The organism is Pseudooceanicola profundus (genome assembly GCF_054919315.1).
Genome location: NZ_CM142898.1, coordinates 3,244,880 through 3,302,550 on the forward strand (window position 1 = coordinate 3,244,880; position 57,671 = coordinate 3,302,550).

Consider the following 57,671-nt stretch of genomic DNA (forward strand, 5'->3'; position numbering starts at 1 on the left):
GCGCGTGAGCCCGCCCGCCTCGGCCAGTCGGCGCGGATGTCCTTCGCCACCTCGGACCTTGCCGCCTACCAGCCGGCCCGGGGCGATGCGCCGGCGCGGGTCACCGTCAACCTGCTGGGGCTGATCGGGCCCGAGGGGCCGATGCCCCTGCACATGACGCGCTGGATCCTGCAACGCCTGTCGAACCGCTGGTTCTCGGGCGAGAGCGAAGGCGTCACCTCCGACACCTCCTTCCTCGAATTCGCCAACCTGCTGCAACATCGGCTGATGACGCTCTACTGGCGGGCCTGGGCTGACACCCGGCCCGAGATCCACATCGCCCACGGCGACGGGGCGCGGGTGACTGCGCTCTTGGGCGCGCTTGCGGGGATCGGGCTGCCGGGGCAGATGACCGGGGACCAGCGGCTCGACGGCTCCAAGCTGCACCATGCCACCTCGCTTGCGCAGGAGGTGCGCAGCCCCGAACGGCTGGCGCGGTTCCTTGAAACCGTGCTGGAAGTGCCGGTGACGATCGAGGAGTTCGCGGGTCACTGGATCGAGATCCCCGTGCCGCTCCAGTCCCGTCTGGGGCAGAGCTACAGCGGCCTCGGGACCGGGGCCGTGGTGGGCGCGCGCAGCTATGACCGCCAGTCCCGGGCCGAGATCGGGCTGGGGCCGCTGACGCTGGCGCAGGTGACGGCCTTTCTCGACGATGCCGAGGCATGGGACCGCCTGCGCCACGCAGTGATCTTCGCGATGGGGCGCGACATCGCCTTCGGGCTGCGGCTGGTCCTACGGGCCGACGAGGTGCCCGAGGCGCGGCTGGGGCAGGGGCGGCTGGGGCAGACCCTGTGGCTCGATCCGCGCCCGGGCCATGATCCCGACGACCTGTGCTTCGCCAGCCTCACCGAAACGCCCCGCGCGGCGGCAGGAGGCCTGCAATGACCCTGCGTCTTGTCATCGAGAGCGCCCCGCGCCCGCAGCCCGTCAGCGAAATGCTCTACGAGGGCGGGCGGCTGAGCATCGGGCGCAGCGAGGATGCCGACTGGCAACTGGACGATCCAGAGATGTTCGTGTCGCGCCGCCACTGCATCCTCTCCGATGACGGCGGGCAGGTGGTGGTCACCGATGCCTCATCGGGCGGGCTCTTCATCGACAATGCGGCCAACCCGGTCGGGGCCGGGAACGCGGTGCCGGTGGAACCGGGCATGGTGCTGCGTCTGGGGGATTTCACCCTCCGGGTTGAGGCGGCGGAGGTCGGGCAGGCCGGGACAGAGGTGCCGACGCCCCGGTGCGGGGGCGGGTTCGACTTCGGCCCGCCCGAGGAGGTGGCCCCGGCACCCGAACGGCCCGCGTCCTTGCCGGATCCCTTCGGCGTGCGGCGGGGCGAAGGGCCGGCGTTGGACTGGACCAAGCCGGACAAGGGCCCGGCCGAGCCGCGCCCCCTCGATCACAAGGACCCCTTTGAACTGGACCTGCGCGGCGCGCCCGTCGCCCCCGGGGCGGGCCAAGCGGCGGAAACCCCGCGGCAGCGCGAACGCCCGGGGCAGGGGTATTTCTCCGATCCGTCCCCCGATGACAGTCAGGATCGCCCCGACCCCCGGGCAGAGCCCCGACCGGAGCCCGCCGATGTCACGCCGCCCCGTCCCGATCTCTTCGGTGATCTCGGCGCGCCGATCCCGCCGCAGCCCGACCGCACGGTGGCGGAGCCATCGCCCCCGGAGGAGGACGCGCCCCCGATCCTTCATGCGGATTTCTCCTTCGCCCCGCCGCCCGCCACCGATCCCGTGCCGGAGGCGATCCCGGAACCGGAGCCGCCCGCTGATCCGGCTCCCGCGCCGGTCGCCGCCGCGCCGTCCGCCCCGGCCAAGGGGGCGTCAGGGCCTGCGGCGGAGGGAGAGGCAGCTGTCGCGGCGCTCCTGCGTGGTCTTGGCATGGAGGACGGCGCCGGGGCTGGGTGGAGCGAGGCGGAACTCGAACGGGTCGGGGCCTCGATGCGGGCGCTTGTCGAGGGGGTCATGCTGTTGCTGCGGACCCGCGCCAAGGAACGCCAGAAGGTGCGCGTCGCCCAGACCATCATCGCCAGCCAGAACGTCAATCCGCTCAAGTTCCTTGCCACCTCCGACGAGGCGCTGGAGGCGCTGATCCGCCCGCGCGGGCGCGGCTACCTCGCCCCCGAGGAGGCGCTGGACGAGGCGTTTCGCGATCTCACCGATCATCAGGTGCGGACATGGACCGCCCTGCAGACCGCCCTGCGCCGCATGGTGGACAAGTTCGATCCCGCCGAGATCGCGCGCGAGATGGAGGACGTGGGGCGGCTGGAGAGCCTGCTCTCCGGCGGTCGGAGCGCGAAGCTCTGGCAGCTTTACGAGGAACGATACCGCGAGATCGCCCGCGCCGCCGAGGAGCAGTTCCTCGGCGAGGTCGGGGCGGATTTCCGGGAGGCCTACGAAAACCAGAGGAGAGACTGACATGCACCTACATCGTCGCAATTTCCTGATCATCGGTGGCTGCGGGCTGGCACTGGCCGGCTGCGCGGGCGGCGCGGCCCCGGTCATGACGGTCAGCGCCACCGGCGCGCCGGGCATGAACCCCGGGCCTGACGGGGCCGACCGGCCGGTCACGGTCAGCGTGCTGCAGATGACCGGGTCGAGCGCCTTCGACACCGCCGACGCCATTGCGCTGCAAAGCCCGGCCACCGCGCTTGGCAGCGACCTGCTGAAGGCCGACCAGATCGTGCTGGCCCCCGGCGGCAGCGCGACCCGGGCGATCCCGCTTCAGACCGGCGCGACCGTGATCGGCATCACCGCCGGGTTCCGCGACCCCACCGGCAAGATCGTGCGCCGCAAGATCGCCGCACCGACCCGCAGCGGCGGGCTGATGATCACCGTGGGCAGCAGCGGCCTGAGCGTCACGAGCGCCTGAACGGCACGTACCTGAACGGAAGGACCCGCATGGGAAGCAAGAACAAGGTCGTCTGGTCCGAGGGATTGTTCCTCAGGCCGCAGCACCTGCAACAGCAGGACCGACACACCGCCTGGCAGGTCTGGCAGACGCTTCAGGCGATGCCGTTGCAGAGCTGTGGCTTCACGCGGCTGGCGCTTGATCCGGTGGCGCTGGAGACCGGCCAGATCGCGCTCTCGGAGGCGCAGGGCGTGATGCCCGACGGCACGTTCTTCGCGGTCCCGGACGACACGGCAGAGATCGAACCGGTCAGCGTGCAGGCGCAATCCGGGGCCGGGCTGGTGCGTCTGGCGGTGCCCGCCATGGCGGCGGAGGCCGCGCAGATCGACCCGGCCCATGCCGCGCCCTCGGGCATGCGCTTCCGGGGCAGGATGATCGCCGTGCGCGACGATATCCGGGACGGGGCCGACCCGGTGGAGCTGGAGGTGGCGCAGCTGGCGCCCAAGCTCCTGCTGCCGCAGGACGAGGCGCGCGGCTATGTCACCCTGCCCATTGCCCGGCTCGACGGGCTGAATGCCGATGGTTCCGTCCTGCTGGACACGGGCTTCCTGCCGCCCGCGCTGAACATCGGTGCGGTGCCATGGTACGCCCGCCTGCTGAAGGAACTGGTGACCGGCATCGACCGCGTGGCAGAGGCCCACGGCGGCATGGTGCTGGGCGGCACCGGTGCGTCGATGGAAAACCTGCTGATCCTCGAAGCGGCCAACAGCGCGCGGCAGCGGCTGGGGCACATGCTGGCGCAGGACAATGTCCACCCTTCGCAGCTCTACATGGAGCTGGCGGCCATCGCCGGGCGGCTGGCCACCTATGGTGCCTCGGCGCGCCGGCTGGGGGAGATGCCGGCCTATGATCATATCGACCCGCAGGCCGCCTTCGGCGAATTGGCGGACACGCTGCGTTCGCTGGTGCTGTCCCTGCGCCACGTGGAGCCGAAGAGCCGCGCGCTGCGTGTGGTGCGCCACTCCGAGAACATCTGGACCGTCAGGATCGACAACCCCGAGATCATCCGCAGCAGCCGGATCGTGCTGCGGGTCGGGGGGGACCTCTCCGAGGCGTTGCTGCGCAAGATGTTCGTGGATCAGGCCACGGTCGGGGCGGCGGATGATTTCGACGCGCTCTGGAAATCGCGCCTGACGGGGATCCCGCTCAAGCCGCTTGGCTCCCAGCCGCGCGAAATTCCCTACGACGGCGAGCGGCTCTGCCTCGAACTGGACCGGTCGTCTTCGCACTGGGCGGCACTGGCAGAGGCGCCGGGCTTCGTGGTGGGCGTTGCCGGGACGCTCGAACGTGAGCCGGAGATCGATTGCTACGCGGTGAGCCGATGAGAGACGCGACTGAAATGAGCACCTGAGATGAGCGACAAAGACCCCTTCGGACTGGAGAATGACGCCGGGCGGACCCGCATCCGGCCCCGGCCCGCGGCCCGGCAGACGCCTGCGGCCGAGGCCGCAGGGGCGGGCGTCCTGCCCGATGGGGGCGCCTCCGTCCGGCTGCGCGGGGGCCGGGCCAACGACAATCCGCTGGTGAACGCCTACGCGGCCCTGCTGGGCTTTGCCCCGGAACTGGAACGCGCCGTCCCGCCCGAGAACCCGGACCTGCTGCGGGTGCGGCTTTACGAGAACCTGACCTATGCCCGCGATGCGGCGGTCACCGCGGGCGTGACCCTGACGCGGGCGGATCAGGGGGCGTGGTTCGTGGCGGCGCTGCTTGACGATATCGCCATGAACACGCCCTGGGGCGGGGGCAGCGGCTGGCCGCGGCACCCGCTGGTGGTGCAGCTTTATGGTGACATCGATGCGGGCGAGCGCTTCTTCGACCTGTCCGAGGGGCTGATCCGATACCCCGAACGCGATCCGGAGCTGCTGGAACTGGCCTTCCTCTGCCTGTCGCTGGGCTTTCGCGGCAAGTACCGGCTGGACGGCGCGGCGGGGGAGGCGGCGCTGAACCAGCTGCGGGGTCAGATGGCCCGCATCCTGCGCGACCGTGACAGCGAGGATGCCCCGCTCTCGCCGCACTGGCAGGGCGTGAAGGCCGAGGACGAGGACCGCGGGTTCATCGTGCCGCTCTGGTCCATCGGGCTGATGGCGGTGGCGCTGGTGACGGCGATCTACGTGACATTGGGCGTCGGTCTGTCGCGGCGGGGCGAACAGCTCTTCTCGGTCGCGGCGCTGCTACCACCGACCGAGCGGGCCGAGATTTTCCGCCCGCTGATCGAGACGGTGGAGACGCCCCGGTTCACCGCCGAGCCGGTGGTGCTGGAACTGCTGCCCCTCTTCGCCGAAGCCGCGCCCGCCGAGACCGCGGCGGCGCTGAGCGGGCGCGAGGATGTCTCGCTCGCCGTGGTGGTGATCCAGGCCAAGGACCCGGAGGTCTTCCGCTCGGCCAAGGCCGACATCAACGCGGCCTACACACCGCTGGTGGCCTCAATCGCGGCGGTGATCCGCGAGAATATCGAGTTCGTGGGCGCGGTGCGGGTGGTCGGACATACGGACAGCATCCCGGTGCAGACCTCGAACCCCTTCAAGTCGAACCAGGGCCTCAGCGAGGCGCGGGCGAAAACCATCGCGGACATGCTGCGCTCCCTCGGGGTGCCCGCGGAATTGGTGACCTCGGAAGGGCGCGCGGCAGAGGACCCGATTGCGGACAACGGCACGAGGGACGGGCGCGCGCGCAACCGCCGCGTCGAAGTTGTCGTGCAGAAGAAGGTGTAGGGCGATGTCTGTGCTCAAGGCGATCTTCCGGGTGCTCTTCTCGCGGATGCTGTGGACGGCGATCGGCATTGCGCTGCTCTGCACGCTGATCTGGTTCTACGGGGCATTGGTCAGCTTCGGCACCATGCAGCCGCTCGCGGACGAGCTGACCCGGGTGATCGTCATCGGGGTCATCGTGATCCTGTGGCTGCTGTCGATCCTGATCCGCCAGCTGCGCGCGGCCAAGGCGAACCGTGCCTTCGTCTCCGACCTTGCCGGTGCGCCAGAGGCCCCGGCCGCCCCGGGCGAGGAAAACCTCGCAGAGGTCCGCGCCAAGTTCCAGGGCGTGCTGGAACAGATGAAACGCTCCAAGCTGGGCGGGCGCAAGTTCCTGCGCGACATGCCTTGGTACGTGTTCATCGGCCCGCCGGGCACCGGCAAGACCACCGCCCTGCGCCAGTCCGGCCTGCATTTCCCGATCGACCTCTCGGACGATCTGAAGGGCATCGGCGGCACCCGGAACTGCGACTGGTTCTTCACCGAGGACGCGGTGCTGATCGATACCGCCGGGCGCTATGTCCAGCAGCAAAGCGACCCGGAGGTCGATGCCGCGGAGTGGAAGGGCTTTGTCGAGCTTCTGGTGAAGCACCGCGGCCGGCGCGCCCTGAATGGCGTGATCCTGACCCTGTCGACGGCGGAACTGGCCGGCGACGATGCGGCGATCCGTGATCTGGGCCGCGAGAGCCGCAAGCGACTGGCGGAACTGACCACGCTGACCGGGCTGCGCCTGCCGGTCTACCTGATGATCACCAAGGCCGATCTGGTGCCGGGGTTCGAGCCCTTCTTCGGCGATCTCAACACGCGGGAGCGGGAACAGGTCTGGGGCGCGACGCTGGGCACGGCGGACCGGGTCGACGGGATCACCGTCGAGCGCGAGATGAAGGTGCTGCAACAGGCGCTGGAAATGAGGCTCGACAGTCGCCTTGCCGAAGATCTTCCGCTGGAACAGCGGGCCGAGGTCTTCCGGTTCCCCGCGCAGGTTGAAGCTTTGAGCCGTCCGCTCAAGGTGCTGGTGGAGGCCGTCTTCGGCGAAAGCCGCTACGAGGAGAGCCCGTGGCTGCGGGGCATCTACTTCTCCTCGGCCACGCAGGAGGGATCGCCCATCGACCGGCTGGTGGCGGGCACAGCCTCGGCGCTGGGCATGGCGGCCCCGCGGCCCGAGCGGCGCGCGCACGGCGAGACCCGCAGCTTCTTCCTGCGCAGCCTGCTGAGCGATCTGATCTTTCCCGAAGCAGGGCTGGGCCGCTTCGACCCACGGGCCGAGGACCGGCGGCGCTGGCTCTGGCGCGGGACGCTCGCGGCGGCGCTGCTGGTGACGGCGCTTCTGGGCACCGGGTTCCTGTTCTCCTACCTGCGCTACAACGGGGCGCTTGCGGATCAGGAACGCCAGTTGGCGACACTCTCCGCCCGGCTGGCCAATGTCGCCTCGCGGCAGGCGCCGACCGATCCGCTCGACCTCGACCTCGCGCTGGAGGCCGCGAACGAGACGGTGAACGCCGCCACGGTGCTGCCCCCCTCGACGCTGACCGCACTTGGCCCCACGGCCGAGGCGGAGCTGGCAAGGGTGCATGAGATCGCCTATGATCACACGCTGCGCAACGTGCTGGAACCGCGGATGGTGGCCCTGCTGGAGGCGACCATGTGGCGCCACGCCCGCGATCCGGAGTTCCTGCTCGGCGCGCTCAAGGCCTACCAGATGCTGACCGGGCAGGCGCCCTACGACGCGGCTTTCCTGACCCTCTGGTGGCAGACGGCGCTGCCCGACTTCGCGCCCATCGAGGTCTTCCCCACGGAGGAAAGTATCGACCACCAGCTGGCCGCGCTGGTGCGCATGGGCGGCGAGGAGGACAAGATCGCCCCCGACCCGGCGCTGGTCTCCACCGCGCTGGAGAGCATCTGCACCATTCCGCTTGCGGTGCGGGCCTACAATGCCCTGCGCAGTGATCCCACGGTGGCGGGCCTGCCGGACTGGGTGCCCGCCGAGGTCGCGGGGCCGAACGGGGTGCGGGTGCTGACCCGGCTGTCGGAGAAAACCCTGCGCGTCGGGCTGCCGGGGGCCTTCACCTACGACGGGTTCCACAAGACGGTGCTGCCGCTGGTCCCCGCCGTCGCCGCGGAGGCACAGCTGGACCGGGCCGTCTTTGCGGGCGGCTGCAACGAGAGCGCGGGCGCCTCCGTCGATACGCTGGAGGCCGATGTCCTCAAGCTCTACTTCGACGATTTCATCGCCCAGTGGGATGGCTTCCTGCGCGACATCCGCCTGACGCCGATCTCGGACCTCGAACAGGCGCGCCAGAACCTCAAGGACCTCGCCTCGACCGACAGCGCGCTCAAGCGCCTGCTGAACGCCGTGGTGGCCGAGACCGACCTCGCTCGGGACACCGACGCGGGTGGCGGGCTGGCCGAGAATTCCGCCGCGCAGAAGGAGGGCAAGAAGGCGCTCTCCAAGCTGGGAAAGTTCGGCAAGCTGGTGAAGACCGGTACCCGCATCGCCAAGGCCGGTGGCGGGGCCGAGGCGCCGGAGGCCGATCCGCCGGGCACGCCGGTGTCGGATCACTTCGCCCCGATCCGCGCGACTGTGCAGGAGGTCGATGGACAGCCGCCCCTGCTGGGCGATGCCGTCGCGGCGCTGACCGCGCTGTCGAACGAGTTGCAGACCGTCGCAGCCAGCCCCGATCCCCAGTCGGCGCTGCTGGCGCGGGGTGGCCTGCCCAAGCTGACGGGCGCCATCGCCAACGAGGCCGCGGCGCTGCCCGATCCGATCGACGACTGGATCGCCGGGATCGCGGGCGACACGATCAGCGTGACGCGCGACGCGGTGCTGGCCCAGCTGAACGCCCGCTGGCGGGCCGATGTGCAGCCCTTCTGCGTCTCGGCCACGGCGGGGCGCTATCCGTTCGATCCCTCCTCGGCCATCGACGTGAACACCCTCGACTTCGCGCGGCTGTTCGGACGGGGCGGGCTGATCGACAGTTTCACCGACGATCACCTGCAGGCCTATATCGACACCACCGTGCGGCCATGGCAGTGGCGCGCCGATTTCGGGCTGGACGCGGACAAGCTGGCGCCCTTCGAGAACGCCCGCAAGATGCGCGATGCGCTCTTCCCGGGCGGAGCGGGGCCGGTGATGGCCTTCAGCCTCGAACCGAAGGACCTGTCGCCCAATGCCAGCCGCGTCACGCTGAACGTCGACGGGCAGGTGCTGTCCTATTTCAACGCGGCGGCGCGCCCGGTGCCGATGACATGGCCGGGGCCGGATCAGACCAACATGATCACCCTCAGCTTCGCGCCGGTCGACGGCTCGGGCGAGGTGATCACCTCGGAAACCGGAAGCTGGGCGATCCTGCGCCTGCTGCGCAAGGGCGCGCTGTCGGCCACGGCGCTGCCGGAGGTCTTCGGCCTGCGGCTCGGGGCGCGGGGCTTTGCGGCCACGTTCAACCTGCGCGCCAATTCGGTCGAGAACCCCTTCGATCTGAAGATGTTCTCCGGCTTCAGCTGTCCGCGCGGGTTCTGAGACGTGGGCCTGCGGCCGTGACGGGGGTCTTCGGCAAGCTGCCCGTGGCGGGCGATTTCGTGGCTCGCGGCCTTGCGCCCGGGCAGCGCGCCCGCGTGGATGCATGGCTGACCCGGCATCTGGCCGAGGCCGCCCGCTGGCCCGAGAGATGGCCGGCGGAGGGGCTCTATGCACTGATCGAGGGGGAGGCGCCGTTGCTCCTCCTCGTGGTGCCCAGCTGTGATGCGGCGGGGCGGGCCTTTCCGCTGGCGGCGGTCGTGCCGGGGGACGGGATCACGCAGGCCGGGGCCGAACGGTGGGGTGCGGCGGTGTTGCCGCATCTGGACCGCGCGACCGAGGGGCTCTGCGATGCCGGAGAGCTGGCAGGGGCGCTGACCGTTGCCCTTGAGGACGAACCGGGGGAGGGCGGCCCGCCGCTGGTGCCGCCGCTGGTCTGGGCGCGGGGACGCGCGCCGGTAGGGCCGGAAACCCTCGCCGCTTTGATGCCGTCAGGCTGAGCCCGTCTAGTGCGCCTTGGGGCGGTCTGACCCCGGGGGAGCCCGTGGGGCGTGCTGCCCCCATGTCGCCCCTCCGGATGGTCCGGCTGATCTCCGGTTGCCCCCGGGTCCGGGGGGCGCACCTCAGTTCTGGTTGATCTTCGATCCCTTGAGGGTCATCTCGCTGCTGGCCTTGGCGCTGATCTTGCCCTTGCCGGTGATGTTGATGTCCTTGCCGGAGATCGTGATCGTGCCGTCCTTCTTCATCAGGATGCTGGCCTTGCCGCAGGTCAGGTTGAGGCTGTCGCCGGCGTTCAGGGTGAAGGTCTTGCCCACGTCGATGGCCCCGTTCTCGCCGATCTGGGTCAGGGAGTCCTTGCCGACGGTGACAATGCTTGTCTCGCCGATCGACTGGGTGTGGTTCTTGCCGATGCTGGTGCTCTGGTCCATGCCGATGGTGATGCTCTGGCTGGCGCCGACGCTCCAGCTGTCGCTGGCGCCGATGTTGTGGGACTGGTCGACCCCCACGGTGACCTGACGCGCGGCCCCGATGGTGTTCACCTGTGTCGCACCGACGGTGCGGACCTCGCCGATATTGACCAGATCGGTGCGGTTCATCCCCACCTTGATGGTCTCGTTGGCGCCGACGGTGTGGCTGTGGTTGGCCCCGGTGATCTCGTCCGTGTTCACGCCCACCGTCAGCTTGCGGTTACGGCCCACCGTTTCGGTGTCGTCCTTGCCGATGTCGACCGTCCTGTCGACCTTCACCTGGGTGGTCTTGCAGTTGTCCACCGTCTCGTCGCGGTTGTTGCCGACCCATTGCCGCGCATCATGCACGACCTCTTCGGTCCAGTCGTTCCCGATGTGGCGGGTCTCGTCGTTCTTGACCAGTTCGTCATGGTCCTTCTCGGCCTGGAAATAGACCAGCTCCTCGCCCTTGCGGTCCTCGAACATCAGTTCGTTCCAGCCGCCGCCCCCGAGGGAGGAATTGGACTTCCAGCCTGATTTGGTCGCCTCGCCGGGCAGGGCATAGGGGGGCATCTGCTCGGCGTTGTAGACCCGCCCGGTGATGATCGGCTGGTCCGGGTCGCCTTCGAGGAAGTCGACGATGACCTCCTGGCCGATCCGGGGGATCTGGATGAAGCCCCAGCCCGCACCGGCCCAGGCCGAGCTGACGCGCACCCAGCAGGAGGCGTTCTCGTCCCGCGCGCCGACCCGGTCCCAGTGGAACTGCACCTTCACGCGGCTGTAGGCATCGGTATAGATCTCCTCGCCCGCGGGCCCGACGACGATGGCCGTCTGGGGGCCGCGCATGACGGGGCGGGGCGTCACGTGGGGCGGCCGCCAGCGGGATGTCTTCGGCAGCAGGCGATAGCGTGCGGAGAACCCCTCCGCCGCGTCCCCGGGGCCGTGCTGGCCCGCGAAATACTGATCGTCCCAGAGCTCGTACTCCGCGCGCAGGATGAAGTAGGCGTCATTCTCCGCGTCCCGGGGGAAGTCGACGAAGTCGAAGGTGTTGCCGGCCCAGGGCAGGCTCGCGGTGCTCTCGGCCTCGATCACGGCATGGCCGCCCTGACCCTCTTCCCATCGCAGGTCGGTGAGCCGCTGACCCTCCGACAGTTCGAGATACCTGCCGGGGTAGTCGTAGCGCTCCATCTCGCTGTTGGCGTGGGACTTCGGTTCCTGCACCTGCGTGCTCAGATCGGCCGAGGGCTTCTCGAAGTCGTAGTCACTCTGGGTATGGGTCCCGGTGACCACCGTGGCCACGCGCTGCCAGTCGGTGATCACGCCCCCCCCGCGCAGGGCATCGGTGCTGTCGGGTTCGAAGCGGAGGGTCGCCGCCTGCGGCTGGGGCAGCAGGTCATCAATGGCATCGGTGATGACCAGACGGTGTTCCGAGGCGGCGAACTCGTGGAAGTAGAAGATGCCCTCGTGCTCCATCAGCCTCTGGAGGAAGTCGAGCGTCGTCTCGCCGTACTGGACGCAGTAGACGCGCGGGGCATAGCTGCCGCGCAGGCGCAACTCGTAGTTGCTGAAGCCCGCCTCGTCGAGGAGCAGCGAGATGATCTCGGGCACCGAGAGCTCCTGGAAAATTCGGTTGTCGCGCGCCTTGGAGAACATCCAGAGATTGGGCCGCAGCACGAGGCGATAGCCGAACACCTGCCGGTGGAAGTCGCCTTCCTCGCCGATGAAGCTGAACTGATCGACGATGCCGCTGAAATGGCGCAGCTGGTCGGGCTCCGTCACGTCGGTCTGGGCGCTGACGCTGCAGACCTCGCCCAGAAGGGCCTCGGCGGGGATGTTCGCGTCTTCGCTCCAGGCGATCACCTCGAAGCGGAAGCAGGCGCTGATGGCATCGTGGCCGGACATCCGGGCGAAGGTCAGCCCGGCATCCCCGATAGTGCCAAGCGGCGTGGTCAATTCGGCAATTCTGTCACTCATGTCACAGGTCCCTTAACCGGGAGAAATCGGAAGCTAAAAAATCTTCGAAATGGAATTGGGGAAGATCATACAGGGATTCCCCCCGATGGTGGTGGCAAACTTCAAAGTGTCGCGGGACAGCGGAAGCCCTGCAGCAGCGGACGGGCCGAGACCGGGTTGAGGGCGGCGGGAAATCCCAGCTCCAGAAAGACGCGCCCGGAGGCGTTGCGCAGGTCGAGCAGGGCGCGCGCGCCGTCATCCCGCAGCCGCAGGCGCGTGCCGTCGATCAGCCGGTAGAGCCCCCATGGCCCGGGCTCGATCAGCCGCGCGGCCTCGGCGCTTTCCTGAAACGCCACCTCGACCCCGGCGTCGGGCGCGGGGCCGGGCCAGTCGAGCGTGGCGGGCGCGCCGCTCGCGCGGACCGGGGCCGGGCGGCCGCCGATCGAGACGACGGTGCGGCCCCGTTCGGCGAGGGCCGACAGCGTCACCTGGTGGCTGAGCCGACCATCGGCGCCGAAAAGCGCCTGCGAGATGCGGGCCGCCCGTTCGAGGGCCTCCGCGCTTTCGGGCGAGAGGCCGGCAAAGCGGGCCTCGGGCTTCCAGCGCCACGGGCTTTCGCCGGTTTCAAGCAGCGGCTGCGCGACCTGGGTCAGGAAGCTGGTCAGCGTGCCCTGCGGCCCCAGCAGGGCGGTCACCGCGCCGGGGCTGGCATCCGGCCCCGTCTCGAAGGGAAAGCGGCCGCTGACCGTATCGCGGCAGGGGCCGAAGACGTCTTGCTGCCAGCGCCGCGCAAGGGGCGATTGCCCGGATGCGCCGTCGTCGGCCCGCGCGGACTGGGCCAGCACGTCCTCGGCGATCTGCACCACGATGCGGGGGGCGTTGTTCAGCGCCGCGATGGACCGCGACCGGTCCTGGAAGGTCATCAGCCGGCGGCTGGCCCGGCGCGCGTCGATGTCCAGCGCCCCGAGCGCCACGTTGAGGCTGGCGAAGAGGCGCGTGATCTCGGCCATGCGGCCCTCTTCGACGTACTGGATCATCGGCCCGAATTCGCGGGCGAGCAAAAGCTGCTGATCATGGGTCCGGCTACGGTCGGTGCCGCCGCTCTGGTCCCAGACCGCACGCAGCAGCCGCGTCAGCGGGTTTTCCGGCTGCGACAGGTGGCCCGAGACCTCGATCGCGGTCGTGCGGTCGCCGAACGGCCGCACCCGCAGGTCGGCCAGCCAGCCCTTCCAAGCGGCAACGGTTTCGCGGTGGAGCCGGTCGAGCAGCAGGTCGGGCGTGTCATTCTCGCGCGGGAGCGGCCGGCCCGTGATCTCGGGCCCCACGGTGCGGGCGGTCTGCACGGCGAGGCCGACACCGGTCTGGCGCGCCTCCTGCCAGCCGCGGGTCGTGAAGAGCCCGGGCAGCCCCTCGGACAGCGGACGCCCTGAGCGGCGCAGCAGCACCGCCTCCACCCCGGGAACGGCCTGCGTCGCGCGCCACGGGGGCAGGGCGCGCATCGCATCGGCGCGCAGCAGTTCAAGCCAGGCCCGATCCGGTTCCGGCACCTCGGCGGCAAAGACCCGGGCCTGATCCATGATCTGGCTGTCCTGCGGCACGAAGGCCACCGGTCCCGTCAGGGGGGCCACATGCCGGGCCAGCCCGTCGCGCCCCACGGCCGCGCCGTGATCCTCGAGCCAGCCCGCGAGGTAGCCCGGCTGCCACGGCTGCGCGCCGGTCAGCACCTCCCATGCGCGTAGCGTATCGTAAAGCGCCAGCCCGTCCCCTTCGGTGGCGAGGCGCTGCTCGATCGCGCGGGCCAGTTCCGGCGGCAGCTGGCGGCGCGCGGCCTCGGCATAGGTCGCCTCGGCGCGGGTCTCGCTGTCGATCCCGGGCAGACGGACCATGCGCCGCAGCGGGGCCATGTGGACGACCTGCGCCACCCGGTCGGCGGAGGCGCGCAGCGCGTCCAGCCGCTGCACCAGCTCGGCCCCCTCCTGCGGACGGTCGAGGCCGATGTTCAGGGCCTCGGCCTCGAAATCCCGCGTGATCTGGCGTTGGAAACGCACTTCCAGCGCCCCGGCATAGGCGATGAGGCCGCCAATCAGCAGGAGTGCGAAGGCCGCCGCCTTCCAGCCCCATCCCCCGCCGCCGCGGCGCTGTGGTCCGGCGCGCAGCGCCTCCGCCCGGCGGAGGATGTCACCCAGAAAGCCCTCCAGATCGGTCAGCCCATGGGCCTGCGCCGTTTCGCGGAACGTCCGGACCCGGGGCAGGTCGATGTCGCGCCCCTCGAAGAGGCTGCGCCGCGCCAGCACCGCCCATGTGTCCAGCGTCAGCCCCTTGAGCTGCCGGGCCGTCTGGTCGAGCAGCATGGCCAGCCCGTAGCGGGCGGGTTTGATTGCCACCTCCGGCACGCCCGCACGCGCGGCGTCGGCCTCGAACTGGGCCAGAAGCGGGGTCGCCTCGTCGATGATCCGGCGCTCCCCGGTGCCCGCCCTGATCTCGTCGATGTAGCGCAGCACCGGGGTGGCGCAGTGCATCAGGGGGGAGGGCGGCGGTGCCATGGCTTAGAGCAGGCCCGCGGCCTGCCATGCGCGCAGGGTCTCGACGCCGACCTCGAAGTGCATCGAATCCTCGCGGCGATAGCCTGCGCCCCAGTACCAGCCCTCCTCGTTGAAGAGCTCGGCCAGCAGGAGCAGCCCGAACTGGGTGCCGCCATCTGCGAAACCGTCAAGCTGGCCCTGCAGCTTCACGTCGATCGCCGTGCCCCACGAATGGTTCGACACAGCGGACCGGGAGCCCCGGATCAGGCGGGCGCAGATCGCCCCGGCGGTGCCGAGGGCGGCGTAGATGTCGGGCTCCTGCGCCTGAAGCTTGTCGAGGATACGTTGCAGGCTGTCGAGGGCGGGCCGGATCATCGTGACCCGGATCGGTCCCATCTGCCGGGTTTCGAGAAGCGCTTTCAGGCCGGGTTGCGTCACTGGCTGGCAGTCGGTGGAATAGCTGCTGCGGGGATGGCCGAGGATCTCCAGCATGACGCGATTTCCGGGCTGGGTGATGCCCCGGTTGAACCGCGCCTTGGCGGTACGCATCTCCTCGGTCAGCTCTTCGGTCGGGGGCAGGTCTTCGGCTTCACCCACGACCTGCGGCGCGTCGGGACCCGTGTTTGCCTCGGTGGCGAGGCCTGTCACCGCGGGCAGGGATGCACCCGGCGCGCGGCTTGCGCCGAGGGCGACGTCCTCCTGCAGGCGCTCGATTTCTGCCTCGGCATCGCGCAGCTCTGCGCGCAGCCGGTCGAGCCCGCTGCGCAGCTGCGCGATCTCGGCCTCGCTGCGTTCAAGGCGTAGTTCGGTGCGCCCGTCGGCGGTCTGGAGCAGGGCGCCCACCACCGCGAAGCAGAGCGCGGCCAGCACGAGGCCGATCGCGATGATCACGGGCCCGATGAGCGCGCCGTCCCGCATGGCTCAGCCCCCGCTGACGAAAACGCAGATCACCGAGACATTGTCCGGCGCGCCGGCCTCCAGCGTGGCGCGCACCAGATCGGCGCATACCTGCTTCGGCTCTGTGCCCGCCTCGACGATCCCGGCGATCGTCTGGTCGGCGAGACAGGCGGTCAGCCCGTCGCTGCACAGCAGCAGCCGGTCGTCGGGCACCAGCGGGGCCGAGATGACGTCCACCTCCAGCGACGGCGCGGCACCGACCGCGCGGGTCACCACGTGGCGTTGCGGATGGCGGTTGCGCTCGGCCTCGTCGAGGAGGCCCTCGTCGACCATCTCCTGCACCACGGTATGATCCCGGGTCAGCAGCCTGAGGTGGCCACGCCGCATCAGGTAGGCGCGGCAGTCCCCGGCCCAGGCCACGTGGGCAATGGAGTTCTGGATCAGCATCAGCACCGCGGTCGCGCCCATCTGGCCGTAATTGGCCTTCTGCGCGCGCAGCAGGATGTTGCGGTTCGCCTCCTGCAGCCGGGCCCGCAGGGTGGGGGCCGGCGGGGCGTGATCGCTGACCAGCGTCGCCTGATCGATCACCATGTCCGAGGCCATGGCGCCATGCCCGTGACCGCCCATGCCATCGGCAATCGCCCATAGCAGACCGGCGGGATCGGTGAGGATGGAATCTTCGTTCTCGTCCCGCTGCCGCCCGGTGTGGGTGAGGCCCGCGCCGGAAAAGAGCGGGGCTGCCATCGGTTTGAGAACAGGGCTGCGGGTCTGGGGCGTGGTCATGGAAACGCCTTGCACAAAAGCCATCGGGCTCGGCGTCACTGCGGAGCGCTGGACCCGCCTTTCCCCCGAAAAATGCTGAATTAAAACACGGCTCATGCTACACTTTTCACAGCATTTCAAAAAGCCTTTTTCAAACGAGGTTACCATGCTCTTGAGATATCTATTCTTTTCATTGATTGCGCTGAACACGCTCGCCCTGCCTGCCGGCGCGCAGGACGACCTTTCGGTCGACGAGCTCAAATCCATCTTCGAACGCCAGAAACAGGCCTTCTCCGAGGCCGAAACGAACGGTCTGGGCCTGACCCGGGGGCTCAAGCTGGTGACGGTCGACAATGTCACCGCCGAAAGCGCCGCCGGAGACGAGACCGCCGCCGGGGCCGAGCCGCAGGTCACCAGCACCGCGCCCGCGTTGTCGGCCCCTGCGGGCACGTCAGGACAGACGGCGGGGCAGGGCGTTTCGATCACCGCACAGGGCGACAGCCGCCCGGTCCGGCCCTCCGACCCGAACAAGCCCCTGCTGGCGGCCGCGACCGATCAGCCGATGGTCTTTGGCCAGCTGGCGCCGGAGTTGCAGGTGAACCTGCACATCGAATTCGGGTTCGACAGCGCGGCGATCAGCGACGACCAGAAGCCCAAGCTGAAGACGGTCTGCATGGCGCTTCAGGCCGCCGACATCGGCAAGGTCCGGATCGTCGGTCACACGGACAGCTCCGGCTCCGAGGCCTACAACGAGCGGCTGTCGGTGCTGCGGGCCAAGGAAGTGGCGCGCAACCTGATCGAAGGCTGCGGCCTGCCTGCCTCGCGGCTTGAAACCGTGGGGATGGGGGAGCGCTTCCCCTACAATGCCGACGACCCGCGCGCAGAGGAAAACCGGCGCGTCGAGTTCCAGGCGCTGAGCTGATCCGGCCGGGGCGGCGCGATCCGCCCCAGCCCGTGGCAGTGGCCATCAACCGGTCGGGAGGTCCGAACAGATGCAGGTTTCGGAACGCGTAGAAGGCGTGATCATCGGGCTCGTGCTCGGCTTCGAGGAGGGTGTGCCGCTCGTGGTCTTTGCCGGCAACCCGGTGGACCATGCCGTCCCGGCGCGCAGCCTTGCGCGGCTCGGGCCCGACGACATTGGGGCGGAGGTGGCGCTGCTCTACGAGGAGGGCGACAGTGCCCGCCCGCTGATCGTCGGCAAGATCGTGGAGCCGCGCCCGCGCGAGGACGCGCCCGTCGTGGTGCGCGACGGCGAGCGGGTGAAGATCGCGGCCAACGAACGCATTGAACTGCGCTGCGGCAAGGCCTCGATCGTCATGGAGAAGGACGGGCATATCACCATTCGGGGCACCTATCTGGTCAGCCATGCCTCGGCCTCGAACCGGATACGCGGTGGATCGGTGAACCTGAACTGATGGCCGCGCCCGTTCTGCCTGAAATGCTGCGCCAGCACGCCGAGCAGGCGGCGTTCCTCTGGACGGTCTACGACCATGCGCTGCTGAACCCGGACGACAATCCCGACATGGACGAGGAGCGGATCGCCCGGCTGGTGGAGCGGCTGGAGGCCCATCTCGACGGGCTGCGCGTGGCCGGTGCCGCGGGCCTTGGCATGGCCGAGGCGCGTTACCTCGAATATCCCGAAGCGGGGGAGCTTTTCGTGGTGCGGATGTTGCAGCCAAGCGCCGCGGGGCTGACCGTGGCGGGGCTCGACCTCGACAAGGTGCGCGCCTTCCTGCTGGGCTCGCTGCCGGCCTGAATAGGGGGGCTAAGCATGGGGCGCGTGCTCAGGTCTCGGGCAGCACCACCTCCAGCCGCACCCAGGCGCCGGCCTCGAAGAGCTGCACGTGGCTGGGGAACACCGCGAGGATGCGATCCCCGGCAGGTGAGACCGACAGGCAGAACTCCTCGCCCGCGGGCAGCGGCGGGTCGAACGGTTCGAGATCGGTGTCGCGATACACCGACAAGGTGTTTCCCGACAGCAGGAGCGGGCGCCCCTGCCAGAGCTTGATGTCGTCGAACCCCTCCGGCTGCTCCGGGCGATAGACCACCTCGATCACGTCGAAATCCGAGCTGAGGTAGATGATCCCGGTGTCCGAGAAGAGCAGGGTGCCCTCGGTCACGCGCAGGAGCGCGACGATTGCGCCGGGCTCTCCGGCGACGTCGGCGCTGCGCCAGCCAGCGTCGTAGAGGCGCAGGCTCATCATGTCCTCGCCCGTGTTTTCGGTGAAGAGGCCCATCAGGGCCTCGACGTCGCCGGCATCGTTCGCCGCCTCCATGTCGGGGGTGATCGCCATGTCGAAGAGCTCGCTGCCGCCGAAGACGAGCGCCCCGCGCGGGCCGGGGGCAAGGTCGTAGAAGACCGGTTTGTGGGCATCGGAGGCCGCGACCGGGATCGAGATGTCCGTCCAGCCGCGGGCGCCGTGGGGGTGGCGATAGACCTGCCCGGAATATCCCGTGGCAACCAGGTCCTCTCCGACCTGCACGAGCGCGGTCAGGCGCCCGATGCCCTTGGCATCGTCGCGGCTGTAGCCGGCCCCGGGGATCGTCTGGAGGGTGGCCGCGTGCGGGCGCAGGAAGAAGACCTCGCCCTCGGGGGTCATGGCGCAGGCCTCGGCGATGGCGTCCCAGGGCGCGTTCAGCGAGATGATGCCCTGGATCTCTTCCAGATCGGTCAGCGGCGTGAGCCGGAGCACCGCGCCGTCACGCTGGCCGGAACAGATGACGACCTCGTCGTCCTCGGCTTCGTCGGGCACCGCGAGAAGGTAGGTGCCCCCCTGCGGGCAGAGGATGCCGCCCCCGAGAAGGAGATCGCCGCTCATTGGCGGGCCAGAACGCCGCGGGCGCGCGGGCTGAGGTTCCGGAGGCTCTTCTCGGCGCGCACCTGCTTGTCCTTGTGGGGTTCGGTCTGTTTCATCACCTCTTCCATGGCGAGTTTGAAACACTCCATGCTGATGGTCTTCGGCACCAGCTTATGAAGCGCTATGAGACACTGCAAGCGCACATCCTTGAGCGGGGCGCAGCCCGCCGGGCTTGCGGCGGTCCGGGTCTTCTGCCCCAGTGCGGTGAGCTTGTCGTCCAGCTCCTGGTGCACGGCGGTGCCCGGGGCGCTCTTCTTCGATCCGACATGGTTGTCCGGCGGCAGGCAAATGCAGATGCCCTTGCCGTGAGACGGGGCGAACGACTGCCGCACGTCCCGGCGGCGGATGTTGCCCTTGGGCGTGAGACCGGGCGCCTTGTACCGGCCGCAGCGGTATGTCCGGTCCGGGACCACGTGGTGGAACTGGTAGGCCTTGCCCTTCGAGTCCTTGGTCTTGCTGCACTCCTCGCGCTTGAGGCTGTATTCACCGACGATGCAGTCGCTGCCGTCGGGATTGGCATTCGGGTTGGGCTTGCCCACGATGACCCAGGGCGCGTCGTTGCCCGGGTTGCTCATGTGGTTGGTGGTCGCGAGATCGGAGAACCGCACGACGCCCTTGCCCTCGGCCTTGACGTCCATCGACCATTTCTGGGCATAGGCCTTGCCCGTGTTCTTGGTGGTGATGATGCCCTTCTTGGGCGCACAGCCCGCCTCGTCCCCGGAGACCTTCGAGAATTTCGAACTGTTCTCCTGACTGACCTCCTTCCCGCCGATCTTCACCGTGCCGGTGCCCGAGGTCAGGTCGCTGTCCATGCCGAAGTTGGGGTAGGGGATCGGCACGCCGGGCGGGGTCGCCGGGGTCTGGGGCGGGGTGAAGCAGGTGTCGGGGAAGGCCGCGATGATCTTGCAGCCCTGCGCCTTGGCCGAGATTTCGAGGCAGTTGGCAAAGACCGTCATGCCGCAGCCCCCGCCACCAGTGCGCCGCAGGCGCCGTCATCCCCCGAGGCCTCGATCAGCACCGGCCCCTGCGGGCCATAGCGTTTCTCCGCCGCCGCAAGCGCCCATCCCAGCATCAGCGGCACCACCGCGGCGCCGACATTGCCGAGGCTCGCGCCCACCGCCCAGATCGGCTGCACCTCGCTGCGGGCCCGCTGGGTGCGCATCATGGCAAGGGCGGTCTGGCGGAACCAGAAACTCTCGCCCGAGTGGTCCCCGATCTTGAGCACGATGTCGGAATGCGACAGGGCCGCCTCGGCGAAGGCGGCGCTGTAGGCGCGGGTCATGCCATCGCCCCGCAGGGGCAGGTCGAAACCCTCCGCGTCGCGTCCGTTGTAGATCGGCGCCGGCTCCCGGGCGAGGCCGAGGCCGCTGATCGCGAGGCCGCCCCTGTGGCGCGCGGCACAGAGCACGGCGGCCGCCGCTTCGCCGGGGATGAAGCCGTCGGGTGTCGTCGGGGTCAGCAGGCGGGCCTGTCCGTGGTATTGCCCGATCGCGGGGGCCGTCAGGTAGCTGTCGACTCCGAGGATCATCACGTAGTCCGCCCCCTCGGCGAGCAGCCTGCGCGCCGTCTGCAGGGCGACGAACCCGGAGGGCCGCCCGTGGGCGACGACATGGACCCGGGGCATCTCCGGCAGGGCGACGATCTCACCGATCATCCGCAGGAAGCGGTCGCTATCGGTGATCAGGCGACCCTCGCGGCCGTCCTCGGCAAGGCAGAGGATCAGGCGCGTGCGGCCCTCCGCCTCCGGCACCTGATCGAAGACCTCGCAGATCGCGGCGGCGCACATGTGGGCCAGCCGCCTGGTGCCCATCCAGTTGCGCGGCATCGGCACCGGGGCCCCGATGATCCATGTGCCGTCCCGGCCCGGGAAGCGCGTTTCCTGAAAGCCGTCCAACCGGGCCCGCAGCGCCGCGCAGGAGGAGGGCGCGTCGAGCCCGACCGCCGTCACCATGCCGGAGCCGAGGACATAGAGGGGGGACTGCGGCGCCGGGGTCATGAGGTCTCTGCCTCGGTCTCGCCGGTGGCGACCGCCCGGATGTAGCGGCGTCCCTCGCGCCGCGCGCGCAGCATCGCCTCGGTGGGCGGGCCGACCCAGGCCTCGGTGAAGTCGAGGATGCTGCGCCGGATCGGCAGATCCACCCGCCAGACCAGCGCGAGTGTCCGCGCGTCGGTGTCGATCAGTACGGTATCGGGCAGAACCTCCCGGTCGAGCGCGACCTCGGCGCCGCGAAAGATCGCGACGGCCAGCTCGCACTCTGCAAGGCGAAAGGCCTCGCGCCCGCGGTCGGTCAGGTTCAGCAGCACCAGTTCGGTCCCCGAACGGGGCGGATCGCACTGCTGATCGGGCGGGGCGCTCTGGTAATAGCGTTCGTCGAAGTCCTTGGGCAGGAAGGGAAACACGTTGTCCTGCCAGGCCTGATCATAGGTGCCGGCATGGCGGCTGCGCTGCGGCCAGCCGCGCCCGTAGGGGCCGAGGGCCATGGGACGGTAGGTCCCGAAGGGCGAGGTCACCTCTTCGCCGATCGCCTGCGTGTGGGGCAGTGCCAGCCCCGGTATCCGCGCCCGGTTCTTGCGCGCGGCCCAGCCGGTGCCGACGGGGTTTTCCGCATAGGCCCCCGGTTCCGCATCCTCGGGGTCCAGCCGGTCGGTGCCGCCAAAGGCGCAGTCATAGCTGATCGGCTGGCGTCGGAACGGGACCGGGGCCGTGGCGACGAGGGACGGACCGATGGCCCGCCATTCCCGCGCGCCGAACACATCGAAGCCCTTCGACCAGCTGCCGAGGCGCAGGCCCACGCGCACCTGCGGTGCCGCGGTCCCCCCGGGGGCATGGGCCGCGCCGTTCAGGATCACGTCACAGAGCTGCTTGCGGAAGGCGAAATCCGTCTCCCACCGGCAGGCCGAAAGGCCCGGGGCCCCGCCGTACTGATCGGCCTCCACCAGTTCGGCCTGCACGGAACTGGGCGCGGGCGCCTGATTGGGGGTGTCGGGGAAGTCGAAGGTTCGTTTCACGACGAGGGACAGGAAATCCCGGCCCGCCGGGTCCTGTCCAATGGTGAATGCGGCAGTGCAGGGACGTTGACGGTAAATCTCCACGGGGGCCGTCCTGTTCCGGTGTCTGGCGTTGAAAAAGTCTTTCGGTTCAATAGGAAGATCCGCGTGGCCCGGTAGGGCCGCGCGGGGCAGGCGTCAGTTCAGGGCGCTGAACTCGATCCGGCGGTTGCGGGCCTTGTTCGCGGCGGTGGTGTTGTCCAGCAGGGGCTTGGCTTCGCCATAGCCGACGACCAGCATGCGCGAGGCGGGGATGCCCTTGTCCTCGAGATAGGTCTTCACCGATCCGGCGCGCAGCTCGCTGAGGCGCAGGTTGGCCGTCTCGCCGCCATCGGAATCCGTGTGACCCGCGATCTCGATGCGCAGGCCGGGGCAGCGGCTGACCACGTCGAAGAGGTTTTCCAGCAGGGGATAGCTGTCCGCGCTCAGCTTCGCGCTTCCGGCAGAGAAGTAGATGTTCCCCGCACGCGACAGGATCTCGAACCGCCCGATGCAGGCCTCGCGGTCGAACTCGCCCTTGGTCTCCAGCGCCGCCGCGGCGCCCGTGCGGGTGGCCGCCACCGGCGTCAGAAGCGACGGCGTGCCCGGGGCGGAGCGGTTGAAGACGAAATCGAAGCTGACCATGCCCACCGGGACGATGATCACGTTCGCGGCTTCCTGAAGCTTCTGCCAGCCCTCGGTCAGGTTGAAATCCGACAGCTTCAGCGCGATCGGCTTGGTGGTGGAGACGTTCACCCGGTCATTGCTGATCAGGGTCACCGCCACGTCGGCACTGCGGGTCACGGTGACGCCATGCAGGGACAGGGTGAACTCCAGCGGGATCATCTTGCGGCGCACCTGCGCAAGGTCGTCCAGGGCCGCGGGGGGGATCTCGGCGGTGATCAGCGCCTCGGGGTACTTGAAGGACTCGAAGAAGAGAAACCGCATGCGGACGTTGCGCAGGTCGACGAGGGTATCGACGGAATCCACAAGCACGCGGACCTGCGCCTTGCCGTCCTCGGTGATCAGCCCGGAGAGGGTCGCAAAGCTGCTGTCCTCCGCGAGATCGCCCTTCTTGATCGACATGAAGTGGAGTTCCGAGGCCTCCTCGTCGAGGGTCCAGCCATGTTCGAACGGAGAGACGCCCTGCGCGGAAGCCGGGGCGGAAAGCAGGGTCAGACAGGTGAGGCCGGCGAAAAAACGAGAGAGAATTGAACGACTTTGGGTGCGAAACATAGTTAGGACCTTCCCTGAGTCATGTTATGAATGTTAGAATAGGGTCGGTAGAAGTATGATATTATTATTCTCGAAATCGGTCGCTCAGGCAACATCGGTTATCGGAAGAGCCCCTTATTCCTAGGGCTCGGAGCCCAGGCAGAGGCCCTTTTGACGGGATGCCCGGGCGGGATGTCGAGCGACGCCCAGACATAGAAAACGCGCATGTTCTTTCGACTTTTCTTCCTGTGCCTCGTCACGCTGTTCCTTGCCCCGGCGCTGCCGGCACGGGCCGAGCAACGGATCGCGCTGGTGGTCGGGAATTCCGATTACGAAGCGGTCTCGCCCCTCGCGAACCCGTCGAACGATGCCGCCCTGATCGCCGCGACGCTCGAAGGTCTGGGCTTCGAGGTACACCGGCTGATCGACGTGGACCGCGCCGAGCTGACCCGCGGCATCGCCCAGTTCGGTCGCGCGCTGCGCGGGGCCGGGCCTGAGGCGACGGGGCTGTTCTACTACGCGGGGCACGGGGTGCAGTCCTTCGGGGTGAACTACCTGCTGCCGGTGAGTGCGGAGTTGAGCGATGCGGCGGACCTGAGCCTTGTGGCCGTCGAGGTCCAATCCGTGCTGCGGCAGATGTTCTCGGCCGGGAACCGCACCAACATCATGATCCTCGATGCCTGCCGCAACAATCCCTTCAGCAATATCCCCGAGTTCAACGACAACGGTCTGGCCGAGATGAAGGCCCCCACCGGCACCTTCCTCGCCTATGCGACGGCGCCGGGGGCGGTGGCGATGGATGGCGGCGGCGAGAACAGCCCGTTCACCCGCGCGATGGCCTCGCTGATGCCGACCCCGGGGCTGCCGATCGAGCAGATGTTCAAACAGGTCCGCGTCGAGGTCCTGCGGGAGACGGGCGGAATGCAGACCCCGTGGGACAGCTCCTCGCTCGTGGGGGATTTCTCCTTCGCAGAAGGCGAGAAGCTGACGGCACGCGACCTTGAGGCGCAGCAGTTCTGGGAGTCGATCAAGGACAGCCGCGATCCGGTTCAGATCATGCTCTTCCTGCGCGGATACGGCGATACGGCATTCGCCGGCGAGGCCCGTGGCCTGCTGACCTCCGTCATGGAGCAGGAGCTGGCGGGCGTCGGCGTGCCCGCCGCGCCGACCGCCCCCGAGGCCCCGCCCGAGGATGAGCAGATGCTCTTCGAGGCGGCGCAGGCCAGCAATTCGGTCGAAGGCTACGAGCGCTACCTCTCCGCCTATCCCGAGGGGACCTTCGCCGAGTTCGCGCAGGGCGAACTGGTGGCGCTGCGTGAAAAGGCGGGGGCTGATGCCACGGCCGGAGGCGTCTCCCTGCCTGAGGTGGCGCCGGCGCCGCCCGCCGCCGCGGTGGAGCCGAAGGAGGAGGTGATCACCTTCCTCAGCCCGCTGACCTCCTCCGAACCCGCGGTGAATGGCCTCTCCATTTCCGAGATCATCGAGTCCACGCCGCTGTTCCCCCCGGTCGAGGGGCTGCCCGAGTCCTTCTGGAAAGGGCAGAAGTGCAGCAGCTGCCATCACTGGACTCAGGAGCGGATCTGCACGCAGGCGCAGACCTACCTCGAAGAGGCGACCCGGGGCGCCGTCGGCAAGGAGCATCCCTTCGGAGGTGCCTTCAAGCAGAAGTTGCAGACCTGGGCCGCCAGCGGCTGCAACTAGCGGCGCGTGCGGCCCCATCTAGGCGGCGCGTCTGTCCTCCCGATCTGATCCCCGTTCTGACCTGACCGGACGACGGCCCGTGCGGCGGTCCCAATGGGGCGGTCTGGCCCTCGCTTTCCGGCACCGATGAGTCGTCCACAGCCTGTGGGTAACCCAGGGTCACGCCATGGCTGGCGATTTTCGCATCCCCGTGGCTACATCTAGTGGCCGGATCGTGCCGTGTTTTCGGGCATCTCCGGCGTGGATTTGCCAGCCGGGGCGTGGTCATCCGGCGACAGGTGCGCGCCCCGCGGCGCGGCGATCTGGTGGGAAATTCCGTGAAAAGCGCATGTTTCCAATGGTTTTCCCTACGTGCCGTCACAGGGCAGAATCGCCGTCTGGGTAGGACAGCCGGTCAAGAGCAAAGAGATTCAATTTTCAGTTGACCCTCTAGGCATTCTCACATCAAATTGTAGGGACCGGTCAGAAGAGCACCAGATTTAGTGTCGGCCGGGCGCGTTGGGACAGTCATCTCAGTTCAGTGTTTCCAGTTTCAGGAAATGGCCCCGGGGAGCGATCCGCGGCGGCATCCGTCCCCCCGTGTCCGCAGATCGGGCATCCGGCCGTCAGAAAGCGGTTGAGGCAGATAACGGGAAGCTAGGGGCATTTTCGAAATGCAGATTGAACGCAAGTTTACCAAGGCCGGTCAGGACGCTTACGCGGAACTGGAGTTCATCACGACAGCGTCGGAAATCCGCAACCCGGACGGGACCATCGTCTTCCGTCTCGACGACGTCGAAATTCCCGCGGGCTGGAGTCAGGTCGCAAGCGACGTGATCGCCCAGAAGTACTTCCGCAAGGCGGGCGTGCCCGCAGAGGTCAAGAAGGTCCGCGAGAAGGGCGTGCCGGAGTTCCTGTGGCGCTCTGTCCCCGCGAAGGCCGACACAGCGATCGGCGGCGAAACCTCTGCCAAGCAGGTCTTCGACCGCCTCGCCGGCGCATGGACCTACTGGGGCTGGAAGGGCGGCTATTTCTCCACCGAGGAGGACGCCCGCGCCTATTACGACGAAATGCGCTTCATGCTGGCGACGCAGCGCGCCGCGCCCAACAGCCCGCAGTGGTTCAACACTGGCCTGCACTGGGCCTATGGCATCGACGGCCCCAGCCAGGGCCACTACTACGTCGACCACGTGTCGGGGAAACTCACCAAGTCGGCCTCGGCCTACGAACATCCCCAGCCCCACGCCTGTTTCATCCAGTCCGTTGCGGATGACCTCGTGGGCGAGGGCGGCATCATGGATCTCTGGGTGCGCGAGGCGCGCCTGTTCAAATACGGCTCGGGAACGGGCACAAACTTCTCATCGCTCCGTGCGGAGGGTGAGAAACTGTCGGGTGGTGGCAGATCCTCCGGTCTGATGGGCTTCCTGAAGATCGGGGACCGTGCGGCGGGCGCAATCAAGTCGGGGGGGACAACCCGACGCGCCGCCAAAATGGTCATCGTGGACGCCGATCACCCGGACATTCAGGAATACATCAACTGGAAGGTGAAGGAGGAGCAGAAGGTTGCCTCCATCGTCGCCGGCTCCAAGATGCACGAGAAGCAGCTGAACCTGATCTTCGCGGCGATCCGTGACTGGGACGGCAGCGCCGAGGCCGCCTATGACCCGGCTGAGAACGCAGGGCTCAAGAAGGCGATCCGCGCGGCCAAGAGCTGCTCCATCCCAGAGACCTACATCAAGCGCGTGCTGGATTACGCCAAGCAGGGCTATGACAGCATCGAGTTTCCGACCTACGACACCGACTGGGACAGCGAGGCCTATGCCTCGGTCGCGGGGCAGAATTCCAACAACTCCGTCCGCGTCACCGATGCCTTCCTGAAGGCCGTCGAGGACGATGCCGACTGGGCGCTGATCAACCGCACCGACGGCAAGGTCGCCAAGACCATCAAGGCGCGCGACCTGTGGGAAGACATCGGCCACGCGGCATGGGCCTGTGCCGATCCGGGCATCCAGTACCATGACACCGTCAACGCCTGGCACACCTGCCCGGAAGACGGCGAGATCCGCGGCTCCAACCCGTGCTCCGAGTACATGTTCCTCGACGACACGGCCTGTAACCTCGCCTCGATGAACCTGCTGACCTTCCTCAAGGACGGCGTCTTCCAGGTCGAGGATTATGAACACGCCACCCGTCTGTGGACCGTGACGCTGGAAATCTCGGTGCTGATGGCGCAGTTCCCCTCGAAGGAAATCGCCCAGCGGTCCTATGACTTCCGCACCCTCGGCCTTGGCTATGCCAACATCGGCGGCCTGCTGATGAACATGGGGCTAGGCTATGACAGCGACGAGGGCCGGGCGCTCTGCGGGGCGCTGACCGCGATCATGACCGGCGTGGCCTATGCCACCTCGGCCGAGATGGCGGGCGAACTGGGTACCTTCCCGGGCTACGAGCGTAACGCCTTCCACATGCTGCGGGTGATCCGCAACCACCGCACCGCGGCCCACGGCAAGACCGAGGGCTACGAGAAGCTGGCCATCAAGCCGGTGGCGCTGGATCACGCCAACTGCCCTGACGCCCGCCTGATCGACCGCGCCACGGCGGCCTGGGACAGCGCCCTGACGCTGGGCGAGAAACACGGCTTCCGCAATGCGCAGGTCTCGGTCATCGCGCCCACCGGCACGATCGGCCTTGTGATGGACTGCGACACCACCGGGATCGAGCCGGACTTCGCCCTGGTGAAGTTCAAGAAGCTGGCCGGTGGCGGCTACTTCAAGATCATCAACCGCTCGGTCCCTGCCGCGCTGGAGAAGCTGGGCTACGGCTCGGCGCAGATCGAGGAGATCATCGGCTACGCGGTGGGCCATGGCACCCTGGGCAATGCGCCCCGGATCAACCACACCTCGCTGATCGGCCACGGCTTCGGCCCGGCGGAGCTGGAGAAGATCGAGGCCGCGCTCGGCACCGCCTTCGACATCCGCTTCGTCTTCAACCAGTGGACGCTGGGGGCGGAATTCTGCACCGGCCCGCTGGGTATCCCGGCGGAGAAGCTGACCGATCCGACCTTCGATCTGCTGCGTCACCTCGGCTTCTCGAAGAAGGACATCGAGGCCGCGAACGACCACGTCTGCGGGACCATGACGCTGGAGGGCGCGCCGCACCTGCGCGAAGAGCATTACCACATCTTCGATTGCGCCAACGCCTGCGGCAAGACCGGCAAGCGCTTCCTCTCGGTCGACAGCCACATCACCATGATGGCCGCGGCTCAGAGCTTCATCTCGGGCGCGATCTCCAAGACGATCAACATGCCCAACAACGCCACCATCGAGGACTGCCAGAAGGCCTACGAACTGTCGTGGTCGCTGGGGGTGAAGGCCAACGCGCTCTACCGTGACGGCTCCAAACTGTCGCAGCCGCTGGCCGCCGCCCTGGTGGAGGATGACGACGAGGCCGCCGAGATCCTCGAGACCGGCACGCCGCAGGAAAAGGCCGCCGTTCTGGCCGAGAAGATCGTCGAGAAGGTCGTCATCAAGGAGGTCGCCCGCGGCCGCGAGAAGATGCCCGATCGCCGCAAGGGCTATACCCAGAAGGCGATGGTGGGCGGCCACAAGGTCTACCTGCGCACCGGCGAATATTCCGACGGCTCCCTCGGCGAGATCTTCATCGACATGCACAAGGAAGGCGCGGGCTTCCGGGCGATGATGAACAACTTCGCCATCGCGGTGTCGGTGGGCCTGCAATACGGCGTGCCGCTGGAGGAATTCGTCGACGCCTTCACCTTCACCAAGTTCGAACCGGCGGGGATGGTGCAGGGCAACGACAGCATCAAGAACGCCACCTCGATCCTCGACTACATCTTCCGCGAACTGGCGGTCTCCTACCTCGACCGCACGGACCTCGCCCATGTGAAGCCGCAGGGCACGACCTTCGACGACCTGGGGCAGGGCCACGCGAAAGAGGGCGTCTCCAACGTCAGCGAACTGCGCGAGGAAACCGCCTCTGCCTCGCTGGAGATGCTGAAGCAGGTCAGCTCCACCGGCTACCTCCGCAAGCGTCTGCCGCAGGAACTGGTGGTGCTTCAGGGCGGCTATGCCGGGGCTACCGCCTTCTCGGGCGATGCGACGGCGGCGCTGCAGGCGCTCGTGCCCGAAACCAAGGTCTCCGGCGGTGGCAGCACGGCGCTGGCCTCGGGCGCGGTGTCCATGGATGCGCGGGCCAAGGCCAAGATGCAGGGCTACGAGGGCGAGGCCTGCGGAGATTGCGGAAACTACACGCTGGTGCGCAACGGCACCTGCATGAAGTGCAACACCTGCGGCGCCACCTCGGGCTGCAGTTGAGCGCGCGCCCCGGGGAGCCCAAGACCCCGGGACGTGCGAGGATCAGGGGGCCGGTGCGCCGGTCCCCGCGCCGGCCAGGCTTACAGGCGAGCAACCGGGCGGTATCAACTCTCTGGTCGGCAGGACTGACCCCCACCCGGACGGGTGGGGGTTTTTTCATGCGGGCGGACCGGTGGTCAGACTTTGTGTAAGGGACGACGGGGCCGGTGGGCAGCGGCAGGGCCCCCGGAATGCGACGCAGCCATCGGCGCGTGTCTCAGTCGGCAGCGCCTTCTTCGAAGGCGGGAGGGGGCCCAGTCTAACCGTTGTTTGCAGTGCCCCCCTTGGCGCTGCGGGGCGGCCTGGTGAGTCCTTGCCTCCAGTCACCTAGGAAAGTGCAAATTTCGGCGGTGGAAGGGGGCGCTGCCCCCGTCGCGTGCCGCGACTCCCCCGGAGTATTTCGGGAAAGATGAAAGTCAGACCGCGGCGAGGTGGGTGCGGGCGAGGGCGATGGTGCCCTGCGTATAGGTCGCAAGGCCGGTGGCGCGGGCGGTTTCGGTTTCGGCGTGGCTGGCGATCCAGGCGGTCAGCAGCAGGCGGCGGTAGAGGATCATCAGGGGCAGCATCTCCTCCGCCTCGGGCGGCAGGGGGGCCACGCGGGCGTAGCCGCGCAGCCAGGCGGCCTGAAGCTCGGGCACCAGCGGGTGGGTTTCGTGGAAGGAGATCGCCGCGGCGAAGTCATAGAGGAACCACGAGAACCCGCAGTCGTCGAAATCGATCACGCCGATGCGGTCCTGCGCCACCAGCAGGTTGGCAAGGCGCAGGTCGGCGTGGATCAGGCCGAAGCGGTCCGGCCCGGTGCCATAGGCGCCAAGCCGGGTGTGCAGGGTCTCGCAGAGCCGCTCCAGCACCGCGCGGCCCTCGTCGTCGAGCCCCGGCGCCGCGCGCCAGTCCCCCCAGAGCGGGTGCGGGCCGAAGGCGGCGTCGAAATCCCAGGTCTTGCGGGTGAACCCCTCGGGCCGGGGCCAGTCCATCGCGTGGCGGTGCAGCCGGGCCGAGATCGCGCCAAGCCGTTCGAACCCGGGCAGCAGGGCCACGTCCGGGTCGGGCTCGCGCCCCTCCATGTAGGCAAAGCCCACCACGTGGCGGGTCTCGCCGGGCAGGGCCATGCGGGCGATCAGCCCCCCGTCGCGCAGGGGCAGGGGCGCGGGCGTGTGGAGGACCTTTGCCGCGCGCAGGGCCTCGATCCAGGCGAGTTCCGAGGCGATCTCTGCCTCGTGGTGATAGGCGGGGCGGTGGACGCGGAGCACTACCGGTGCAGGCCTGGTGGGATCGGTGACGCGGAAGGTGGCGTTTTCCGACAGGCTGAGCAGCCGGACCTCGCTGTCCGGGGACAGGCCCCAGAGCGGCAGCAGCCGCGGCAGGGCCTCGGCCAGCCGGGCCACATGCGCGTCGTCGTAAAGTCCTGTCATGACGTCCTCCTTGCCCTCCGTGATACTGCCGGTGCTACCGGCCGGGCGGGCAGGCGGCAAGCGCGGGCAAGGACGGGCATGCGGATTTGCGAGGACCGGGTGCGACGGGAAGAAACCGTGACCTGTGAACGGTTTGCGCAGAACGGGGGCGCTAACTGGAAAAAATTACTCCCAGATAGATCATTTTGACACATTCTTGCCCCAATTCGTTAACACACTTGATCCCAAGGACGCGGGATAAGCGTCCGGTGAGGTGGTCCGATCTCGTTTTTGTTGTTTCTGTCGGACGTGTTCGCCTCGCAATGTTAATGAGTGAGCAGGCTACGCAATGTCCAGTGCTACGATCACTGTGGTTCCCTATCGGGGGACCCAAATTCCCAGCCAACTCCTGATCCCCGACACACGTCTCGAGACGGGCGCCTTCGGCCGTGCCGTCGCCGGTACGGTGCTGTCGCAAGATGGTCTGACCACGTTCAACGGCACCGTGATGCGGCCGGTGGGCACCGGCGCGGCGCAGGCCAGCGGCGTGGAGGGGCCGGGGCCCGAGGCCCCGCTTCTGGTCTTCGAGGCCGGGGGTCAGCTTTATTTCCACTACCCGGACGGGCCGCCGCAGGGTGTTGATCCGATCGCAATCGTGATCAACATCGATGCCGTGCCCGAGGACGGGATCATGCCTGCCTGCTTCACACTCGGCACGCTGATCTCGACGCCGGAGGGCGAGGTTCCGGTCGAAGACCTCGCCCCCGGTGACAGGGTGCTGGCCATCGACGGCAGCGCCCAGGTGATCCAGGGGCTGTTCCGCCGCCGTATCCGGCTCGACACGCTGCGCGGGGCGCTGCGCCACCGGCTGCTGCCGGTGCTCCTGCCGAAGGATGCGCTTGGACGCGGGCTGCCGCACCGGGACCTGCGGCTCTCGCAGCAGCACCTGGTCTGCCTCGAACATGCCGCGGCACAGCTCTACTTCGACGAGCGAGAGGTGCTGGTGCCGGCCAAGGCGCTGGTGGGGGATCACATCTGCCTCGATCACGCCACGGGTGAGGTGACCTATGTGCAGATCCTCTGCGACCGGCACGTGGTGGTCCGTGGGAATGGCCTGCCGGTCGAGACACTGCGCATCGGGCAGGTCGGGGCCGCGCCGCTGAGCCGGGCACAGCGGGCAGAGCTGATGATCTGTCTGAAGACAACGGCAGAGGCGGCGGAGTGGATGCCTGCCGCGCTGCCCGTGCTGAGCACCGCCGAAGGCCGTGTGCTCCGCGCCGCCATGGCCAGCCGCAGAAAGGTCCACTGAGAGGGACCGCTAAGAGGGCTGCGACAGGTCAGGTCCGGGCGGGGCCGTTTTTCGCCGGATGGCCCCGGGCGCGCGCCGGGCGGGTGTCTCCCCCGCCCGGCGTCATGCTGTCTGGTGGGAGCCGTCTCAGGCGGGGCGCTGTGCCATGAGGGCCGCGCGGATCCACAGGCCCGCGATCACCAGCGAGAAGAGGGCGTTCCAGCTTGCCATCGAGAGGCCGAAGAGCGACCAGGCGACCTCGTCGCAGCGGATCAGCGGGGCGTTCATGATCTGGTCGAAGAGATCGCCGGTGCTCTTGTCCGCGATGCTGCCGGAGGTGCAGCTGGTCGGACCTTCCCACCAGCCGCGCTCGACACCGGTGTGGAACACGCCGATCCCCGCGGTCGCAAGCGCCGCGATCGCCCCGAACCACGCCAGCAGCGCGCCGAGCGCCCGTTCCCCCACCACGAGGGCTGCAAGCCCGATCACGATGGCGACGGCATGGGGATAGCGTTGCCAGTAGCAGAGTTTGCAGGGCGGAATGCCCGCGATGTACTGGAAGCCGAGCGCCCCCAGCAGCAGCGCCGCGGAGCCACCGGCGGCAAGAAGGACGGTCGTGCGATAGTTCATAGATACTTCACCAGCAGGAAACCCCCGACGAGGAGCACGAAAAACGCCGTGAAGACAAGCCCGAGGCGCTTCTCGATGAAGTCACGAATGGGAGAGCCGAACCTCCACAGCAGGGCCGCGATCAGGAAGAAGCGGATGCCGCGGGCGATGATCGAGGTGACGATGAAGGTCGCCAGCGGCATCGAGGTCCAGCCCGACATGATGGTAATCACCTTGTAGGGGAAGGGCGTGATGCCCGCACCCAGCACGGCCCAGAAGCCCACGTCGTTGAACTTCTCGTTGAAGGAGGCCATCGAGTCGCCCTTGCCGAGGGATTCGAGGATCGGCTGGCCGATGCTGTCGAAGGCGAAGGCGCCGATGGCATAGCCCAGCAGGCCACCGAGGACCGAGGCCACCATGGCCACGAGCGCGATCAGCCAGGCGCGCGACGGCCGGGCGAGGATCATCGGGATCATCAGCAGGTCCGGCGGGATCGGGAAGACGGAGCTTTCGATGAAGGCCACGAAGGCGAGGGCCCAGAGGGCGCGGGGGTGATCGGAGAGGCGGATCGTCCAGTCGTAGAGAGGGCGGATCATCGGCTGCGGGGTCCTTCCTGGTGGGGCCTGCTGGCGGGCTGGCGGGCGCAGACGCGCCGGGGCCTTGGCTCATGGAACATGACCGGTCCTGACGGTCAATGGCCGGGGGGCGAGCCGGGGCCGGGCAGGGCGCATTTGCGGCGGGTTGGCGCGGACTGCGGCGGCCGGGGCCCAAGGGACGGGCGCAGGCAGGGACCTCGGGCCCGTCTCGGCGCCGCGAATGGCGTCTGCGCCCGCGGCGTGCCGCGCCGGTCGGGCTCCGATGGGGCAGGTCGTCTGCGCTGCGGCGGGTCGTCTGCCTTGCCGTCCCCCTTGCTGCGGCGCGGGGGCATCTTGCCTCGGCGCGGCCTGCCCGGGTGGGTCGCTGGTCGAGCGGCAGACGTTCCGCGCATCGGCCTGTCGCCCGTGGCGCCCCTGAGACCGGCGGGCTGCCGCATCGGCAAGGGCGCGGGATGCGCCTTGGGCTGGAAACCGTGGCCGTCGCTGGTTAATCAGGGGCAGACCGAAGCGGCGCCCGGAGAGGCGCCCGATCCGGCCTGCGGTGACACGGGGCCAAGGCGAAGGGGAGTTCGCATGTTCCGAAACGGCCCGATGACGCGGCAGAGGCTGCGCCGGACCCTGCCCCTCCTGTTCGGGCTGGGGCTCTTTGCCCTCGGCCTCTGGGCGCTCTACCACATGCTGGGCGACGTGCGGCCCGGGGCCGTTCTGGCAGAGCTGCGCACGCTGCACCCGGCCCGTCTGGCGGGGGCCACGGCGGCGATGGTCGTGGGCTACGTGGCGCTGATCGGCTACGACTGGTGCGCCCTGCGGCTGATCGACCGGCCGCTGCCGCCGCGTGCGGTGGCGCTCGGCTCCTTCCTCGGCTTCGCCATGGGCAATACCGTTGGGGTCAGCGTCGTCTCGGGGGGCGCGGTGCGCTACCGGATCTACGCGGCCCTCGGGCTCGATGCCTTCGAGGTGGCCTCGGTCTCCTCCTATATCGCGGCGGCCACCGGCGTGGGCCTGCTGCTGGCCGGGCTCGGCGCGCTGGCGATCCACCCCGGTGCCCTGACCGAGGTCGCGCTGCCCGAAACCACGATCCGGCTGATCTCGGCGGCGATCCTCGTGGGGACGCTGGTCACGCTCTATGTCTTCTCGGCCCGGGGCGCGGTGCTGAAGGCCGGACGGGTGAGCTTCCGCCTGCCACGGCCCGGGGCGCTGACCGGGCAGATCGCCATCTCGCTCATCGACATCGGGGCGGCGGCGCTCTGCCTCTGGCTGCTGCTGCCCGAGGGGCGGCCCGATTTCGTCACCTTCACCGCGATCTTTGCGGGCGCCATGGTGCTGGGGCTGATCAGCCACGTGCCCGGCGGCGTCGGCGTCTTCGAGACCGCCGTGCTCGCGGCGCTGCCGGGCGAGGCCCCGCTGGAACAGGCCGCCGCGGCGCTGGTGATGTTCCGGGTGATCTACTACCTGCTGCCCTTCGCCGTGGCCTTCCTCGTCGTGTCGCTGAACGAGCTGCGCATGGCAGGAGGCTGGCTGTCGAAGGTGCTGGGCGAGATCCCGGCCACCCTGCGGCCGGGCTATGCAGCGCTCTCGGGCGTGGTGCCCGCGATGATGGCGGTGACCGCCTTCGGCATGGGCGTGCTCCTCGTCCTCGTGTCGTTGGTGCCCTCGCTTCAGGCCGATGCGCTGGCGGAGAACGAGATCCTCGCGGCCCTGCTGCTGGAGGGCGGCACGATGATGTCGGCGGTCAGCGGCGTGGCGCTGCTGATCCTGTCGCACGGGCTGCTGCGGCGGCTGGCGGCGGCCTACTGGCTGACGCTGGCGGCGATCGCGCTCGCCATCCTCGCGGCCCTGATGAACAACCTCGACCTCAAGAGCATGGCGGTCTTCGGCGCGGGCGGGCTTGCGATGCTGCCGTTCCGCCGGGTGTTCTACCGGCAGGCCAAGCTGACCGAGGGCGTCTTCTCCGCCCGCTGGTGGGCGCTCGTCTCGGCGGCGGTGCTGGCGGCGGTGGCCTTCTTCCTTTTTGCGCACCGGGCCACACCCTTCTCCGCCGCGCTCTGGACCGAGTTCGCGCCCGGCGCCAACACGCCGCGCTCGCTGCGCGCGGGGCTCGCGGCCTCCGCAGTGATGCTGTTCTTCGTGCTGGGGCTGGCGTTGCAACCCACGCGCCCGCGCCGCAGGGCCGAAACCGCGTCCGAGGCGCTGGACCACGCCGCCCGCATCCTCGAGACGGAGGAGCGCCCGCAGGCCTGCCTCGCCCTGACGGGCGACAAGACGCTGATGTTCTCGGAAGGGGGCGATGCCTTCCTGATGTACAGCCGCCAACGCTCGGCCATGGTGGTGCTGGGCGATCCGGTCGGCCCGGAACACGCGGTGGAACAGCTGGCGTGGCGGCTCTGGGACGAGGCGCAGAAGGCCAACTGCCGCCCGGTCTTCTACGAGGTCAGCCACCGCACCCTGCCGGTCTGGATCGAGATGGGCCTCTCGCTGCACAAGGTGGGCGAAGAGGCGGTGGTGCACCTGCCCCAGTTTTCGCTGGGCGGCTCCAAGTTCAAGACGATGCGCGCGGCCTACAACAAGAAGAAGCGCGAGGGGCTGGAGCTGGAGATCCTTCAGGCCCCCCATGCGCCGGAGTTGCTGGACGAGATCGAGGTCGTCTCGCGCGCGTGGCTCGGCACCAAGGGGCGCGAGAAGGGCTTCTCCATCGGGCGTTTCGACCGGGGCTACCTGAACCGCTTCCCGCTGGCCGTGATCCGCCGCGAGGGGCGGGTGCTGGCCTTTGCCAACGTGCTGGCCCCGGGCGCGCAGCACCGCATCGCCATCGACCTGATGCGCTACCTGCCGGACGAGGCCTCGGGGATGATGGAGTTTCTCTTCGTCTCTCTGATGGAGCATTACCGCGATGCGGGCGCGCTGGAGTTCAGCCTTGGCGTGGCGCCGCTGGCGGGGCTCAGCGAGCGGCGCACGCCGCAGATGTGGAACCAGTTCGGCCGGCTCATGTTCGAGCACGGCGGCGCGTTCTACAACTTCGAGGGGCTGCGCGGCTTCAAGCAGAAGTTCCAGCCGGAGTGGCGGCCGCGCTACATCGCGCTTGCACCGGGCACCTCGCCGATGGTGGCCATGGCCGATATCGCCCTGCTGATCGCGGGTGGCGCGCGGGGTATTCTGAAACGCTGACGGGAAGCCGGGGCGTTGCGTCGCTCAAGTGTGGCACGGGGGCGGCCTCCGGTGACGGCTGTCCGGTGCCTTGGCCGAAAGGGGCGCGGGCCCGGTCCGATAACCGGGCGCGCGCTGTGTGAGGCTGTAGGCCGCGAGGGCCGGGGGCAGGCTCAGCCGAAGATCGCGCCGGCCTGTGCCTGCTGCACCGGGGTGCTGTCGGTATCGACCTCCACCTCGACCGAGAGGCCGGGGGCGAGGGCGCCCGCCATCTCCTGATCCGGGTCGATGGAGATCCGCACCGGCAGGCGCTGCGCGATCTTGGTGAAGTTGCCGGTGGCATTGGAACTGGAGAGCAGGCTGAACTCGGACGCCGTGGCGGGCGAGAAGTTCTGCACATGGCCCTGGAACACCCGCCCGTCGAGCGCATCGACGCTGATCTTCACCTCCTGCCCGATCTGAACGCCGCGCAGGCCGGTTTCCTTGAAGTTGGCGATCACCCAGAGGTCTGTGCCCACGTGGGAGACCAGCGTGGTGCCCGCGCTGACATATTGCCCGACATGGGCCGAGACCTGCCCCAGACGCCCGTCGGCGGGCGCGCGCACCACGGTACGATCCATGTCGATCCGGGCCAGTTCCACCGTGGCCTCGGCCCGGGTGATGGCGGTCTTCTTGGTGCTGATGGCGACCTCGGCACTGGCGATGGCCTGCTTGCGCACCTCGACGGTGGCCTCGGCCTCGGCCAGCGAGGCCTCGGCCTGCTTGTAGGAGAGTTCCGCCTGATCGGCGGTGGACTGCGAGGAGATGCCGCGATCACTCAGCGCGCGCACCCGGTCCCACTCCGACTTGGCGGTGGCGAGGGCAGATTGCGCGCCCTTGAGCGAGGCCTCGGACGAGCGGCTGGCAGCCTTGGCGGAATTCAGGTCCTGCTTGGCCACTTCCAGCGCCGCCTTGGCGGAGGCGAGATCGGCCTCGGCCTGGGCGAGGGCCTGGGTATAGGTGCGGTCGTCGATCCGGGCGATCACGTCACCGGCGTGGACGGTCTGGAAATCGGTCACGTCGACTTCGGCGATATAGCCCGAGAGCTGCGGGGCGAGGGCCGTGACCTTGCCGCGGACATACGCGTTCTCGGTCGTGGGCTGCGCCGGGGAGAAGGGCGGCAGGTGCCAGGCGAAGAGAACGAGCGCGAGGCCCGCCACGCCGATGGCGAGGGTCAGGAGGGTCGGGAGGAGATGGATCTTTTTCATGCGGGTACTTCGGTCTGGCGGAGGGACCGCGCCACCATCCAGTCCCGCAGGACATGGAGGAGGAGCGCAGAGGCAGCGACGGTCGCGATGAGGAAAATGGTGAAATAGGCGTCGTTGTAGGCCATCACGTAGGCCTGCGACGAAACGGTGGAGGAGAGCTGATAGACCGCCTGCGCCGAGCGCGCAGCCGCATCGGGCTGCTGGCTGAGCAGGGCGGCCACGTTGCGGGCAACCTCGGCCTGCGCCAGCGGGTCGCTGGTCTGGATCTGCTCGCGCAGGTGCTGGAGGTGGGCGGCCTGCCGGTGGTTGATGATCGTGGTGAAGAGACCCGCCCCCGCGACCGCGCCGAGGCTCTGGGTCGAGAGGAAGACGATCACGAAGGACAGGATGTAGCTGGGCCCCTTGGCGAGCGCGGACATGAAGCCCGACATCATCGCCGGCGGCAGGCAGAGCATCCCGGCAAAGGCGATCAGCGCCTGGCTAATGTACATCTGCTCGGGCCGGGTCAGCATGGAGGACTGGCTGTCCATCCACGCCCCCGTCGCGATCAGGACGAGGGCCACGAACTGGAAGGCGGGCACTCGCTTGGGCGTCAGGTAGGCGACCGAGGCCAGCACGCCCACGAAGGTCGCCAGCACGATCACCGCGAAGAGCGGGGTCATCTGCTCGGGCGCGAGGCCCATGGTCTGGAACATCCGCGGCGCGCCGGAGGTCTGCTCCGACAGGACGAGCCGGAAGATCATCAGCGTGCCGGTCAGGTGCAGGATCGGCGGGCTCGCGATCCAGCGCAGGTCCAGCAGCGGGGTCTCGCGGTGCAGCTCGATCACGGCGGCCACGATCAGGCAGACGACACAGCCCGCCAGCAGCCAGCCGATCCAGACGGCATCGTCCCACCAGTGGATCGGCCCCATGACGAAGGCCACGGTCATGCCCCCGAAGCCCATGGCGATGAGCCCGAAGCTGACGAGGTCGAGGGGCTGGATCACCTTGGCATGGGGCACCGGCCGCAGCGGCAGCAGGTAGACCATGGCGAGCGAGAGCATCGCCAGCCCCAGCGTCACGAGGTGGACGTTCCAGATGAACCCGTCGCCGATCAGCGAGGGCGAGATCAGCCGCGCGATGGTCGTGCCCGAGAAGAGCAGCGCCAGCACCATGGGCAGACCCAGCTTCAGCTTCCACTGCGGCGCCAGCGGTTCCAGCATGTAGAGGAAGGCCAGCGTCGCCAGCGGGGCGGCGGCCACGCCCGAGAGGAACTGCATGATGACGGCCGAGCGCAGGTCGGTGATCCAGAGCGCGCCGAAGGCCACGATGACATAGGCTGCGATCCCCACCTCGGCAAAGCGGCGCAGGCCGAACTGGGTGCGGATCTTGATCAGCATCAGCGGCAGCGAGGCGCGCGGGATCATGTAGGCCGCCAGCAACCAGGTGCCCTGCGTGGTGGTCACGCCGAGGTCGCCCGAGAACTGCGGGATGTTGACGGTGACGAACCCCTGTCCCAGCCCCTGGCTGATCGCCAGAAGAACGGAGGCGAACATGTAGGGCAGCGCCTGAAGTGGCGACATGGCCGGGGCAGGGGGCGGCGGCGCGGGCTGCGCCTGTGCCGTCTGCGCCTGTGCCGTCTGGGGGTCTGCGGTTTCGGCCGCTACGGTTTCGGCCCCTACGGTTTCGGTCTGTGTGGGTTGGGCCTGTGCGGGTTCGGTCTGCGTGGGGGCCGCATGTGCGAGCTCGGCGGCAGGCTCAGGGCCGGGCTCCGGCGCAGGAGTGGCGGCGGGCCCAACTTCGCGATCCGCGTCGCCCGTTCCGGCGGGCCCATAGGGGCCGTCGCCCGATGTTCGTGCGGTGCGGTCAGGGGCCGGTGCGGCGCTGTCCACCGCGGCGCCACGCGCCTGCGCGGCGAGGCGCTTGGCGTCTGCCGTGGCTTCCTCGGTGCGCAGGTCTTCTGTCCCGGCCGGTGACGCCGGTGCGGCTGAGGCTGCCGCCTCGGACGCGATCTTCGCGTCGGACGTTTCTGTGGTCCTCTTGGTCATTCGAACTTGTATTCCGCGATATTCTCGGTGACCTGCTCCAGCACGCGGCGTGCGGTGGCGATGTCCTCGGGCGGGATGCCCTCGAGCGCCTGCGCCCGGATATGGGTGCTGAAGCGGCTGATTTCCTTCTCTCTTGCCCGGTCGGTCAGGTAGAGCGCGCGCTTGCGCGCATCGCCTTCCAGCCCGCGTCTCTCGATGAACCCATCACGCTCGAGCGCGTCGATCTGGCGCTTGGCCGAGGGGGCCTCGATCCCGAGTTCCGCGGCCAGTTCCGCCTGCGTGGCGCCTTCGATCAGCGTCAGGGTGCGGATCAGCCGGGCGCGGGACAGAGTCAGCCCCATCTCGCGCGCATTGGCATCGAACTGACGCCGAAAGGCGCGGACCACGTTTTGCAGCGCGTCGAAGAGCTGCGTCTGGTCTGCGGGCATGGGTGACCTCCGGTCAAGATGGTTAGCTAGGCAAGTTGTTAGCCAGTTAATCCTGTGCCCTGGATGCGTCAAGATCGCTGACCTGTGCAGACGGGCAGAGGCGCCTGTGCAGCCGCAGCATCGCCGGACCGGCCGCAGCGGGGCGCTTGTGGGGAGAGGCCTCTCGCGCGTCGATCCCTCTGGACGCGCCCGGCGCGGTGCGCTAGCAACGCCCGCAGGGCCCAAGTGGCGGAATGGTAGACGCAGGGGATTCAAAATCCCCCGCCGCAAGGCGTGCCGGTTCGAGTCCGGCCTTGGGTACCAGCCCTGACAGAACGAACGCACCACGCCCATGTCGGGGGGGCCTCTCCTCCGTCCTGACACAAATCATGTCATTGTCGGTGCCCGGGGCGCCCTGTATACAGGTCTCGTGGCGGATACACCCGAACCGTTCCGCTGCCTCTCTGCCGTAGGGCGCCCCCCAAGGTGTTTCGACGGCATTGTGCTCTGGCCCGCCCGTTCCGACGTGGTGGGCTTTTTTTTGCCCCGACCGTATCCCCCCGCGCCATCGTCGCCATATCCGAAACGCGCTGTGCAATCCGCATCGAACAACCTTAGGTTGATCTTGCGGGGGCGGCGGACGTAGTCTCGCCCCCACTTTCCATTCGATTTTTCTCAGGAGGACTTTGCATGACGACCGTTTCCGAAACCGACGACCACGTGGTTCTGCACGTCGAAACGCCGAAGGGCGGCAGCTACGAGATGGGCTTTCCCAAGTCCGAGGGCTATGCCGCCAACACGATCCTGGCCGAGATGAACAAGGCCGACGCCACGGAGTCCTACAAGGAACTCAACTGGGTGCCCGGCCAGCAGGGCTATACCTCCAGCCAGGCCGAGGACATCGGCATCGCACAGGGCTATGTCAGCAACGACCGGGGGGTGATCTACAAGTACCGGATCAACTTCCAGAACTCGAAGGGATGGAGCTTCAAGTTCAAGGACGAGAGCGGCGACGAGTACAAGTGCATGACGATCCGCAACGGCTGGCACTACATCGATTACAACTCCGACAAGCCGACGATCATCGGCGTGAAGTGAGCCGCTGACGCCAGCGGAGGGGATGTGCGCCACGAAAAAGGGGCCGCGTCCGCGGCCCCTTTGTCCTGTCTGCCCCGCGGACAGCCCTTCGGTCGTCGGGGTGTCCCGGGGGATCAGAGCCCGGAGATCAGAGCCCGAAGATCAGAGCCCGAAGACTGGCCCGGCGAGCAGGTACATCGCGCCGTAGACCACGGCGATGGAGATGATGTTGAGCAGGAAGCCTGCCTTGACCATGTCCGCCAGATGCAGCCCCTCGTAGGAGAAGACGATGGCGTTGGGCGGCGTCGCCACCGGCATCATGAAGGCCATCGACGCACCGAGCGCCACGGGCACCATCAGGTATTCGACCGGCACGCCCAGACCCACGGCCACCGCGCCGAGGATCGGCAGGAAGGTGGCGGTCGAGGCGGTGTTCGAGGTGATCTCGGTCAGGTAGACGATTGCCGTGGTCACCACGAGGATCAGCACCCAGAGGTTCACGCCCTGCAGCCCGCCGACCATGTCGCCGATCCACTGCGCGAGGCCTGTCGCCTCGAAGGCGCCAGCCAGTGCGAGGCCGCCCCCGAAGAGCATCAGCACGCCCCAGGGCAGGGTGCGGGTGACGGTCCAGTCCAGCACGTAGCCCTCCCTGCGCGACACCGGGATCGCGAAGAGCAGCAGGGCCGCCGCCATGGCGATGCCCGCGTCGTTCAGCGGCAGGCCGAGGAAGCTGCGGGTGACCCAGAAGAAGGCCGCCGCGCCAAAGACGATGGCCACGATGATCTCGCCCCGGTCCATCTTGCCGAGTTTCTGGTACTCCTCGTCGATGATCGAGCGGACCTCGCCCAGTTCCAGCCCCCTGGTGGGGAAGATCACCTTGGTCAGCAGGAAATAGGCGGCGGGCAGCATCACGATGACGACGGGCACGCCGAGCAGCATCCACTGCAGGAAGCCGACCTGGATGTCGTAGCTGTCCGACAGCAGACCCGCCAGCAGGGCGTTCGGCGGCGTGCCGATCAGCGTCCCGACCCCCCCGATGGAGGCGGAAAAGGCGATGGCGAGCAGCAGCGACACGGCGAAGTTGCGGGCCATCTTCTTGTCCGCCACCTTGCTGTCCACGAACTCGATTACCGAGATGCCCACGGCATACATCATCACCGCGGTGGCGGTGTTCGAGATCCACATGGACAGGAAGCCGGTCGCCAGCATGAAGCCCGCGATGATCCCGCCGGGCGAGGTGCCGATCTTCTGCACGATGAAGAGCGCGATGCGCCGGTGCAGGCCCCAGCGCTGCATCCCCGCGGCAAGGATGAAACCGCCGAGGAAGAGGAAGATCAGGTGGTTGCCGTAGCGCACCGTGACCTCGGCCACCTGCTGGATGCCGAGGATCGGCAGCATCGGGATCGGCAGCAGGGCGGTGGCGGGCAGGGGGACGGCCTCGGCCAGCCACCAGATCACCATCCAGACCGTCAGGGCCACCAGCCGCCAGGCCTCGGGGTTGAGGCCCGCGGGCGCGGGCAGCAGCAGCAGGATCACCGCCAGCACCGGGCCGGCGATCAGCGCGGCCAAGCGCACCGGGGCGATCGGCTCGGGCGCGTCGTCGTGGGGCGGGTGGTTCGGGTCGGCCTGGGCCTGAAGCTCCTGTTCGGTCGGATTGGTGCGCATTCTGTCCTTCCTTCTGTTCCCGTTGGTTAGAGGGGGCAGGACGGCCGCCGGGCAAGGGCCATCGCGCCCCGCTGACGAAAATTTCAAGGCCCGTCAGGGCGGGTTTGGACTGGTCCTCGGGGGCTGTGCGGATTGCCGCACAGATTCGCGCGCGACGGTCAGGGGAGCCATGCGTGGAGCGCAATCCGCAGCCTGAGGAGCGCGCGGATGCGGCCCCGCACACGTCGAGGCAGGGCGACTCGGCCGGAACGCCTGCTGGCCCCTGACTGCGCGCTCACGGCAATGCTAGGCGACGTGATGGGGCATTTCCGCCGATCAGGTCCAGATTGCCCCTGAACGCCCCTCACACCGGAGACGCCCGTGATCCCCCGTCTTTTCGCCGCGACCCTGACCCTGACCTGTGCCCTCGCTGTGCCGCCGCTCGCCGCGCAGGAGGCCCGGATGGAGGAGGTGCTGGCGGAGGTGCTCGAGGAGGCCGACGCGCTGGAGCCGCTCCAGTCCGTCCTCGTGGCACGCAACGGCGACCTGCTGGCCGCGCGCGGCTATCATGGCCATGACACCGAGAGCCCGACGCCGATCATGTCGGCCTCCAAGTCGGTCATCTCGGCCCTCGTGGGCATCGCGATCGACAAGGGCCTGCTGGAGGGCCCGGACCAGCCCATCGCCCCGATCCTCGCCAGCCGGCTGCCTGCCAACCCCGATCCGCGTCTGCGCGAGGTGACGGTGGGCAACCTGCTGTCGATGCAGGCGGGGCTCGGCTCGACCTCGGGGCGCAATTACGGCCGCTGGGTGAACAGCCCGAACTGGGTGCGCTTCGCCCTTGCGCAGGATTTCGAGGACGATCCCGGCGGGCGGATGATCTACTCCACCGGCTCCAGCCACCTGCTCTCGGCGATCCTGACCGAGGTGTCCGGCCGCTCCACGCTGGCGCTCGCCCGCGACTGGCTTGGGCCGCTGGAGGGCTTCCGCATCGCGGGCTGGGACCGCGACCCGCAGGGCATCTACGTGGGGGGCAACCTCATGGCGATGAGCCCACGCTCGCTGCTGGCCTTCGGGGAGCTCTACCGCCGCGGCGGACGCACGGCGGAGGGGCGGCAACTGCTGTCGCGCGACTGGATCGAGGCCTCATGGCAGAGCCGCACGCGGTCGCGCTACACCGGGCACGGCTATGGCTACGGCTGGTTCTCGACCCGGATCGCGGGGCAGAAGGTCCACTATGGCTGGGGCTATGGCGGGCAGATGGTCTACGTGGTGCCCGCGCTGGAGATGACCGTGGCGATGACCTCGGACAACAACAGCCCGTCGAGCCGAACGGGCCACCGGGACGATCTGCATGACCTGCTGGGAGGGATCATCGCGGCGGTCGAGGCTCTGCCCGACGTCGTGACGGACTAGCGCGGCGTCAGGGCAGGGGTGCGCGGGGGCAGAACGGCCCGGGATGACACGGCCGGGGCGGTGAGCCTGCGGGGATCAGCCCCTATCGGGCGCGACCGCCTTGCAGAAGGCCGCCACCGCGAGCGGCCGGCGCTTGTCCAGTTTGGCCATGCGCTCCTCGTGGGGAACATCGCAGCGCAGCAGCACCTCGAGCACATTGGGATAGGCCATGTCGCGCAGCATCTCCGCGGCAAGCTCGGTGTCGGGGATCTCGGCCTCTCCGCGCTCCACGGCGCGGTCAAGCTCGTCCCGGATCTGCGCGGCAAGCGCCAGCAGCCCGGACCGGAGGACCGAGGCGGCCAGCTCCGGCTGGCTCGGGGCCTCCGCGATGACGGAGCGCAGCAGCTCCACCTTCCGCACCGCCGCGGTGGCTTCGAGGTTCAGCGTCAGAAGGAGGTCGAGACGCTGCGCCAGCGGCAGATCCTGCGCCGCCGTCGAAAGCGGGCGGACGATCGCCTCGTGCATCCGCTCGATACAGGCGCAGATCAGCTCTTCGCGGGTCGCGAAATGGCTGTAGACCGTGCGCTTGGACATGCCGGCCTCGCGGGCGACGGCGGCCATGGTGATCCGCGCCACACCGTCCTCGGCCAGCACGGTCTCGGCTGCGTCGACGATCAGCCTTGCACGCAGGTCGGGCTCGATCTGCACAGGGCGACCGCGCTTGCGCTCGCCGCAACAGCACCCTGACATCGGGCCGCGACTCTTTTCTGGCGTGATTTCCAACTCTCCTCCAAGATGCAAAGGCCGGTGCATTCCGATCGGCGAACTTGCGCTTTACAAAACTACGTCGTTTCCTTAATCCCGGTCAAGAGCGCATGCAGAGGGGACTCCCGTGTCCCGCTTCGCAAGACCCCAGCAATTCAGGACGACCTTACTATGACAATTCGTTCTACGATCATTCGTTCCCTTTCCGTCGCCGCATTCTCCGGCGCGGTTGCCTTCCCGGTTGCTGCGCAGCAGGGCGGGGGGCAGCAGGCCGTCCCGGTGACCGTGGTCACGCTGGAAAGCCAGGATGTGACCCTGACCTCGGTGCTGCCGGGCCGCGTGGCGGCCTCGGCGTCTGCCGAAGTGCGTCCGCAGGTCAACGGCATCGTCCTTGAACGCCTGTTCGAGGAAGGTGCAGAGGTGAAGGTCGGCGATCCGCTCTACCGGATCGATGACGCCACCTACGAGGCCAGCGTGGAAAGCGCCAATGCCTCCCTCGCACAGGCCGAGGCCACGCTGAAATCGGCCGAAACCGAGCTGACCCGGCAGGAAGAACTGCTGCGCCGCAATGTTTCGACCCAGCAGAACTTCGACGCGGCGCAGGCCGAGCGTGACGTGGCCGCCGCCGCCGTGAAGGTGGCCGAGGCGCAGCTCATGTCGACCCGCATCGACCTGGACCGGACCACGATCCGGGCGCAGCTCTCGGGCGTGATCGGGCTCAGCTCGACCACGCAGGGCTCGCTCGTGACCTCCGGTCAGTCCACCGCGCTGACCACGATCCGCGACATCGACCCGGTAAACGTGGACGTGACCCAATCCGCCGCCGAACTGATCCAGTGGCGCCGCCAGAATGCCGCCGTCGAGGCCGGCGAGGCCGAGGCGACCTCGGCCATGGTCACGCTGAAACTGGCCGATGGCACCGACTACGACCAGACCGGCAAACTCTCGGCTGCTGAACCCTACGTGAACGAGCAGACCGGCGTCGTCGTGCTGCGCCTCAGCTTCCCCAACCCCGACGGGCTGCTGCTGCCGGGCATGTACGTACAGGTGGACATGCCGCTCGGCACCGCCCATGACGTCGTGCTGGTCCCGCAGGAAGGCGTGAGCCGCAACCGTCGCGGCCAGGCCGTGGCCATGGTCGTGACCGCAGACAACACCGTCGAGGAACGCACGCTGAATGTGCTGCGCGACCAGGGCGCCTACTGGGTCGTGGACGAGGGTGTCGCCGCCGGTGACAAGGTGATCGTCGAGGGCCTGCAGAAGATCGGCGTTGGCGCGACCGTCGCCCCGCAGGAACGCGCGGCAGCCCCCGCCAACTGATCTGACCGGCACCAACAGAAAGCTCCCCAATGGCACGTTTCTTTATCGACAGGCCGGTCTTTGCCTGGGTGATCTCGATCATCATCATGGGCATCGGCTACCTGGCCGTCACGACGCTTCCCGTCGCGCAATATCCGCAGATCGCACCGCCGTCGGTGCGGATCACGGCGTCCTATCCGGGCGCCTCGGCGCAGACCGTGGCGAACACCGTCACCCAGCTCATCGAACAGCAGATGACCGGGCTCGACGGGTTGCGCTACATGAACTCCAGCTCGACCTCTGCGGGCTCCGCGACGATCACCCTGACATTCGAGACCGGGACCGACCCGGACATCGCGCAGGTGCAGGTGCAGAACAAGCTCTCCACCGCCACGGCGCTGCTGCCCGACGCGGTGCAGCGCAACGGGGTCCGGGTGGCCAAGGCCTCTCAGGGCTTCCTGATGGTGATCGGCCTGATCTCGGATGACCCGACCTTCACCCAGGTCGACCTGTCCGACTACCTGAACTCGAACCTCGTCGACACGTTCAGCCGGATCGAAGGCGTGGGCGGCGTGCAGGTCTTCGGCGCGCAATACGCCATGCGGATCTGGCTCGACCCGTCCAAGCTGGCGGCCTACGAGCTGACGCCCTCCGACGTGGTGAGCGCGGTGTCGGCCCAGAACGCCCAGATCTCGGCCGGTGCCTTCGGCACGCTGCCCGCGGTCGAGGGCCAGCAGCTGAACGCCACGATCACCGCACAGTCGCTGCTGAACACCCCCGAGGAGTTCGAGCAGATCGTGCTGCGGGCGGAAACCGACGGCGGCCTCGTGCTGCTGAAGGACGTGGCGCGGATCGAGATCGGCGCGCAGGACTACCAGACAATCGCGACGTTCAACGGCAACCCGGCCTCGGGGATGGCGATCCAGCTGGCCTCGGGCGCGAACGCGCTGGAGACCTCCGAGCGGGTCCGTCACCAGATCGAGGAGATGTCCGCCTACTTCCCCGACGGGGTGAGCTACGTCATTCCCTACGACACCACGCCCTTCGTCGAGATCTCGATCCACGAGGTGCAGAAGACCCTGATCGAGGCGATCATCCTCGTCTTCCTCGTGATCCTGCTCTTCCTGCAGAACATCCGGGCGACGCTGATCCCGACGCTGGCCGTGCCGGTCGTCATCCTCGGCACCTTCGGCATCCTCGCGGCTTTCGGCTTCACCATCAACACGCTGACCATGCTGGCCATGGTGCTGGCCATCGGCCTGCTGGTCGATGACGCCATCGTCGTGGTGGAGAACGTCGAACGGATCATGGAAGAGGAGGGGCTGCCGCCCAAGGAAGCGACCCGCAAGTCGATGGGCCAGATCACCGGCGCCCTGATCGGGATCGCGCTGGTCCTCTCGGCGGTCTTCGTGCCGATGGCCTTCTTCGGCGGGTCCACCGGGGTGATCTACCAGCAGTTCTCGATCACCATCGTTTCGGCCATGGCGCTCTCGGTGCTGGTGGCGCTGACCCTGACGCCGGCGCTCTGCGCCACGCTGCTGAAGGAGAAGGCCGTGCACCACACCCGCAAGGGGCCGGGGGCATGGTTCAACAAGGGCTTCAACGGGTTGACCGGCGGCTACGGCGGCACGGTCGGCTACATGATCCGGCGTCCGCTGCGCATCCTCGTGATCTACCTCGCGCTTGGCGCGGGGGCCGCGTGGATGTTCACCAACACCCCGACCGGCTTCCTGCCGGACGAGGACCAGGGCGTGCTGATGACCATCATCCAGGCCCCCACCGGTGCCACCGCCGAGCGGACCCAGAAGGTCCTCGACACCGTGGTGACCCACTACCGCGAGAACGAGACCGAGAACGTGGAGGCCGTCTTCGGCGTGGTCGGCTTCAGCTTCGGCGGGTCGGGACAGAACATGGGTCTGTCCTTCGTGCGGCTGAAGGACTGGGAGGAGCGTCCGCGCCCCGACCAGTCGGTACAGGCGATCGCGGGCCGGGCCTTCGGCGCCTTCTCCCAGATCAAGGACGCCATGGTCTTCCCGATCGTGCCGCCCGCGGTGACCGAACTGGGCAACGTCTCGGGCTTCGACTTCTATCTGCAGGCGCAGGCGGGTCAGACCCACGAACAGCTGCTTGCCGCGCGCAACCAGCTGCTGGGGATGGCCTCGCAGAGCCCGCTCATCGCCTCGATCCGGCCCTCGGGTCTGGAAGATGCGGCGCAGTTCAACCTCGACATCGACTGGCAGGCCGCCGGCGCGATGGGGCTGACCCCGGCAGAGGTGGGCAACACGCTCTCCATCGCCTGGGCCGGGTCCTACGTGAACGACTTCATCGACCGGGGCCGGATCAAGCGCGTCTACGTGCAGGGCGAACCGGAAAGCCGGGCCGCGCCGTCCGACCTCGCCAAGTGGCGGGTGCGGAACGCCTCGGGCGGGTTGGTACCCTTCGCCAACTTCACCACCGCGGACTGGCAGTACGGTCCGCAGGGCTTGACGCGCTACAACGGTATCCCCTCGATGCAGCTCCAGGGCTCGCCGGTCGAGGGTGTCGCCTCCGGTGACGCCATGGCCGAGATCGAGCGCCTTGCCGCACAGCTGCCCCCGGGCTTCAACGTCGCCTGGACCGGCCTCTCGCTGGAGGAACGCGAAAGCGGCGGTCAGGCGGGGCTGCTCTACGCCCTGTCGCTGGCGGCGGTCTTCCTCTGTCTCGCGGCGCTCTACGAGAGCTGGTCGATCCCCTTCGCGGTGATGCTGGCCATGCCCCTGGGGGCGCTCGGGGCCCTGGCGGGCGCCTGGTTCGGCGGCTTCGTCAACGGCGTCTTCTTCCAGGTGGGCCTGCTGACGGTGATCGGCCTGACCGGCAAGAACGCCATCCTGATCGTGGAATTCGCCCGCGAGAGGATGGAGGCCGGCGAGGAGCTGCTGGAGGCCACCAAGCACGCGGCCAAGATGCGGTTCCGTCCGATCGTCATGACCTCCATGGCCTTCGGCCTGGGCGTGCTGCCGCTGGTGCTGTCCTCCGGGGCAGGGGCGGGCGGCCGTCAGGCCATCGGCTACGGCGTGCTGGGCGGCACCATCGCTGCCACGGTTCTGGGTGTGCTCTTCGTGCCGCTGTTCTACGTGGTGGTGATCAAGGTCACCCACATGTTCCGGCGCAAGAAGTCGACGGCCTGAGGCCGCCAGACCAGCCAAAGACGGCATCGAAGGCCCGGTGGAGCGATCCACCGGGCCTTTGTCATGTCGCCCGGACCCTGGTTCGGTGCCCTGTTGCGGCGCGTGGGTCCGGCGGGCGCTTCCGCGGGAAGGAATGGGGCAGAAAAAGGCACGTCCTGCAATCATGCCGCGAACTTGCCGCTTTTCGCCGTGCCGGCGTCCGATTCGGGCTCGATTCGACGGGGGAATTGTGGCACGCAGGTGTTATCCGGAACCAATGAACACAAGGCTAGGTGATTGGTTCTCCAGATCGAACGTGCAACGCGTCAAGTCCTTCTAAAATGTGAAAATAATTTGCCGTTTTGGGGGAGGCGCGCCTGTCTCCGATGTGTGGACAGTTGAGTGATCCTGGTTGCGCGACTTGGAGCCTATACGCCTGCAAAACTTAAGAATTCACGAAATATGATGCGTTTTCTGTTTTCTGCGATGGAAACGATAACACGCATTGGTTGTATTTTTCTGCAGATTTCTGCCCGCTCATGGCCGCTTCCCTGCCGCATTTCGGTCGAATTTTGCTTTGTTTGAGGCAAATACGTCGATATCAAGGTGTTGCCCGACTGGGGGGCACAAGACTGCTGGCCATGGGGCGGCCACCGTTACACTTCAGGCATCCATGGGATGTGCTGCCAGTTCCGAAGCTGGCCAACCGGTGCGGGGGCACTGGACTGTTCGGTTGTTGCCTGCCCGAACCCATTGGAGGTTCGGCCCCGGATCGGACCTCAAGCACGCATCCTTCGCCAGGTGAAGCGGGAACGTATTTGTTCCGGCAGGGTATCGCCGGGGTCGCTGCAAACGGGACGCTGCCTGTCCCGCATGGCCATTAAGGGTGAAAAGAAATGACGATCTATACTTCGAACTGCGGCTGCATTACGCCGACCGATCCCACGGATCCCACCACGCCCAACGGCGCCGGCGACGGCATCGTTTCGGGCAACAACGAAGCCAACCGTATCGATCTCGCCTATACCGGTGACCCCGAGGGCGACATGATCGACAACAACGACGCGATCCTCCCCGGCGAGGAAGGCGACGACGACATCGTCGTGGCCGGCGGCGGCAACGACACGATCTATACGGGCGAAGGCAACGATGAAGTCTACGGCGGCGCCGGCGACGACTACATCAACGTTGGCTACGGCAATAACCTCGTCTACGGCGACTCCAACTACGACGCCGAAACCGGTGAAGCGGTCGACGCCCGCGAAGTCTTCCAGTGGAGCCTGACGCCGGATACCTCCGGCGACGGCGAGCTGTCCCAATACGAAGACACGCCCACGACCTTCACCCAGAACACCGGTTCGGTGAACGTGACCTTCACGATCGCGGACTCGAACCTGACCCCGATCACCCAGTTCGACGGCAACGAACAGCTGACCGACGGGATCGAGGATGACGGCACCGATCCGGACACCCACTCCTCGCTCGCATCCTGGGTGCAGGAAAACGGTGAATCCGCCACCTACGAGTGGGACTTCGACGAGGAAGTCACCGACGTCTCCTTCCGGATCAACGACATCGACTACGACTCGAACGTCGTGATCTGCGCCTACGACGCGGACGGCAACTTCGTCGACGTGACGCTGGACGCCGGCGACTCCACCATCGTGAACGGCTCCTCGATCAGCGCCGACGGTTCGATCGAACCGGCGACCGATCCCAGCACCTCGGTGCTCGTCTCCATCGACGGCCCGGTCTCCTCGATCGTCATCTGCCACACGCAGGACGGCGACCATTCCTCCGAGATCAACGTCACCGACATCTACTTCGATGCGCCTGCGGGCAGCGACACGATCCTCGGCGGCACCGGTGACGACACGATCTACGGTGAAGGCGGCAACGACCTGATCCATGCCAACGAAGGGGACAACCTCATCTACGGCGGCGACGGCAACGACACGATCTACAGCGGCACCGGCGCCGACACGATCTATGGCGGCGAGAACGACGAGGACCTGTTCCACGGCGCAGCCCCCGGCGATCACATCGACGGCGGGTCGGGCACCGACGTGGACTACGACACCCTCGACCTGCGTGGCGCGGCCCCCGAGGGCGGCCGCCTGGAGGTGATCTACTCCGACGACGACCCCGAGGACGGCACGGTCAACTTCTTCGACGCCGATGACGAGTTCACCGGTTCGGCCACCTTCGAGGACATCGAGAACGTCATCCCCTGCTTCACCCCCGGCACCCTGATCGCCACGCCCAAGGGCGAGCGTCTGGTCGAGGAACTGCGCGCAGGCGACCGGATCATCACCCGCGACAACGGCATCCAGGAAATCCGCTGGACCGGTGCCCGCCAGATGAACGCCCAGGAACTGGCCCGCGCCGCGCACCTGCGTCCGGTGCTGATCCAGAAGGGCTCGCTCGGCTACGGCCTGCCCGAGCGTGACATGCTGGTCTCGCCGAACCACCGCGTTCTGGTGAACAACGACAAGACCGCGCTCTACTTCGAAGAGCGTGAGGTCCTCGTTGCCGCCAAGCACCTCGTGGGTCTCAAGGGCATCGACACCGTCGATACCATGGGCACCACCTACATCCACTTCATGTTCGACCGCCACGAAGTGGTGCTCTCGGACGGGTCGTGGACCGAAAGCTTCCAGCCCGGTCACCAGACCCTGGACGGCCTCGGAAACGCACAGCGCAACGAGATCTTCGAACTCTTCCCCGAACTTCAGGAAGAAGAAGGCGTCTCGAACTACGCGGCAGCCCGCCGCACGCTGAAGCGCCACGAAGCCGCCCTGCTGGCCAAGTAAGCCCATTCCAGATCACGACACCGGCGCGCCCCCCGGCGGGCCGGTGCACCACGGAATATGCAGCTCATTCGCGGGCGTTTCACCCTGTCTGCGAATGGTCAGGGAAAGGGTGGGCAACCACCCTTTCCCAGGCTTACTCTCCCCGACGCGCCGCCCGACCGGGCCGGCGTTTTTTTCGTTTCAGGGGGCTCGGCTGGCGTCACGCTGCACGCTGGCCGCGAAACAGCCCGCGCCCGCGTAGTGCAGATGGGCATAGGCGACCTCCGGCTCCGCCATGCCCCGGGTCAGCGCCTTCGCAAGGCGCGATCCCTCGACCACCTCTGCGCCGCACATCAGGTCGGCGTCATCGAAGTAGCGCACCGAGATCAGCCGCCGCAGCAGCACCTCGGGGACGGCGCCCGGTTCGGGATGGGCCTGCGCCGCGCCCTCGCGGACATAGATCGCATGGCGCGACTGGTAGGGGCTGGCGGCGGGCAGGTGGGTGTAGTTCAGCAGGATCACCGTCTCGCCCGGCGCGGCATCGGCGAGGCTGACCCGGCAGGGCGCCCCGGGCTGCGTCGTCACGATGCGGCGCAGGGCATTGCGCTCGGCCAGCTCGGCATCGGAGAGGGCAAAGAGCGGCGCGAAGGCGTCGGGGGGCAGGGCATGGATGCGGAAGGTCATGGAAGCTCCTCTGTTGGACCGCCGCCAGTCTGCCCGCGCCGCCCCCACGCTGCCGACCCGGTTCCTGCGCAATCGCCGCCGCGCGGCTCAGTCTGAGACGAGGATGCGGATGATCCGCTCCCGCCGCAGCCGGAAGAGCGCGGTGCCCGCGCGGCCGCGCGCCGGGGCCCCGCTGCGCGGCGGCGTGGCCTGCATCCACGCGGGGGCCGGATCCTGCGAGGGATCCCGTACTGGGGTGGGCGTGTCCTGGGGGCAGGGCGCAAGGGCACGGCGCAGCCGCAGGGCGGTGGTGTCGCCCACGGTGATGGCCTGCGTCACGCTCAGCTGCTGGCTGGTGAAGCCGGGCCGGGCGCGGGCGAGATGTTCGAACTCCGCCCGGTTCACGGCCTCGGCGGTGATCTCTCCGCCGTGGATCGCCTGGTAGAGCGCATCCTGGGCCAGCTGGGCCAACATGCCGTCGACGTCTCCCGCGTTGCAGGCAGCGATATAGGCCGCGACGGGGGCTGGTAGGCGGGGCATATGCGTCTCCTCTCGCGTCTGCTCCGATGCAGGATAGGCAGGGGATGTGACGCTGATGTGAGACGGGTCAGTTCGACTTTCAGTCCGGATTTCAGTCCGGCTGCATGGCGCGCCAGGCCGCCCAGGCCTCGGGCGTGTCGAGGTCGGTCAGCGCATGGGCCTCGGGCAGCGGGATCAGCCGGGGCGGATGCGCCTTCAGCACCGCCCGCCCGCCTTCATCGCCGGTGAGCCGCAGCAGCGCGGGAAAGAGCGCCCGGGGGAAGAGCACCGGGTGGCCGGGCCGGCTGCCGGAGGCCCCGCGCGCCGTCTGCTCCGGTGCCGCCGCGTGGGCCGCGAGGAGGGTGGCGAAGTCGTCCTCCGTCAGCTCCGGCATGTCGGCGGGGGTGATCAGGACGGCGGGGGTGCCCTCGGGCAGGGCGCGGACCCCGGCGCGAAGCGAGGCAGCCATGCCCTCCGCCGCATCGGGCACCGGGACGCGCGTGACGTCCATGCCGTCGAGTGCCCCGGCGCGCGGATGCCCGAGATCCGGCAGGGCGACGAAGACCGGTGCGCCCGTAGCCTGCGCCCGGCGGGTGAGCCTGGCCAGCAGCGGGGCCCCCGCGACCGCCTGCATCAGCTTGTCCGCGCCGCGCATCCGGGTCGCGGACCCGGCGGCGAGGATCAGGATGGCGGGCAGGCTCTGCGACATGGGGCGAGATAACCACGCCCCCGCGCCACTGACCAGCCGCCACATGCACAGCGCGCCGCAATCCCCCGTGACCATGGCGGTTTTCGTCGGGCGTGGAAGGCTCGCCCCCGGGCGGCTGCGCGCTAGATTAGCGCCAGACGCCTTACGGAGACGACCCCGCATGATCCCGACCCTGCTGCGCCGCCTGCGCGACATTTCGCGGCTGCTCTATGTCCGCGTGCTGCTGATCGCCCTGCTGGCCATCGTGGCCATCGGTCTGGCCAAGATCTTCGGCCGGCTGATCCCGCCGGGGCTGGAGGGGCTGGTGGGGGCCGACACGGTGGACCAGCTGCTGCGGATCATTGCCGACAGCATGCTGGCGGTGACGACCTTCTCCCTCGGCGTGATGGCGGCCACCCACCGCGCCGTCAGCAGCACATGGACCCCGCGCGCGCACCAGATCCTGTTGCAGGACACCACGACCCACACGGTGCTCGCGACCTTCGTGGGGGCCTATCTCTATGCGCTGCTCGCGATCATCCTGCGCGACACCGAGGTCTTCCGGGCGCAGGAATTGGTGGTGCTCTTCGGGGTGACCTGCTTCGTGCTGGTGCTGATCATCGTGGCGATCATCCGCTGGATCTCCCACCTCGAAGTGCTGGGCAGCCTGATCGAGACCGCCTCGCGGGTCGAGGACCAGACCGCTATCGCCTTCGACATGCGCTGCGAACACGCGGCGCTCGGCTGTCATCCCCTGCAGGAGGCGCCGCCCGAGGACACCCACGCAGTACGCGCCGGCGATACCGGCTTCGTGCAGCAGATCTTTCAGGACGTGCTACAGGACGCCGCCGAGACCGCCGAGGCCAAGGTCTGGTTGATGATCCCGGTGGGCCGTTTCGTGCACCGGGGCGAGGTGCTGGCCCGCGTCTCGCGCGAGGACGACGCGCTGGAAGAGGCGGTGCATCGCAACATCTCCATCGGGAGTCTGCGCAACTTCACGCAGGATCCGCATTTCGGCCTGCTCTGCCTGTCCGAGATCGGGCAGCGCGCCCTGTCGCCGGGGGTGAACGACCCGGGCACCGCCATCGACATCACCGGGCGGATCGCACGGATCCTGATGCGCCGCGACAAGCCGATGGACCCGGGCGAGGTGCTGCATGACCGGATCTGGGTGCCGCCGCTGGACCGCGCCGCACTGATCACCGACACGCTGGAGCCGCTCGCGCGCGACGGGGCGGGGCAGGTGGAGGTGGGCCTTGCCCTGCGTCGCAGCCTGACGGCACTGCAATCCCATCCCGACCCCGTGATCGCCGAGACCGCCGCCGCGGTCGCCACCCGTGCGCTGGACCGCGCGAAGGTGGCCCTGACCCATCCCCACGATCTGGAGCGGCTGACGGCGCTCTGACCGGGCCGCGGCTCTCCCCGTTTTCTTCGAAGAAAACGGACCGGAAAATGCGCATTTTCCGGGTCTGCCGTCTTGCCGTTCCGCAAGAGAAAACCGCGCCCCTTCCGGGACGCGGCAAGAGTGATGCGGCAAAATTCTTCGAAGAATTTTGACAAGAATTTTCGAAAATTCTTGTCCGCCCCGGTCGGGCGTTACTGGTAGTCGGAGAGGTCCTTGGCCACCGCCTGCAGGATGTCGGTCATCAGGTCGGGATCGGCGGAATGGACGCGGTTCCACGTCGGGATGAAGGGCGTCTCGGCCGGGTTTTCGAGGAAGGTGTGGCCGGCCTCTATGATGTTCTCGGCGAACATCTCGATTGCGGCCTCTTCCTGGTGCCGGTCGACGTAGAGCCCGTTGGCCTTGGCATCGTTATAGTAGCTGTCGAGCAGGTCCAGCGCCGAGCGGTAGTAGGTCGCCTTGAGCGTGCGGAAGACCTCCTCGGTAAAGACCGTGCCATCGGCGGCCAGCTTGCGGAACACCGCCTTGCAGATGTCGATCGACATCCGGCTGAGGCCCTGGGTCTTGTCCTCGGGGCTCAGCTCCTGGTGCTTGTGGTCATAGGCATCCGAGATCTCCACCTGGCAGACCGACTTGGGCGCGAGGTTGCGCCAGGCCTCCGACAGGACGCCGATCTCCAGCCCCCAGTCCGAGGGGATGCGCAGGTCCGGCAGCACCGCGGTGCGCATCGCCATCTCGCCGGAAAGCGGGTAGCGGAAGGCGCGCAGGTAATCGAGGTAGTCCCGGTCGCCCACGACGCGCTTGAGCGCGATGAGCAGGGGCGAGACCAGCATCCGGCTGACCCGGCCGTTGATCTTGCCGCTGCCGATGCGGGGGTAGTAGCCCTTGGCCAGCTGGTAGGGGAAATTCGGGTTCGCCACTGGGTAGACAAGCCGCGCCAGCATCTCCTTGTCGTAGGTGACGATGTCGCAGTCGTGGATCGCCACCACGGCGCTGTCGGCACAGGCGATGAGGAAGCCGAGGCAGGACCAGACGTTCTTGCCCTTGCCGGGTTCCGCGGGGGCAAGGCCGAGGCCCTCGAGACGCGCCTGGATGTCCAGCATCCGCGGGCTGTCGTTCCAGATCACCACGTGGTTCTGCGGCAGGACCGAGAAGAACTCCCGCGCATGGCGGTACTGCGCCTCATCCGCCCGGTCGAGGCCGATGATGATCCGGTGCAGGTAGGGCACCTCGGAGAGTTCCTTGAGGATGTTGGGCAGCGCCTCGCCCTCGAGCTCGGAGTAGAGCGAGGGCAGGATGAGGCTGATCTTGCGCGTGGCGGCGAAGGTCTCCAGCTCGCGTGTCATGTCCGCGGTGGAGCGTGTCCGGAGATTGTGGATCGTTGCGATATTGCCGTTCTGGTGAAAGTCCGCCACCCGAGTTCCCCTGTCTTTCTGGCTGCGTTTTCAGCCGTGTTCTTGTTCCCTTAGGTCAGAAACTAGCTTCAGCATCATCTCGTTCCAACCCGCGGGGCCGATTTTTGTGCTGCGGCGGATTCGCCCCTCGGCCTCGCCCTCCAGCGGGGGCAGGGGCTTGGCGTGATCGTTCGCGATGACGATACCGATATCGGCGGTCTGCAACATTTCCACGTCGTTGGGTGCATCGCCGAGCGCCACGGTGCGGACGCCGGGCCAGCCTGCCGCGGCCTCGGCCATGCGGTCGGCCTTGGTGCCCCCCAGCGACAGCGTCAGGAACCGACCGCCGCGGCGGGAGGTCACCCCGAGCCCGTCGAGGGCCGCCACGAAGGCGGCTTCCTCCGCCTCCGTACCGTCGAAGACGCCGGGTTCGGAAAAGGCCCTGATCCGCGCAAGGCGGGCGTTCTCGGCCGGCAGGCCGGTCACCTCGGCCACCTCGGCATCGCTCCAGTCCCCGAAGCCCGTGAACCGCGCCCGCATTCCGGGCGCGACCTTGTCCAGCCGCGCGCGCAGCTCGCGGTAGGCCGGGCCCGGCGCATCCGGCTCGGCCCCCGGCGCCAGCAGCCCTGCGCCGTTCTCGGCGATGGCGGGATAGTCGGCGAGGCCCAGCTCCGCCCGCAGCGGCGCGATCTCGGCGGCGGTCTTGGAGGAGGCGAGGATCACCGGCACCCGCAGCGCCT

The 57,671-nt window shown here is 68.2% G+C and carries 42 protein-coding genes and 1 tRNA gene (2 of these 43 running past the window's edge); 21 read left to right on the forward strand and 22 right to left on the reverse strand.

What is annotated here, in order from left to right; all coding sequences use genetic code 11:
* The 7 genes in view from tssG to tagF are tightly spaced (at most 29 nt apart) and all read left to right on the forward strand, a layout consistent with a single transcriptional unit that may run on beyond the window.
* Positions 1-924, forward strand: the 3' portion of a protein-coding gene (gene tssG / locus ACX9MO_RS14935) for a type VI secretion system baseplate subunit TssG (RefSeq protein WP_462212404.1). The gene continues 141 nt to the left of window position 1, outside the view; 924 of the gene's 1,065 nt are visible here — the last part of the coding sequence; the start codon falls outside the window, past its left edge; its stop codon occupies positions 922-924.
* Positions 921-2,450 (forward strand): type VI secretion system-associated FHA domain protein TagH, encoded by a 1,530-nt coding sequence (gene tagH, locus ACX9MO_RS14940; protein WP_462212405.1) that lies wholly within the window; start codon positions 921-923, stop codon positions 2,448-2,450. Before tssG ends, tagH begins: the two co-directional genes overlap by 4 nt.
* Before the next feature lies 1 nt (position 2,451).
* Complete coding sequence (gene tssJ / locus ACX9MO_RS14945) at positions 2,452-2,904, forward strand: type VI secretion system lipoprotein TssJ (protein WP_222489464.1); 453 nt, start codon at positions 2,452-2,454, stop codon at positions 2,902-2,904.
* A gap of 29 nt (positions 2,905-2,933) precedes the next feature.
* On the forward strand, positions 2,934-4,268 hold the full coding sequence (gene tssK / locus ACX9MO_RS14950; RefSeq protein WP_462212406.1) for a type VI secretion system baseplate subunit TssK: 1,335 nt from the start codon (positions 2,934-2,936) through the stop codon (positions 4,266-4,268).
* A gap of 27 nt (positions 4,269-4,295) precedes the next feature.
* A complete protein-coding gene (icmH, locus tag ACX9MO_RS14955; RefSeq protein WP_462212407.1) occupies positions 4,296-5,654 on the forward strand; it encodes a type IVB secretion system protein IcmH/DotU in 1,359 nt (452 codons plus the stop codon).
* A 4-nt stretch (positions 5,655-5,658) separates the two neighbouring features.
* Complete coding sequence (gene tssM / locus ACX9MO_RS14960) at positions 5,659-9,207, forward strand: type VI secretion system membrane subunit TssM (RefSeq protein ID WP_462212408.1); 3,549 nt, start codon at positions 5,659-5,661, stop codon at positions 9,205-9,207.
* A 17-nt stretch (positions 9,208-9,224) separates the two neighbouring features.
* Complete coding sequence (gene tagF / locus ACX9MO_RS14965) at positions 9,225-9,704, forward strand: type VI secretion system-associated protein TagF (protein ID WP_462212409.1); 480 nt, start codon at positions 9,225-9,227, stop codon at positions 9,702-9,704.
* A gap of 123 nt (positions 9,705-9,827) precedes the next feature.
* On the opposite strand, the gene ACX9MO_RS14970 is transcribed toward tagF, so the two are convergent.
* The 4 genes from ACX9MO_RS14970 to ACX9MO_RS14985 all read right to left on the reverse strand — a co-directional run bounded on the left by ACX9MO_RS14970 (position 9,828) and on the right by ACX9MO_RS14985 (position 16,306).
* Positions 9,828-12,125, reverse strand: coding sequence for a type VI secretion system Vgr family protein (locus tag ACX9MO_RS14970; protein WP_462212410.1), 2,298 nt, complete (start codon positions 12,123-12,125; stop codon positions 9,828-9,830).
* A gap of 101 nt (positions 12,126-12,226) precedes the next feature.
* The gene (locus tag ACX9MO_RS14975; protein ID WP_462212411.1) at positions 12,227-14,647 is read right to left on the reverse strand and encodes an ImcF-related family protein; all 2,421 of its coding nucleotides are present in this window, start codon (positions 14,645-14,647) and stop codon (positions 12,227-12,229) included.
* Between the two features lie 3 nt (positions 14,648-14,650).
* Positions 14,651-15,544, reverse strand: coding sequence for a M15 family metallopeptidase (locus tag ACX9MO_RS14980; RefSeq protein ID WP_462212412.1), 894 nt, complete (start codon positions 15,542-15,544; stop codon positions 14,651-14,653).
* Positions 15,545-15,547: 3 nt separating this feature from the next.
* Positions 15,548-16,306 (reverse strand): PP2C family protein-serine/threonine phosphatase, encoded by a 759-nt coding sequence (locus tag ACX9MO_RS14985; RefSeq protein WP_462212413.1) that lies wholly within the window; start codon positions 16,304-16,306, stop codon positions 15,548-15,550.
* Between the two features lie 172 nt (positions 16,307-16,478).
* Between ACX9MO_RS14985 and ACX9MO_RS14990 the strand changes: the two genes are divergently transcribed.
* From ACX9MO_RS14990 to ACX9MO_RS15000, 3 genes are all read left to right on the forward strand, one after another.
* Positions 16,479-17,207 (forward strand): OmpA family protein, encoded by a 729-nt coding sequence (locus ACX9MO_RS14990; RefSeq protein ID WP_261397820.1) that lies wholly within the window; start codon positions 16,479-16,481, stop codon positions 17,205-17,207.
* 70 nt (positions 17,208-17,277) lie between these two features.
* Positions 17,278-17,700: a DUF6484 domain-containing protein gene (locus ACX9MO_RS14995; protein WP_222489472.1), complete on the forward strand. Its 423-nt coding sequence runs from the start codon at positions 17,278-17,280 to the stop codon at positions 17,698-17,700.
* Positions 17,700-18,041: a hypothetical protein gene (locus ACX9MO_RS15000; protein WP_222489473.1), complete on the forward strand. Its 342-nt coding sequence runs from the start codon at positions 17,700-17,702 to the stop codon at positions 18,039-18,041. Before ACX9MO_RS14995 ends, ACX9MO_RS15000 begins: the two co-directional genes overlap by 1 nt.
* 28 nt (positions 18,042-18,069) lie before the next feature.
* Here ACX9MO_RS15000 and ACX9MO_RS15005 read toward each other — a convergent pair whose 3' ends face one another.
* The 5 genes from ACX9MO_RS15005 to ACX9MO_RS15025 form a co-directional block, all read right to left on the reverse strand.
* Entirely contained in the window at positions 18,070-19,104 is a 1,035-nt protein-coding gene (locus ACX9MO_RS15005) for a hypothetical protein (RefSeq protein WP_462212414.1), read from the reverse strand.
* Positions 19,101-20,099: a DUF4150 domain-containing protein gene (locus tag ACX9MO_RS15010; protein ID WP_462212415.1), complete on the reverse strand. Its 999-nt coding sequence runs from the start codon at positions 20,097-20,099 to the stop codon at positions 19,101-19,103. The genes ACX9MO_RS15005 and ACX9MO_RS15010 overlap by 4 nt, the downstream gene beginning before the upstream one ends.
* Positions 20,096-21,139 carry a 3-oxoacyl-ACP synthase gene (locus ACX9MO_RS15015; protein WP_462212416.1) on the reverse strand — a complete coding sequence of 348 codons (1,044 nt, stop codon included), beginning with the start codon at positions 21,137-21,139 and terminating at the stop codon, positions 20,096-20,098. The genes ACX9MO_RS15010 and ACX9MO_RS15015 overlap by 4 nt, the downstream gene beginning before the upstream one ends.
* Entirely contained in the window at positions 21,136-22,236 is a 1,101-nt protein-coding gene (locus ACX9MO_RS15020) for a DUF2169 family type VI secretion system accessory protein (RefSeq protein WP_462212417.1), read from the reverse strand. Before ACX9MO_RS15020 ends, ACX9MO_RS15015 begins: the two co-directional genes overlap by 4 nt.
* A 93-nt stretch (positions 22,237-22,329) precedes the next feature.
* On the reverse strand, positions 22,330-23,406 hold the full coding sequence (locus ACX9MO_RS15025) for an OmpA family protein (protein WP_462212418.1): 1,077 nt from the start codon (positions 23,404-23,406) through the stop codon (positions 22,330-22,332).
* A gap of 204 nt (positions 23,407-23,610) precedes the next feature.
* Between ACX9MO_RS15025 and ACX9MO_RS15030 the strand changes: the two genes are divergently transcribed.
* Both ACX9MO_RS15030 and ACX9MO_RS15035 read left to right on the forward strand, forming a co-directional pair.
* Complete coding sequence (locus ACX9MO_RS15030; protein WP_462212419.1) at positions 23,611-25,086, forward strand: caspase family protein; 1,476 nt, start codon at positions 23,611-23,613, stop codon at positions 25,084-25,086.
* 653 nt (positions 25,087-25,739) lie between these two features.
* On the forward strand, positions 25,740-29,399 hold the full coding sequence (locus tag ACX9MO_RS15035; protein WP_462212420.1) for a vitamin B12-dependent ribonucleotide reductase: 3,660 nt from the start codon (positions 25,740-25,742) through the stop codon (positions 29,397-29,399).
* A 455-nt stretch (positions 29,400-29,854) separates the two neighbouring features.
* Here the strand turns inward: ACX9MO_RS15035 and ACX9MO_RS15040 are convergent, their stop codons facing one another.
* The gene (locus ACX9MO_RS15040) at positions 29,855-30,850 is read right to left on the reverse strand and encodes a phosphotransferase enzyme family protein (protein WP_462212421.1); all 996 of its coding nucleotides are present in this window, start codon (positions 30,848-30,850) and stop codon (positions 29,855-29,857) included.
* Positions 30,851-31,178: 328 nt separating this feature from the next.
* On the opposite strand from ACX9MO_RS15040, the gene ACX9MO_RS15045 reads away from it, so the two are divergent.
* Entirely contained in the window at positions 31,179-32,138 is a 960-nt protein-coding gene (locus ACX9MO_RS15045; protein WP_462212422.1) for a Hint domain-containing protein, read from the forward strand.
* 126 nt (positions 32,139-32,264) lie between these two features.
* Here ACX9MO_RS15045 and ACX9MO_RS15050 read toward each other — a convergent pair whose 3' ends face one another.
* Both ACX9MO_RS15050 and ACX9MO_RS15055 read right to left on the reverse strand, forming a co-directional pair.
* A complete protein-coding gene (locus tag ACX9MO_RS15050; RefSeq protein ID WP_222494885.1) occupies positions 32,265-32,747 on the reverse strand; it encodes a disulfide bond formation protein B in 483 nt (160 codons plus the stop codon).
* Entirely contained in the window at positions 32,744-33,322 is a 579-nt protein-coding gene (locus ACX9MO_RS15055; RefSeq protein ID WP_222494884.1) for a YqaA family protein, read from the reverse strand. Before ACX9MO_RS15055 ends, ACX9MO_RS15050 begins: the two co-directional genes overlap by 4 nt.
* A 573-nt stretch (positions 33,323-33,895) precedes the next feature.
* Between ACX9MO_RS15055 and mprF the strand changes: the two genes are divergently transcribed.
* The gene (gene mprF, locus ACX9MO_RS15060; protein ID WP_462212423.1) at positions 33,896-36,487 is read left to right on the forward strand and encodes a bifunctional lysylphosphatidylglycerol flippase/synthetase MprF; all 2,592 of its coding nucleotides are present in this window, start codon (positions 33,896-33,898) and stop codon (positions 36,485-36,487) included.
* 152 nt (positions 36,488-36,639) lie between these two features.
* Here the strand turns inward: mprF and ACX9MO_RS15065 are convergent, their stop codons facing one another.
* From ACX9MO_RS15065 to ACX9MO_RS15075, 3 genes are read right to left on the reverse strand one after another with little or no spacing between them, the layout of a single operon-like run.
* A complete protein-coding gene (locus ACX9MO_RS15065) occupies positions 36,640-37,713 on the reverse strand; it encodes an HlyD family secretion protein (protein ID WP_462212424.1) in 1,074 nt (357 codons plus the stop codon).
* Entirely contained in the window at positions 37,710-39,740 is a 2,031-nt protein-coding gene (locus ACX9MO_RS15070; RefSeq protein WP_462212425.1) for an efflux MFS transporter permease, read from the reverse strand. Before ACX9MO_RS15070 ends, ACX9MO_RS15065 begins: the two co-directional genes overlap by 4 nt.
* Complete coding sequence (locus ACX9MO_RS15075) at positions 39,737-40,168, reverse strand: MarR family winged helix-turn-helix transcriptional regulator (protein ID WP_222494872.1); 432 nt, start codon at positions 40,166-40,168, stop codon at positions 39,737-39,739. Before ACX9MO_RS15075 ends, ACX9MO_RS15070 begins: the two co-directional genes overlap by 4 nt.
* A gap of 219 nt (positions 40,169-40,387) precedes the next feature.
* Here ACX9MO_RS15075 and ACX9MO_RS15080 point away from each other — a divergent pair.
* A tRNA-Leu gene (locus tag ACX9MO_RS15080) sits at positions 40,388-40,471 on the forward strand.
* Positions 40,472-40,837: 366 nt separating this feature from the next.
* Positions 40,838-41,245, forward strand: a complete 408-nt coding sequence (locus ACX9MO_RS15085; RefSeq protein ID WP_462212426.1) for a hypothetical protein — start codon at positions 40,838-40,840, stop codon at positions 41,243-41,245.
* 141 nt (positions 41,246-41,386) lie between these two features.
* Here ACX9MO_RS15085 and ACX9MO_RS15090 read toward each other — a convergent pair whose 3' ends face one another.
* Entirely contained in the window at positions 41,387-42,889 is a 1,503-nt protein-coding gene (locus ACX9MO_RS15090) for an SLC13 family permease (RefSeq protein WP_462212427.1), read from the reverse strand.
* A gap of 360 nt (positions 42,890-43,249) precedes the next feature.
* Between ACX9MO_RS15090 and ACX9MO_RS15095 the strand changes: the two genes are divergently transcribed.
* Entirely contained in the window at positions 43,250-44,284 is a 1,035-nt protein-coding gene (locus ACX9MO_RS15095; RefSeq protein WP_462212428.1) for a serine hydrolase domain-containing protein, read from the forward strand.
* Positions 44,285-44,359: 75 nt separating this feature from the next.
* Here the strand turns inward: ACX9MO_RS15095 and ACX9MO_RS15100 are convergent, their stop codons facing one another.
* Positions 44,360-44,971, reverse strand: coding sequence for a TetR/AcrR family transcriptional regulator (locus ACX9MO_RS15100; RefSeq protein WP_222489483.1), 612 nt, complete (start codon positions 44,969-44,971; stop codon positions 44,360-44,362).
* Positions 44,972-45,199: 228 nt separating this feature from the next.
* Here ACX9MO_RS15100 and ACX9MO_RS15105 point away from each other — a divergent pair, with 228 nt between their 5' ends.
* The 3 genes from ACX9MO_RS15105 to ACX9MO_RS15115 all read left to right on the forward strand — a co-directional run bounded on the left by ACX9MO_RS15105 (position 45,200) and on the right by ACX9MO_RS15115 (position 52,286).
* On the forward strand, positions 45,200-46,348 hold the full coding sequence (locus ACX9MO_RS15105) for an efflux RND transporter periplasmic adaptor subunit (protein ID WP_462212429.1): 1,149 nt from the start codon (positions 45,200-45,202) through the stop codon (positions 46,346-46,348).
* A gap of 29 nt (positions 46,349-46,377) precedes the next feature.
* A complete protein-coding gene (locus ACX9MO_RS15110; protein WP_462212430.1) occupies positions 46,378-49,494 on the forward strand; it encodes an efflux RND transporter permease subunit in 3,117 nt (1,038 codons plus the stop codon).
* Positions 49,495-50,369: 875 nt separating this feature from the next.
* Positions 50,370-52,286 carry a Hint domain-containing protein gene (locus ACX9MO_RS15115; protein WP_462212431.1) on the forward strand — a complete coding sequence of 639 codons (1,917 nt, stop codon included), beginning with the start codon at positions 50,370-50,372 and terminating at the stop codon, positions 52,284-52,286.
* A gap of 180 nt (positions 52,287-52,466) precedes the next feature.
* Here the strand turns inward: ACX9MO_RS15115 and ACX9MO_RS15120 are convergent, their stop codons facing one another.
* The 3 genes from ACX9MO_RS15120 to ACX9MO_RS15130 form a co-directional block, all read right to left on the reverse strand.
* On the reverse strand, positions 52,467-52,949 hold the full coding sequence (locus ACX9MO_RS15120; RefSeq protein WP_462212432.1) for a DUF1203 domain-containing protein: 483 nt from the start codon (positions 52,947-52,949) through the stop codon (positions 52,467-52,469).
* An 87-nt stretch (positions 52,950-53,036) separates the two neighbouring features.
* Complete coding sequence (locus ACX9MO_RS15125) at positions 53,037-53,468, reverse strand: nuclear transport factor 2 family protein (RefSeq protein WP_462212433.1); 432 nt, start codon at positions 53,466-53,468, stop codon at positions 53,037-53,039.
* 91 nt (positions 53,469-53,559) lie between these two features.
* Entirely contained in the window at positions 53,560-54,156 is a 597-nt protein-coding gene (locus ACX9MO_RS15130) for a nucleotidyltransferase family protein (protein ID WP_462212434.1), read from the reverse strand.
* A 160-nt stretch (positions 54,157-54,316) separates the two neighbouring features.
* Here ACX9MO_RS15130 and ACX9MO_RS15135 point away from each other — a divergent pair, with 160 nt between their 5' ends.
* Complete coding sequence (locus tag ACX9MO_RS15135) at positions 54,317-55,540, forward strand: DUF2254 domain-containing protein (RefSeq protein ID WP_462212435.1); 1,224 nt, start codon at positions 54,317-54,319, stop codon at positions 55,538-55,540.
* Between the two features lie 191 nt (positions 55,541-55,731).
* On the opposite strand, the gene ACX9MO_RS15140 is transcribed toward ACX9MO_RS15135, so the two are convergent.
* Entirely contained in the window at positions 55,732-56,952 is a 1,221-nt protein-coding gene (locus ACX9MO_RS15140) for a glycosyltransferase family protein (protein ID WP_462212436.1), read from the reverse strand.
* Positions 56,953-56,982: 30 nt separating this feature from the next.
* On the reverse strand, positions 56,983-57,671 hold the 3' portion of the coding sequence (locus ACX9MO_RS15145) for an HAD-IIB family hydrolase (protein ID WP_462212437.1). Its footprint extends 103 nt past the window's final position; 689 of the gene's 792 nt are visible here — the last part of the coding sequence; its start codon lies off the right edge, out of view — the gene reads right to left on this strand; its stop codon occupies positions 56,983-56,985.

What these genes read in the sequence shown, in the direction of transcription:
- mprF (WP_462212423.1), top strand. Translation starts at nt 33,896, where the DNA reads ATGTTCCGAAACGGCCCGATGACGCGGCAGAGGCTGCGCCGGACCCTG.
- ACX9MO_RS14995 (WP_222489472.1), top strand. Translation starts at nt 17,278, where the DNA reads ATGCAGGTTTCGGAACGCGTAGAAGGCGTGATCATCGGGCTCGTGCTC.
- ACX9MO_RS15115 (WP_462212431.1), top strand. Translation starts at nt 50,370, where the DNA reads ATGACGATCTATACTTCGAACTGCGGCTGCATTACGCCGACCGATCCC.
- ACX9MO_RS15045 (WP_462212422.1), top strand. Translation starts at nt 31,179, where the DNA reads ATGTCCAGTGCTACGATCACTGTGGTTCCCTATCGGGGGACCCAAATT.
- ACX9MO_RS15065 (WP_462212424.1), bottom strand. Translation starts at nt 37,713, where the DNA reads ATGAAAAAGATCCATCTCCTCCCGACCCTCCTGACCCTCGCCATCGGC.
- ACX9MO_RS15035 (WP_462212420.1), top strand. Translation starts at nt 25,740, where the DNA reads ATGCAGATTGAACGCAAGTTTACCAAGGCCGGTCAGGACGCTTACGCG.
- ACX9MO_RS15120 (WP_462212432.1), bottom strand. Translation starts at nt 52,949, where the DNA reads ATGACCTTCCGCATCCATGCCCTGCCCCCCGACGCCTTCGCGCCGCTC.
- ACX9MO_RS14985 (WP_462212413.1), bottom strand. Translation starts at nt 16,306, where the DNA reads ATGACCACGCCCCAGACCCGCAGCCCTGTTCTCAAACCGATGGCAGCC.
- tagH (WP_462212405.1), top strand. Translation starts at nt 921, where the DNA reads ATGACCCTGCGTCTTGTCATCGAGAGCGCCCCGCGCCCGCAGCCCGTC.
- ACX9MO_RS15030 (WP_462212419.1), top strand. Translation starts at nt 23,611, where the DNA reads ATGTTCTTTCGACTTTTCTTCCTGTGCCTCGTCACGCTGTTCCTTGCC.
- tssJ (WP_222489464.1), top strand. Translation starts at nt 2,452, where the DNA reads ATGCACCTACATCGTCGCAATTTCCTGATCATCGGTGGCTGCGGGCTG.
- ACX9MO_RS14975 (WP_462212411.1), bottom strand. Translation starts at nt 14,647, where the DNA reads ATGGCACCGCCGCCCTCCCCCCTGATGCACTGCGCCACCCCGGTGCTG.
- tssM (WP_462212408.1), top strand. Translation starts at nt 5,659, where the DNA reads ATGTCTGTGCTCAAGGCGATCTTCCGGGTGCTCTTCTCGCGGATGCTG.
- ACX9MO_RS15130 (WP_462212434.1), bottom strand. Translation starts at nt 54,156, where the DNA reads ATGTCGCAGAGCCTGCCCGCCATCCTGATCCTCGCCGCCGGGTCCGCG.
- ACX9MO_RS15085 (WP_462212426.1), top strand. Translation starts at nt 40,838, where the DNA reads ATGACGACCGTTTCCGAAACCGACGACCACGTGGTTCTGCACGTCGAA.
- ACX9MO_RS15105 (WP_462212429.1), top strand. Translation starts at nt 45,200, where the DNA reads ATGACAATTCGTTCTACGATCATTCGTTCCCTTTCCGTCGCCGCATTC.
- ACX9MO_RS15005 (WP_462212414.1), bottom strand. Translation starts at nt 19,104, where the DNA reads ATGAGCGGCGATCTCCTTCTCGGGGGCGGCATCCTCTGCCCGCAGGGG.
- ACX9MO_RS14980 (WP_462212412.1), bottom strand. Translation starts at nt 15,544, where the DNA reads ATGCGGGACGGCGCGCTCATCGGGCCCGTGATCATCGCGATCGGCCTC.
- ACX9MO_RS15015 (WP_462212416.1), bottom strand. Translation starts at nt 21,139, where the DNA reads ATGACCCCGGCGCCGCAGTCCCCCCTCTATGTCCTCGGCTCCGGCATG.
- ACX9MO_RS15110 (WP_462212430.1), top strand. Translation starts at nt 46,378, where the DNA reads ATGGCACGTTTCTTTATCGACAGGCCGGTCTTTGCCTGGGTGATCTCG.
- ACX9MO_RS15025 (WP_462212418.1), bottom strand. Translation starts at nt 23,406, where the DNA reads ATGTTTCGCACCCAAAGTCGTTCAATTCTCTCTCGTTTTTTCGCCGGC.
- ACX9MO_RS15055 (WP_222494884.1), bottom strand. Translation starts at nt 33,322, where the DNA reads ATGATCCGCCCTCTCTACGACTGGACGATCCGCCTCTCCGATCACCCC.
- ACX9MO_RS15050 (WP_222494885.1), bottom strand. Translation starts at nt 32,747, where the DNA reads ATGAACTATCGCACGACCGTCCTTCTTGCCGCCGGTGGCTCCGCGGCG.
- ACX9MO_RS15070 (WP_462212425.1), bottom strand. Translation starts at nt 39,740, where the DNA reads ATGACCAAGAGGACCACAGAAACGTCCGACGCGAAGATCGCGTCCGAG.
- ACX9MO_RS15075 (WP_222494872.1), bottom strand. Translation starts at nt 40,168, where the DNA reads ATGCCCGCAGACCAGACGCAGCTCTTCGACGCGCTGCAAAACGTGGTC.
- ACX9MO_RS15090 (WP_462212427.1), bottom strand. Translation starts at nt 42,889, where the DNA reads ATGCGCACCAATCCGACCGAACAGGAGCTTCAGGCCCAGGCCGACCCG.
- ACX9MO_RS15040 (WP_462212421.1), bottom strand. Translation starts at nt 30,850, where the DNA reads ATGACAGGACTTTACGACGACGCGCATGTGGCCCGGCTGGCCGAGGCC.
- tssK (WP_462212406.1), top strand. Translation starts at nt 2,934, where the DNA reads ATGGGAAGCAAGAACAAGGTCGTCTGGTCCGAGGGATTGTTCCTCAGG.
- ACX9MO_RS15000 (WP_222489473.1), top strand. Translation starts at nt 17,700, where the DNA reads ATGGCCGCGCCCGTTCTGCCTGAAATGCTGCGCCAGCACGCCGAGCAG.
- ACX9MO_RS15135 (WP_462212435.1), top strand. Translation starts at nt 54,317, where the DNA reads ATGATCCCGACCCTGCTGCGCCGCCTGCGCGACATTTCGCGGCTGCTC.
- ACX9MO_RS15125 (WP_462212433.1), bottom strand. Translation starts at nt 53,468, where the DNA reads ATGCCCCGCCTACCAGCCCCCGTCGCGGCCTATATCGCTGCCTGCAAC.
- icmH (WP_462212407.1), top strand. Translation starts at nt 4,296, where the DNA reads ATGAGCGACAAAGACCCCTTCGGACTGGAGAATGACGCCGGGCGGACC.
- ACX9MO_RS14970 (WP_462212410.1), bottom strand. Translation starts at nt 12,125, where the DNA reads ATGAGTGACAGAATTGCCGAATTGACCACGCCGCTTGGCACTATCGGG.
- ACX9MO_RS15010 (WP_462212415.1), bottom strand. Translation starts at nt 20,099, where the DNA reads ATGACGGTCTTTGCCAACTGCCTCGAAATCTCGGCCAAGGCGCAGGGC.